This is a genomic window from Natronolimnobius baerhuensis (assembly GCF_002177135.1).
GTDB lineage: Archaea > Halobacteriota > Halobacteria > Halobacteriales > Natrialbaceae > Natronolimnobius > Natronolimnobius baerhuensis.
This window is the reverse complement of sequence record NZ_MWPH01000006.1, coordinates 1-57,671: the sequence shown is the minus strand read 5'-3', so window position 1 is coordinate 57,671 and position 57,671 is coordinate 1. Positions and strand designations below refer to the sequence as shown.

Genomic DNA, 57,671 nt, shown 5'->3' with positions numbered 1-57,671 from the left:
AATCGATGAGCAACCCGTTCGATGATCTCAAAGCTGGTGACGAGAACGACGCGGACGAGATCGAGGGTAAGACTGACTCAAGTGCACCGACTGGTACTGAGACACCGGCTTCAGAACCAGTGGCGGATTCGTCGACATCCACGGAACCGGAATCGACGGATGATGTCTCACCCCCTGTGGAATCATCTTCGGAGTCGCCGGCAATGCACCATGCTGAACCAGAATCGCGTGCTGAGGCTTCGGAGGAGACCGCCCCAGTCACAGATGCCGAAGCTGTCACGGGTGAAACCGAGACTGACACCACCAATGATGATGAACCGGATGCAGCCGAGACTGGTCCGGCATTCGAGTACAGTGAAGTCCGACAAAAGCCACTGTACGCACGTGATTCGACGTGGAACGAACTCGAGGACGAACTTGGAATTACGGTGACGCCCGAACTTCGTCGGATGGGAATCCGCGATGAGGAGACGCGAGAGATTCACGATGCAATTTTGAAAGTTGCAATCGAACATATCGACGAACTGCCGGATGCAATTGCAGACGTTCGTCGTCAATCAATGTAGTCTACAGCACTCGAAAAAAGACGGTTCCAAGAACCGCTCGGACAACTCCTCCAGACGACCTGTTCTCATCAACTTGCGACAGACATGCTCAATCAAGGATTGAGCGTATCACCAGCGTTCAAACGCTGAATCGGTGTTTTTCGGCCTTCGACGCAGATACGGCGATACGCTCTGGTCGAGAACTTGGTTCGGGCAATTCCGTGAACTTGTCATGAAATCTGCCGTCCGCAACATCGAACGCGCCATCGAGGACTCACATCCGTGAAATCATGCGTTCAAACAAGGTATAGTATTTGTATTCGGAATATGCGAAAGGACTCTCGAGATCGAGAATGCCCACGTTCCTGCGGTCAGAACGCGGTAACCATCACCCCTGCTCTATTGGCTGAGCCGTGACTGGGCGCTCCATCGCCAGGTGACTCCTCGATTAGAATCTCGCCATCAACAAGGCGGGACGGTGCATCAAGCGTCTCGGTGATTTCGTCGGCGATGATATCTCCAAAGACAGTGATGCCACCACTGAGACGAATCGTCTCAGCCGTTTCAAGAGTTACTGACCCGTCGACGGTCGCGCCACCACGGGCTTCGAACGTATCGATATCACCCGCAACGGTAACGCTCCCCACAGTCGATCCACCGGTCAGTTCGATATTGCTCGCCGGACCGTCGATAGCGATTTCGCCGACCGATCCGGAGCCGACGACCTCGACGGTACCGATATCGTCGGAAGTGAGGGTTCCCTCGAGCGCTGCGTTGCCCCGAACTGCGACAGTCTCTGCGGAGCCGACGGTAACGTTTCCGGCGACGGTTCCGCTACCGAGCAGTCGGATGTCCCCGTCGACATCACCCGCGACAAGGATCCGGTCGACGGAGGACGCACCACGAACCACGACATCACCCTCGACATCGCCCGCAATCAGAATCTCGCCGTCGATCTGGGTGTTGCCCGCAAGCACGACGTCGCCCTCGACGTCGCCGTGAATGACGACATCCTCGTCGACGGTGTCGCTCTGGAAGCGAAGTTCTGTAACGTCCTCGCCGCGGTCTTCGGGCACGTCAGCGTCATCCTGGGCGTACGTGAACGCGACACCAGCTGTCTCGTCGGCCGTGACATCGACGGTGACCGCGTCGGTCTCACCGAAGGCCAGCGTCTCGGCGGTGACCTCGTAGCTTCCGGGCTCAATTCCCTCGAGCAGGAATTGTCCATTGTCGTCGATCTGGACGGTTTTGTCAGTCTCGAAGCCGTCCGCGCTGAACGAGACCCACGTTCCGTCGGGGAGCGGTTCGCCGTCCGCATCGGTAACGGTTCCAGCGATCGAACCGCTCTCGGGATCGTTCAGAGCGACTTCGGCAGTATCGCCCGCTTCGGCATCGACCAGTACGGGGTCGCTCGAATCGTACGCCGCTGCCGTGACCGTCACCTCGTAAGTTCCGGCCGCGACGCGGTGAACTGCGAAGTTGCCGTCGGCATCGGTATCAACGATGGAGACGCCCGATTCGGGACCGTCGTACTCGACGACGGCCGTCTCGTCAGCGAGCGCATCACCGTCCGGCGTCGAGACCGTGCCCTCGAGTGTTGCACTCGTCGGCGCGTCGCCGTAGGTCAGTTCGGTGGCAGTCGTCTCGTTGGCCGAAACCGTCACCGTGGTCGTATCAGTCTCACCGCTGGCGCTGGTCGTCGCGGACAGATCGTACGTTCCGGGCTCGATGCCCTCGAGCAAAACCGTCCCGTCGACCTCGAGCAGGCCGGTTCGGTCGGCACCGAAGTCGTCACCGCCGCTTAGGGTTACCCACGTTCCTTCGGGGAGCGTGTCGCCATCCATGTCGGTGATCAGTGCGTCGATGGCACCGGTTTCCGGCGACTCGAGCGCAAACAGTGACTCGGTCGTGCCCGAAACGTCCACGGTGTCAGTCACAGTACCGGCCTCCTGACTCGTGATCGTGACGTCGTACGTACCCGCCTCGGGAACGTCGATCTCGGCGACGCCACCGGCGTCGGTCGTTACGAACGTCACGTCCTCGCTCGGACCCTCGAGTTCGACGACGATGTCCGTGTTTTCGAGGACGTCACCATCGGTGTCGACGATCTCTGCAACGAGCGTCTCGTCGGTGTTGTCGCCGTCCTCGCCATCGGCGGCGACAGTGAATGCGGTCTCTGTGGTGACCGTGTCATCACCCTCGAATGTGAGCGTCGCCTCGTGGTCACCCGCCGGCGGATTCTCGATGCCATCGATCGCGATACTCACCGTCCCGTCGATGTCGGTGTTGTAGATCCCGCTGAGGTCGAACGTCGCCTGCGAGCCGCCGTAGGTATCGCTGTTGACATCGATCTCAGTTGGCTCGCGTTCCCCGTCACGGGTTATCGCGACGGACACGTCATCGTCGTCGAGTCCGTCGAAACTCGTGCTGTCGGGGTAGTCGACGGTGATCGAATCAACTTCACCGTCGTAATCGACATCGTCGAACGCCCAAGTGTGCGTGGACGCCGCCCCTTCCAGTTCGGGATCGAGCGTCAGATCTGCCTCGGCAGGCTCAGTCGGTTCCGTGTTTTCCGACTCCGTCACGGTAAACACTGTGTTGGTGGTCACGGTGTCGTCACCCTCGAACGTAAGCGTCGCCTCGTGGTCACCAGCCGACGGATTCTCGAGGCCGTCGACCGCGACGGTCACCGGGCCGTCGATGTCAGTGTTGTAGATCCCACTGAGATCGAACGTTGCCTGCGAGCCGCTGTAGGTGTTGGCGTTGACGCTGATATCCGTGGGTTCACTCTCTCCGTCCCGGGTTATCGCGACGGACACGTCATCATTGTCGAGTCCATTGAAGCTCGTTCCAACTGGGTAGTCGACGGTGATCGTCTCCACTTCGCCCTCGTAGTCGACGTCGTCGAACGTCCAGGTGTGTGACGTCGCCGCGCCGGCTTCGTCGTCTTCGACGGTCAGACTCACGTCGTCGGCAGCGACGAGCCCCAGTACCGCGGGAGACACTGCTAATGCACCGACGACCAGTATTGACACGACTATGAGCGAGAGCGTGACGTGTCGGTCCACTTTCATGGGGCGATCACCTGAAGGTCCTGCGACCACGCCTGGATTGTCGCGTCGAGCGTCTCGCGTTCGATTCGACCGGCCGACCAGTCTTCGATGGCTCCGTCGACCGCCTCGCGACTAACGGTCCCGCTATCGTCGGCGATTAGCTCGAGGTACGCTCGTTGTTCGGGCTCGAGGTGGTCGAACTGGCCGTCACCGACCGGTGAAAATAGCGGGAACGAAGAGTTGAATCCACTCGTCACCGGAAGCGCCGGGTCGTCCGCAAGGTTGTCCTCAGCGTCGACGACGCGGTCGTCGTTAAGCCGGAGATCCGAACCCAGTCCGGCGGCGACCGCGTCGAGGTTCCCGCGATGGTCGGAGTTCGCACCGGTCGAACCGATCAGAATCACCGCACCCCCGGCGTCACGGTACTCGCGGAGTGTCTCGAGTTCGGCGTCAGTGTAGGCTCGTCCCGGTGCGGTGAGGAACACTACGGTCGGATCGTCCTCTTCGGGAAGCGTGTTCACGACATCGTTGAACTGGCGAAGACGGAGCCCGACACCTTCGAGGTAGCGCAGGTAATACTGTGTCCGCTCTAAGGAAAGCGAACCCGAGACATCGAACTGTGCGTGTCCGCCCTCGATGAGGAAGTCGCCGTCGTTGGTCGAGAGATAGCGTGCGAGGTTGGTCAACAGCGGGAAGTTGCCGTACTCGCTGGTATCGGCCGGGAATCCCTCCAGCTCTTCGTAGGCTTCGTTGAACAGCAGTCCGCCGACCATCGCAACGCGGTTGTCACGGTCGATTCCGATCAGTGGCGCATCATCGTACGCGTCGAACTCGTTCTCATCGTCACCCAGCGGCTCCTGTTCGGCCGTCGGCCCGGCAACGACGGGAACCCGTTCGTCGGCGAGCGGGCCAGACTCGGTGGTCACGCTCGACGCGTGCGGGACAAAGACATCCTCGACGGGGTCGTTGCGATGTTCCGGAACTGCGTCGAAATCGGACGCCGACCAGACGCCGCGGCCGTCGGCGAGCGCATCCTCTTCGGCGGCTGCGAACTCGTCGTGGCGGGCGAAGCCCGAGGAGTAGACGCGAGCATACCCCTCCTCGACCATCTCGAGATTGTAGTCGACTGAGTACGTGTCTGTTTCGGGGTCAGCGTCGAAGTCATCCGGATCATACTGCATGTAACCGAGCAATCGGCCGTAGTTGCCGCGGATCGGCTCGACATCGTCGAATGTAAGTTTGATCCGGCGTCCCTCCACGTCGGTGTCGCCCGCACCGGTCCCCTCTGGCGTCATGCGATCGAGCGCGAACTCGGTCGCCTTCGTTCCCCACTCGTCAAGGTGTTCGAGATCCTCGATGCCGAACCACTCGTGGATCTCGTTTTCGGCGTCACCTGTCTCGGCCGTATCGAATCCGAGGTGGCGGACCACGTCGCGATAGTCGTACTCGCTGTCGAACTCAACCTCGAAGGTGTCGCCGTCGAACACCCGCACAACGCGGCCGTAGTATTCCTCGTCGGAATTGAAATCGATTCCAATGGAGTTCTCACGCTCCGCAAAGTAATCGAAGGCGGTGTTGAAGTTCGTCGTCGTGATATCAAACTCCCCGTCGCCGTCGTTCACCTGATCCGAGTTGAACCGGAAGGAAAGATCGAGTGCGTCCGCGATAGCGTTGAGATTTTCCGTCTCGTCGAAGCCGAAGTTGGTGTTGCCTTGGCCGCCGAAGTCGGACTCGTCGAACAGGAACACGGCTCCACCGTCAGCCACGAAGTTCTCGAGTGCCTCGAGTTCCGCCTCCGTGAACGCTGCAGTCGGCGACGTGACAACCAGGCCGTCAGCGTCCTCGAGGCCGGCCCCATCCAGTCCATGGAAGACGTCGAATCCCTCGTTGAAGTTCGACGTTGTTGGAACGAACTCGACGCCGTCGTTGTGCGTCTCGTCTTCGACTTGATCAGCGTTGAACCGGAACGCGAGGTCGAGTTCCTCGGCGATGGCGTTGAGGTTCGCCGTCTCCTCGTTGGTAAACTCCGACTCGTCGAGGAGGAACACCGCGCCGCCGCCGGCGACGTGATCTGCGAGCGCCTCGAGCTCTGTGTCGGTGTACGGGTCGGCGGGCGACGGAATGATAACCGCGTCGGCAGCGTCGACAGCGGACTCATCGTCACCACCCTCGCTGAAGAAGTCGAACGCCTCGTTGAAGTTCGTCGTCCGGACCACGAACGGGGCCCAACCGCTGTTCTCTTCGTCGATTACCTGATCCGAGTTGAACCGGAAGCCGGCCTCGAGCAGTTCCGGCGTCCCGATACCGACGACGGTGCCGTCGCGGGAGACGAGCGGAATGTCTTCGCCGTCGCTGTAGATATACGACGCTTCATCCCCCGCGTCGTCGACGTTCTGTGCGGTCGATTCAGCCCAGACGACGACGTGTGAAGGATCCGTAAGTGGGCCGCCACCCGCCGCGACTTGGCTCGCCGTCGAAGGAAACAGCAGTTCCGTCCCGCCAAGAATGTTCGTCGTCGCCGTCAGGTCGTAGCCTGCGTCCGCGGCGTACTGGTCGAAGGAATGGTAGTAATCAAGCCCCAGTTCGTGGAATTGGTCGTGGCCCTCGTCCCAGAGAACCGTTCCTTCGCCGCCGATCTTGGCGTCGAAGAGGTTGAGCAGGAACGCCTCGTTGTCGACGTCGAACCCACCCTGATCGTCGCTGACGAAGTCGACTGTTCCGAGGCCGACGACAGGACCGTCCTCAGAGACCAACGGAATGGGATTGTCGTCGTAGACAACCGTTTCCGGCCCGTCGTCCGTCGACTCGAAGTTATAGGCTGTCGGCTCCGCCCAGACGACGACGGTCTCATCGTCTGCGAGTTCACTCTCACCATCAGCTGCGATCTGGCTCGCAGCGGAGTAAAACGAAAGCGCATCGATACCAGTTTCGTCGACCGGGGACGGTGCAGCGGACCGACGGCCGACGCCCGTAAACGTCGTTCCGAGTGCCGTCCCAGTTAGTGCCATGAAACCGCGACGTCCGAACACTGACTGTCTCTCTTTGGGATTAATTCCCATAATGTGACGCCACTATCAGAGATAGTTAAACGTATGTATTTCTAATATTTATCACAATGAACATCAGTAGTCAGGACAGTAGAGGTCAGTTATTACACTCATAGCGAGTTACGACAATGAAAGCTGTCGTTTCAACTACGTTGAAGACGGACGTCTGAGATCCTGATCGATGGCCTACCATCCTCAACCTTACAGAAGCAATTGATACAGCCATTGATCGGATATCTGTGCCAGACATTACTTGTTAGAGTTCTGATTATTTTTACTGTTGGCGTATCTGCTGACGGTTCCGATGACTCGTAGGATATGGTCTTGTTGTTAACCAACGCCGAGCTTCTGGTCCATGTTGTTGGTTAAAGGCATTCTGAAGGGAACAGAGGGTGTCAAAATACACTTGGCAGGAAAAAGCGAGAAGACATCATTCCACGAACCTGAGGCACCCCCACCCCACTACTTCCGCTGTTACACTAAGGATGCAATGAGTGCTACAGTTATTCATGGCTAACAGCGGAAGTAGTGAGGTCATGTCAATTTCCCGAATGCACTGATAACTGTGCTCCTACACTCTCAACCAGATATTCTAGTTCATGCTGTTTATATTCTCCACCGATTTTTCCACGGATCTCCGGATTAATAAGATGGCACCTAGTGCCTCGAGTCTGCTGCCGCGCATCAAGTCAGTCCGTTATTTTTCCAAGTGAAATCTGATCGATTTCGAGATGGGTAATCGAATTAGTCGGTGCAGAGGAACAGCACAACCAATGGATTGATGAGTATTTTGATGTGTAGTACACAGACACCCCTATCGATTTGTTTTTGCTCAAAATAGACTGGGAGCTGTAGGACTGGGGATTCAATTCAATATTTATCAGCAGACGCTCTTTCAACGAGGAAATGTGGTGTTAGAGGGATTAGATTATAGATTAATAATGGTTCGCCGACCGATCATATCGAGTAGATCAGAGGTGAAACATTGTTGCTGGTGTCAAGTTGAACAAATCGATAGGAGTGTGTTCTATTCTAGTTCTAGACTAGAAACCTAGAATAACAAATGCATCAACTGCATCTACTCGTCTTCCGCTATCTTGGTCAACTCTTCTTGCTTTTAGGACTCCACCCCTCTTCCGGCTCGAACAAATCGATAGGGGTGTGAGACTGTCCTGTAACAAGTCGTTGTAGGTTTCCGAACCTATAACTGAAAAACCCACAAACCCCCTTCCTAACACCTCTACTGAGAAAATACATATCGATAGGGGAACCTTTTAGTCAATTGACTGTGAGGGCCTTTGTATGTCAAAAGATCCAGATTCAGGGACCCCGCCTGGTGAGACGGGTTCTATTAAGGATCTTATTCTCGATCAGGAGGAATCTGCGAGTCTTATCCGGAACCGGCCTCTCTTGGAGCCTAACGAGATTGTTGATGAAGGCCGCATTGTTGGGCGAGATTCACAGCTTACAGAGATCACTCAGCATCTTCGCGTTGCTATCAACGGTGAACGACCACCTAATCTCTTCCTCTATGGTCCATCAGGTACAGGAAAATCGTTGATCATCAACGCAGTCTGTAAAAACATCCTTGAGCTATGCGAGACTCGAGACATTCGCTTTGGCGTTATCCACATGAACTGCCAAAATGTCGGTACGCTTGGTTCTGCAGTTTATGAACTCGCGCGGAAGGTTGCTACTGATGCTGGCGTTACGGTCGAAGTGCCTGAGCACGGTATCCCAACAAAAAAGAAATGGCGTGAGCTGTATCGGTTGATTGATGAACACTACGACACTGTAGTTGTTATTCTCGATGAACTCGATATGCTGGTTGGCCGTCGGGATATCGATGAACCTGCGTTTTCGCGATTGTTGTACCAACTCTCTCGGGCTGGAAGTACTGACGATACGAGGGCAAACGTTTCAGTGACAGCGATTACAAACGATGCCACAATGATGTCCAATGTCGGGAGCCGTGCAGTGAGTTCGTTTACTCCTGAGGATGTCCATTTCAATGATTATGACGCGAACCAGCTTCGGGAAATTCTCTACCATCGGACGGATGCGTTCTATGAGGATGCACTCAGTGAAGATGTGATCCCACTTGCAGCTGCATTCGCTGCCCAAACTCACGGTGATGCTCGAAAGGCAATCGACTTGATGCGGACAGCAGGGTCCATTGCTGAACGTGAGGCTGCAGATCAGGTAAGTGAAACTCACGTACGAAAAGCCCAAGATAAAGTCGAGAAGAACCGCGTACTGGAGGTCACGCGTGGAATCAGTACTCAGAAAAAACTCTGTTTACTGGCAACAGCGGCGGTAGCTCAACAAGCTGGCAACGGGACTGCAAAAAGCCCGAATGGCTACACTGTCTATCGATATCTCACAGACACGCTCAATGTAGATCAGTATCATCAAGAGACCTATGTCAACAAGATGAAGGAGTTGACGACGTACTCTCTCGTGGAATCCGAACGCAAAAGCCAAGGTCCACACTCAGGGAGCTATCTCGAGTTTTCGTTTGCTGAAAGTCCAGAAACAATCATGGATACGCTTCGTGAAGACTCTCGGTTTGATGATGTGCATGATGACGAACTCCAAGCGGTGGTTCAAGCTCAACTCCGTAAGCAATCTCAGTAATTGCGAAAAACAAATCGATAGGGGTGTGTGCGTAGTGGTCTGGACTGTGTAGAACAAATCGATAGAGGTGTCTCCAGTCTCTTTGAGGGGTAAAACAACAGAATCTGGCGTCATTAGGGAAACAAAGACACTGTCCGTGGTGGGTGCTAAATCATTGACGACACTAGCAACGTACTTGCGAAAAACAAATCGATAGAGGTGTCCGCAACATCCTCAAGGTGGTAGAAGAACAGAAGTTAATATAATTATATAGATTAAACTAGGTATCGTTCGCGAGGCGCTCCTAACACTCTTTGTACTCAGCAAGCGTTTCGCCGTAGCGAGTTGCGTGTCGAAGTAGGTCTTCAAAGAAATCTGACATAGGATGCGCATAGAGTCACTCATATCACCCCGGTTGTCGAGTGTAAGACCTCAAATACACCGACTATAGACTCCCTATTAACCAAATAGAATTAAAATAAAAACAGAATTCCAAACTCAGGCATCTGGGACCCCAAGCGTCGAGTGTATCGACTAACATGTACACTGAGTTCAAGGAACACCCCACCTGTCGAGTGTAAATTCCCGAAATTGTGCGTAGATAGCTGCCTTACAGCAGGGATTGTATAGGACTTTGAACGAGGGATTTCTCCAGTAGGTGCATTGAGTGTCGGTTACAGAGGTATTTATATAACCGTGGGAACCATCATCATCATCATCATCTCGAGATGGCCACGTCTTCCGCGAGATCCTCTGTACTAACTTTCTATCATCTGCTCTTCTTAGATTGTCAGCTCACCGGATTCAAGCAAACCTCTTTTTTGACCGTCACAGAGACGGTCTGTACTCTGAATATTCGCCGGTTTACACTCGACGGGTGGAGTGTATGCGTGATGGTTTGCCCTGTTTCGAACAAATCGATAGGGGTGTCTGCAGCAGCCTTGGAAAGACAAAGACATTGGACATGGTGGGGTGTAGTGAAATTGTTTCTCGAGACACTGGACATGGCGGGGGGTGTTTGGTATCCTGGTTGATCAACACTGGACGTACTGGGGTGCCAAGGATTGATGGCGCTAGCAACGTACTCGCGAAAAACAAATCGATAGAGGTGTCTGCAGCATCTTTGAGATTTTAACTCGAGTGACCTGAGATTTGCATTATTCCTCTTTAGCTAAGACTCACACCTCGGTTGCGTAGCGGTAGCGAGCGTCTCTTGTAACACTGGCTGTTGCTGGTGGATCTTCTGTGCATCTTCGGTCAGTCGGTAGAGGAGCGGTGGCGGCGAGTAGCCGAGATATTCGCTGAGTTCGTGGAGTATGAGTTGGGCGTGCAACCGTAGGACGGTTCCATTAGCAACCATCACATCTCTGAATCGGTCGATATCGGAGTTAACAGTGTCAGGGGTAGCGATCTCGACGAGGTCGTGCTCGATGAGGTGACAGAAGTACTCTGCAATTCTCCTGATTAAATCCAGTGTAACGGGGGTACCAAAAGTATATATTCAATCAGGTATGACAATTATCTTAATGAATAGAAGAAATATACTTGCCACAAGTGGTTTAATAGCTTTCACTTCAACAGCAGGCTGCTTAGGATTAGGTAATCAAATGACCGATGACTTTGAGCGGAAATTATCAATTCACGAACTCGAGCAGGACGATAATGATTCTCCCTATACACTTGATGTTGTCACATTAGAAAATGAGATAAATTCCCAACATAGTGCGACTTTCGAGATAAGTATAACAAACGACTCTCAATCCGTAGTGGGGGCACGAATACCATTTTATAAAATGCCAAGTTCCAATCATGGTTCAGCTGGCATAATTATTTATTCTCTTGCTGCTGCAGATAGTCTATCTGTTGACTCTGCTCCAGAATGTGCATCTAATGAAGATATTAACTGGACACTAGAAGGAGTTCAAACACCGGATCTTGAACCAGGCGAAACAATTTCTAATGAATATATTATCGCTGACGACCCATCTGCTGATGGGTGCTTTCCTACTGGAGAATACCAGATGGAGAGTTTAATGAGATATGGACAACAGGACGAAGACGTCACAAGTCTATCTATTTTGATGGAATTGCACACCGATACATAACCCACTCTAATAGGAATGTTCCATTGGCCTTTAGTGAGAGTGGTCGGCAATTCCTTGAGGAGCACAAACTCCTCCGTGCCAAAGAGACACTTCAGGAAACCTACGACCGGATTGAGAAGCGTGATGATATCTCTCGGTACGAAACTGCCCCGCGGCCTAAACACTGATCGCCGCATTCCACTCTGTTGTCGGACCGTGTTGTATTGATCTCTGGTATCACGCTTCTCGAGTCCTGAATCAATTCACTTTGCACACGGAGTGTGGGTAAAGACACTGGACGCACTGGGGTGTCAACCCATGGTCGCTTCCCCGCCAGTCTACTCGTCAGGATTGACTGGCCCTTTGTATTTGGACTTAATCTGGTCCCCATCTCTCCACTGCCAGTAGTAGTACCGATTGTCGTTGATTTCCTTGATCGTCGGTGTCGCTTTCGCCGGGACGTCGTCTGGTAGATCGGCAGCGGATTTTTCGATGTCATCGTCATCTGATTTCTCAGCAAGCCGTTCCTCACGTTCCTTGTATTCAGCAAGTGCTTCGCCGTAGCGAGCTATGTGACGAAGTTGATCGGTTGAGTAGTCAGCAATTGTGTCGACCAAATCGTTTGGGAGTTCTGCTGGCGGTTCCGGTGGTTCGTCGGACATGGTCTCCCTGTTAACCAACACAATTCTCGAGAGCATAATTTTGTTGGTTAAGTAAATAGAGTTGGTGTAGCAGACTTGTTTGGCGGGGTTGTGATCACAGACTGGCTCTTCTCGTGGTTTGCATTGTTCTCTCGAGGTCTATTTTATCTGAAGTCCCCAATGGAAGGCCCTCAGATTGACTCGAGAGGCAGTATCTGGATCTGCACACAGAAAACAGGAGTTCGTGTGCATATTCGAGAAACGTGTTTTGCCGACGTGTGGCCCCAAGGGGTGGTAGGGGAAAAGGCAGAGAGGGCTGAAAGATATTTTGTAATTGAGATGTTAACAGTGACTATCATGCCTCCAGAGTCACTTGGTCTACTAAAAACATATTCTGACAGTATTGATTCTGAAGAGGAAAAAGAAGTATTTCACGCAGCAATGGAAGCAACACGAGAATGGGAGAGTTCTCCTGGCTATTATATTGGAAATTGCATCCTGACATTGATGAATGCGATAAACCATATTTGTCACAGAAACTATACTGAACTCATTCACTTGATTGCCAGATGTGAGACAACTGAGGAAATATATTGGAAGCAAGTCAATGAATCCTCAAAAGAGTTCATGCGCCTATTGTCCAATTATATTGGATCTATGAAAAATGCAGAAAACTACACTGAGAGGATAGTTTCTGAGTTAGATGAGTACTGTTCATCGGATCCGCTGATAAGCGAGTTGTATGATGTAAAAGTGAAAAAATGTAACCTTGATTTGTATGAACCGTTTTTCACTAGTCTTCGAAATTACATTGTTCACCATGAGCCGATAGATTTCACTATACATATGTCTGAGGAGGAACGGTACTCTTTTGCATTAGATAAAGAGTATGTGCTATCGAGCAATGAATGGTCAACAAGAGCAAAAGGATACGTAGATAGTTGGGAGAATAACGTTATCATTAGTGAAGCAATCGTAGACTATGATAATGCGATAGATGAACTATATAATTGGTTAGTAGACCATGTTTCATATCGGTTCTTAGAGGAAGGGGAGGAAATGGAAAGGTTGGCTGAAAATGCTGAAAAATTGCAAACAGAATTTTTTGACAAAGCGGACGTAGAAATGATGAGTTTTGTCTGGGAGGAAGGGCCATAAAATCAGAAGGTGGTTCCACCTTCATGTATACAACCGTTCCTTGACGGTGTGGCTGCTTCCAACTGAACTACCTCGTTTCGTGAGCTAAGAGGCGGTAAAACGACTCTGGAGGATATTGGTAGTTGGGTGCGTCCGGATCACGACCAAAGTCGATGTGCGGTATCGCGAGTTCCATATACTCAGCAGCAGCTTCGGTGACCGTCCGCATCTTTTGCTCGGTGCTGATCTCCCGAGTGTATTTCGTGGTCTCCGCTGACGAGTTAGTCTATGCGACTGAAATATAGCGCTCAAATTCAGAACTACTGCTAGGTTCCGACGGCTAACGCCAATCCGAGCTCCTCGACGTAGAATTGGTGGCCGGTTCCATCACGCTCTAGCTTGTCAAACGCTCGGTCGACAATGTGTGGGTCATAGTCGTGGTGTTCAACGATGTCACACAGCAGTACTGTCTCACAGCCGAGATCGTCAACGTACTCGGTGCGGAGGGTTGAGACACAGTTTGTGACACGCTCGCTCTCAAGTGGTGGTTCGAAGAGGTGAGCGTTCTCCGCGACAACGGAATCTGATTTGTCGTACAGTACGGAGCCGTCTTGGAGATCGACGAGACAGAGACCGACGTTTTGACTCATTCGGGTTCGGGTCACGTTTTGCCCCTCTCCCTGCAGTTGTTCAATAACGCGCTCAGTCCAGCCAGTCGGGGATGCAATTCCGAGCAGATACGTGATGTCCCGCTGCTCTGCTTCGTAAATCACGTCGTTGAGGACGGACAGCACATCGTCGAGATCTGCCGGCGCCGCGTCGAACCCGGTGGTCGCGTACGCCATGAGATGTGCACAGACTCGCGCTTCGAGTATCATCTCTGTTTCGCGGGCGAAACCGAAGTACTGAGAGTTGGTGATCTCGTAGCGCGCGCTCCGGTTGACGGGGTACTGCTCGACGGCGGTTGGGTCGCCATCCTCGAGCAGATCTGCCAGTCGTGTCCGTTCGTTGCGCCGCTCGCTCCGGTCGTCCCAGTAATTATCAGGAACCTCAAACTCGGTGCCGGACGCGTCAGTTGTGATGCTCGTGGCATCCCGCATCGAGATATCGAAGCGACCGAGGTAGTCCAGTTCCTGCAGACACGCAACCGATGCGGTAACAACATCGTCGCCGTCCAGTCCGGTCTCCACGTTGGGTCCAAGCGCGGCTTCGACATCACTATCGATTGGCTCTGTAAGTGTTCCTTGGCGTTCGTCCAGACGACTACGAGTCGCTTCAAGCAACTCACGCTCGCGCTTGAGGTGATCAATCTCCGTCAGAAGATCATCACGCTCGGCTTCGAGATTCTCGAGTTCGGTCTCGATGAGGTCGGCTGTCGCGTCGGCGACCTCCTTGCGATTAGCGTCGGCGACATCACCGTGCGTCTGTTGGAGGCGTTCAATCTCTGCGTCGATGCGATCTTTGAGGTCACTCGCCTTGTCGATGCGGTCCTCGAGTTCTGTCACCGCCGTTTGCTGCGTGTCGGTGAGGTTAGCAACCTGCTTACGGAGGTGGTCGATGTCGCTTTGACCGTCGAGACCGGCTTCGGCAGCTCCCAATTCTGACTCCAGTTTTCGCGTGCGACGCCGCAGGTTGCCGTCGAGACGCAATGATGTGTCCCCTGGGCCATCCTGGCGTTGCTCGTGGATCGTTTCTCGTGTGTCAGAGGCGTTGGCGACGGCCTCGACGGCCGCCTCGATTTCGGCGACCATGTGCTCGAGACCGTGAGTCTCGACGTAGGTGAAAAAGCCTTGCCGAATTTTCTCGCGACGCTCTTCGTAGCGTGTAAGCAGTCGCTCGATCAGGTCCTGCTGGACATCGGGCTCTTCGAGCAACTCTTCGACAGTCGCTAGCTGCGTCGATGTGTACTCGACAACAAGTTCGTACACTTCGCCGTCCATCCGCCGGATGTGCTCTTCGATCTGGTTCGTCGAGAGCGCGTCGAAGCGCTTGAACCGTTCAAAGTCCACGACTGCCTCGAGGGCAGCGTTCGCGAAGTCGTCGGCCATCGACGGCGGGAATTGGTTCTCATCATCGTCGTAGAAACTGGCTGCAATGAGCAACCGTGCAAGGCGGAATTCTCCGCGGGCGCGGTTGCGCTCGGACTGCGTCAGAAACTCTCGGCAGTCGCCAGTAAATGCCGACTGGAACGTCGCCTCATCGGATTTGATCGTATTGTACCGCTCGATACGTCCTCGTTCACTTTGGCGTTTCAGCGCTGCCAGATCTTCCTCGAGAACAACGTCTCGGTCCCGAACAAGATCCTGAAATCGTCGTGCACAGTTCATGAGTGGAGTGTTGGTTAGGATTGACTGTCCGCGTATGCCTTGAGTTCTGTCTCGAAGAAGTTGGCGAGGAAGCCGGGTGCGGGAGCGTGGCCGGTGATCGTGACAGTTACGTCGGTTGATTCATCGTCTGCGTCCAGTCGGTACGTTACGTCCGCACGTCCTTTTTTTGTGTAGACCTCGTACTCATTATGTGGCGCCGACTGGAGGACTGCTTTTCTTTTCGAGAATATGTATTCGACGAACGTTTCGACTGCATCTGCTGGTGCATCAATCGATTGTTCAACGGTGAGCGTCTCCGGGGCGACGTCTGTCTCGACCGGTTCGAGACGATACGACTGGACTTGCTCTTCGGGTACCTTCGCGACGAGATCTTGGTACAGTTCGTCGTGGGATACCGATTGACCGACACGAACCAGCCCGCTTGGTTTTGCGATTTCGCCGTCGTCCCAGTTATTGAAGAGATACTCGATGCGCTTTCGCTCGGCGTCGTCCTCGTAGTCGACGACGAACAGATACTCCGTGTCGGTGGACGTCTCGTCGCTCGATGGGTCAGTGTTAGACATCGGTCGTAGTGACTGAACGGTCTTGGCGGGTCTTCTCACGCGGTTGTGCCCGCGAACGACGCGTCCCGAATCGGTTTGTTGACGGAACGGAGGGAGGGTCATCTGGTCGTCGATTCGTTGTTGCGCTCATCCTCTACACCTACTACCATCTTGTAGCACCATATTTTTTTCCATATTGGAGACTCATCCTGTCACTAGAGGGTTGTAACTCAATACCGTCCCAATAGCGCGTGTTACAACACATAAGGGGATTTTGTTGAGTCTCATACACACTCCATTATGGAGACTCAGCAGATATTACGAAATGTACAAAGGTTTAAGTCGGAGGGAGGGACATGTGTCAATACGGGTCGTCAAACGAGAATGTCCACCAGATTGTCTACTGCTCAAATCGAGGAACGTGCCCGATTCGAGGCTGTAAGACGTCGATACCGGCGTTTCATTCTGAGTGGTAGGTCTTCCCGTTGCAGCGAATATGGACTGATGGTGGCCAACTGGGTCAACGGCCGGGTAGATCGATTCGGTGTGCACCGGACCACGCAACCGGCGAGAGAGAAGGACGTGGCGACCACTAAACAGGTATGCGAATGATAATATTCGCGACGACATAAGACGATATTCATGGAACTTCGAAATTGGGTTCAAGACCGATTCGGCGGCACAGGACAGACGCTCCTCGACGAGGATGTCTACAGTCATACCGACATCCGAAAAGACATCACGAAACTCGAGCACAAGCTGAAAAAACTCGAGAATGAGATGGATCAACATAGTCGGACATACAAGAAACTCCTCAAAGAAGGTGCGGAGGTGAGTGATCTCAAGCGTAAAAAGTACGCACAGAAAGCCAAATTTGAGAAGAAAAAGTATGCGATCAAGAAAAAGAAGTATCGCGCAAACAGCGTCAAACTCGGTACTATCCTTTCTATTCAGGGAATGCGCGAGATCATGGAAGTACAAAACGAGGACGACATCGCGCTCGATAATGCGATGGATGACGCTGATGCTCAAGAGATCCAAAGCGAGATCATGGAGCGGATGGCTGCGTTCGGCATCGAGATGGAGGACATGGAAGAGATTCAGGAGGCACTGGATATCCCCATCATGGAAGACGACATCGCAATGGACGTCAGCGAAGAAGAGCAGTTGATGCAAGAGATGGCTGCCTCCGAAATCTCAGAAGAGCAAGTCGACATCGAGATGGAAGCCGAAGTCTCCGCTGACACCAGCGATGACGCTGCAATCGAGGATGACCTCGACCTCGAGGAAGTCGAAATCGACGAACAGGAGTTCGACATCTAAGCAAGTGAGACAGATGAGAGCGATGGGAATTACTGAATTCGTGGGGGCGTAGAAATGGTGGAATCGACAGGAGACGGTTCGGAGGGAAGCAATCAATGTTAGAAGACGGGGCACACAAAGAAATCCTTGAGGACGACTACGAGCGCCACCGCCAACTCGCAGAGAAATTCCGTGAACGGAAAGAACCCGCCAAGGCTGCCGAACACTACCGTAAAACTGCCGAGATTGTCGATCAGATCGCTGACCTTGAGTCGGCCGAGAAACTCGCTGAGAAACGGCGATCACTTGCAAAGAACCTCGATGAGGCTGCCGACACACTCGAGGCAATTGCATCGGGTGAGGTGAGTGTCGTTGATGGGGAGAGTGAGACTACCGCGGAGTTCTCTGATGACCGGTCCGGAACTCAATCGGGCGGACCTGAACCAGGTGGAACTGCAAACGCCAGCCCACCAGGTGGGACCGGCAACGGCGATGAGAACAAAGAGGTCGACGCGAAGGCATATCTGAAGGATCCACCTGAGTTGGATTTTGATGATGTCGGCGGGATGACTGACTTGAAACAAACCGTAATCGACACCATTGTCGACCCACTCGAGCGGCCCGACCTCTACGAGGAATACGGACTCGGCGTCGTCAACGGCGTGTTGTTGTACGGGCCGCCGGGGACGGGCAAGACCTACATTACACAGGCACTTGCTGGTAAACTCGGCTACAATTTCATTGAGGTGACGCCGTCAGACCTGTCAAGTTCCTTAGTCGGAGAAGCGGCAGACAACGTCGCCGAGTTGTTCACCGTTGCCCGCGAGAACCAGCCATGTTTGGTTTTCATCGACGAAATCGATGCGATTGCTGGTCAGCGAACTGGCGGCGCACAGACGACCCAAAGCCAACAGCAGATGGTCAATCAATTACTGACCGAACTCTCAGATGTCCAGGGCGAAGACGTCGTTGTTTTTGCGGCGACGAATCTGCTGGAGGCTGTCGATGACGCTATCAAGCGCTCTGGCCGGTTCGACGAGCGAATTGAGGTACCGCCACCGGACGAGACCGCACGCGAAGCCATCTTGCGCGTTCATCTCCGTGATCGGCCGGTCCTCACTGAGACGATTGACTGGGACGAAATCGTAGGCCTAACCGAGGGCTACGCCGCGAGCGACCTCGAGCTCGTCGCGACGACGGCCGCTAGAGACGCGCTCAAGGAGGCCCGCGATGAGTCGGAGATCCAGCCAGTAACCCAGCACCACCTTACAGCGGCAGTCGAGTCAGTTGACTCGAGTCTCGCTGATTGGGATGAATAAGCGCTAACTGATGCCCAAATATTGAAATGTCTTTCACAACAGATTACATACAATCGATGAAGTACACACGTATTTCGACGACTAAACAGGGGGGAACCGGCAGCCGAACGAGAAATACACAGAGTCGAGACTGTGTGACTCCGCTATCAAACGCAGATGCAACGGGAATCTCGGACGCAACAACTGACTCGAGTGCGGGAGAGGAGGTCGCACGATGACGATCTGTCCCGACTGTGGGACCGAACTCCCCGATGCGGCAAATTTCTGCCGCGACTGTGGCTGTTCGGTCAGCGAGAGTTGCCCGAGTTGCGGTGACAGCGTTTCGGCAAGTGGGTCGTTCTGTCCGAGCTGTGGTGAGTCCCTCGACGCACGGTCCGATAACAAATCGACAAACGATTCTGAGTCAGGTCCAATCCAGTTGCGGCCAACGGAACTGGCTCGACGAGTAGACGGTGCGGCGCTACAATCTGGCGGTTTCCTAAACCGACTGCGTCAGAAAGAGGAGATCAGCATCGAAGAGGGAACGCGGGCACTCCTGCTCGAGGACGGTTCGGTGACCGAAGAGATCGGGCCAGGGAACCACACGCTTGACTCACTCGGGCAGAAGATCGTCGATTTCCGCACTGGCCAAGATCGATCCGTCGTGTTAGTTCCAGATGGAAACACGGTCTTGACCCTACCGATTGAGGGCGTCCGGACGGCGTCGGAGTATCCCGTCGATGTGACCGTCGAACTCGTCTTCACTCTCGAGGATACCGAGCAGTTCTTCACCAGCATGGTCACGGATCGGGATGCGGTTACAACTGATACGCTTGAGCGGTTGCTCGGCGACGCCGTTCGGGGGGAGTTGGCGGCGACGCTTTCTTCATACGAGCATGAGGAATTGTACGGAAATCGCGAACTGACGGCAACGCTGCAATCGGATGTCGCTCAGCAGTGTCAGGCGATTTTCGAGCGCAACGGACTGGCGCTGGTCGACCTACGGTCGTTTGAGTATGAGGATGACCGAGACGAGATTCGCGAGGGGAAGAAAGACGTTGAGATCCGTGCCGAGACGGAAGACCTTGAGGACCGCCGCGCGGAACTCGACCGTCGCGAACGCGAGCGTGACACCAGCGATACGGTCCACGACGAGAAACAGCGGGTCCGGCGCGAAACCACGAAACAATCCGCTGACCACCAGATTGAGACCCAGGATCTCGAGTACGACCACGAGAAAGACGACATGCAGCGCCGGCACCGACATACAGCCGAGCGCGAGCAAGTCGAACACGAAGAACACGCCAAGACCACGCGCAAGGAGAACGAAGTCGACCGCCGCGACCTTGAACACGAGCAGGACATCACCGAAATCGAAGATCTGATCGACGTCAAGTCGAAGAAAGACCAACAGAAACTCGACCGCGAGCAACGCGAGCAAGACCTCGAGATGGAAAAGGAGCGCCACGAGGTCGAAGTCGAGAAGGAGCAACTGGAAGCCCGCGACGACGTCGACCTTGGTACGCTCGCGAGCATGGATGGCGTTGATGAGTCAGTTGCGGAGTTAGCTGAGATGGAAAAGGCCGGGAATCTCTCGCCCGCCCAACTCGAAGCACTGGGTGCCCAAGATAGCGACGAACTCGCGAAGGCCCGCCAGGAGGCAAACAGTGCCGAGAAAGAACGCCAGCGCGTCGATGACCAGAAGGAATTCCGTGAGGAGATGAAAGAGATGATGGGCGACTCGATGGATCGGATGCAGGAGACGACTGAGTCGGCCATGGATAACATGGGCGAGACTGGCCGCGCGGCTGCAGAGGACACGTCAGATAATGTTATTATTCCGGACGCAGGTGGCAGCAGCGGCGGCGATACCACCATTGTCCAGGGTGGTGACGGCGGTGGTAGCAATAGCGGCAGCGGCACCACCTCCGAGACGGATGTCGTCTGTCCCAGCTGTGAGACGGCGGTACCGGCCGAGAACGATTTCTGTACGAACTGCGGGGAGAACATCTGATGCAGGAAGCAATCGATACCCACCGAGAGACGGCCCTCGAATCACCGTATTCGCAGGACCGACAGGAGGCAATCGAATCGCTCGCGACGCTGTATCCGACGGCTGACGAGCGCGAGCGACGCCGCATCCTCGAGACGCTGCGAACGACAGTGACCGACTCGACGGGACGCGCTGAGCGGGAACTCGCACGCAAGACGCTGCAGTCGCTTTTCGATCGGGATCCAACCGTTGCTGCGTCGGTCGTTGTTCCGCTCTTCTGTACGCTTGCCGAGGACGGAACTAATACGAGCGAACGACTCGACGCCATCGATACGCTTCGGGGATTGTATCCTGAGATCAAGGCAACCGAGCAAGAGCGTATCGGCCAGACGCTCGCTGAAATCGCTGGAAATGCCACGTACGAAGACGAGCGACGACGTGCACGTCAGCGATTACAGGATGTTACTATCGAAAATAGTGCTGGTAGTGCAGGTACTGGTTCGGGCACTGATGAAACGGAGACCGACGACGTTGGAAACGCCGTTGGCTACCTCGGAGTCTCGCTAGCCGAGCATCTCGAGGCCGCTGCCGGAGAATCACCGGAAGCCTGCCACCAGCGAGCAACAGAACTGCGCGACTTTCTGGCGGCTAATCCAGTCTCTGATGCCGCCTACGATGAACTCTATGAGGAGGTCGATGGGGTCGTCGAGCAACTCGAAATTGTACCCGCGGACAACTCCCTTGCTGAGGATCGCCAGAAACGCGTGCGTGAACTTGCAACGCGCATCCGGCGACTGCACGAACGGAGTGGGTGAGAAGACCGTGAGACCACTCGATCACGTTAGAACGGGCGCGACCGGGTGCTTGTTTGAACAGCAACGCATTTTGGAGTCCGTGACTCTGGTGGGCCAATTGTGGCGGTTGCAACGACAATCACCACAGTGCCGATGTGGCAGAGTAGCGCGACTGGGATTCCATCATCGGCGAACGTCTGCTGGAGATTCCGTAGTTATTAATGGGTTGACTTGTAAACATGGGTGGTAATCGATGAGGGGGTACGTAACAATCGATTCGTCGGATACGGGGAAAATTTCTGTCGAATCATGGACAGAGGTGTATCGCGACCCTGAACGAGGCGAACAAGTCGTTGCCGAAGTAGACGGTAAAGTCGTGCCATTGGGTGTCGCTGACATTACTGTCTCTCGTAAAAAGGGAGATACCGCGCCAGTCGCGTTCAAGCCACGCGAGGAACGGATCGAGATTCACAACAACGGGAACTCTAACGGCATCACCGTCACTTCGAAAGGTATGGAGCGAGAGGTCGCCAACGGACGTATTGAGACGGTCTCGAGCGACGCTACGATCTCGATTGGCTACCAGACTACGTTACAGTTGACGACCGAGCGAGATGCGAAATTTGTCAACACCGGGGACGGGAAAATCGTGGTGGGTGAGGATAACAGTACTACCGTCGGTGACGACAACGTCTTTAACCGTACGGACATCGGTGGCGAAGAACCGGCCGAGGTCGGCGACGATAATGTCTTCAATCGCTCGAGCATCGGAAGCGAGTCGAACCCGTCGGATACGATCTCGGTCAACAATCAGACGTCTACTCCCGAACCGCAACCGGGGTCCGAAGAGACCACGAGCGATACACAGTTTTGCATCAAATGTGGGAGCGAGATCAGCGCCACTGCATTGTACTGTCCTAACTGCGGGTACGACCTCGGTTCGAACCAGCCATCGGAACCGGGTGGCGATACAGCACCGTCCGAAACCGCCACGAAACAGTTCTGTCAGGTTCACGATCTGGCCTATGAGGATGCCTGTCCGCACTGTGACCCAGCAAACTCTAATTAATACCTCTGTGATATGAACGAGACTTTTGTAACCCGAACTGACGTCGGCCGTCAACGCGAACACAACGAGGATACCCTGTTTGGAACGCAGCTGACAGATAATACGAAACTCCTCGCGGTCGCTGACGGGATGGGCGGCCACGCCGCTGGCGACGTCGCGAGTCAACTGGCAATCGACACGCTCGAAGAGACGCTTGGTGGCGATTCGATACCACCACGGACCGAGTGGAAGGATCTGTTGGAATCAGCAATTGTGGACGCCAATCGAGCGATCCACGACCAGTGTAACGAGCGTTCACGAATGGGAACAACAGTGGTCGTTGCACTCGTTCGGAGCGGTGAGGTACTCCTCGCGAACGTTGGCGACAGTCGGGCATACACCCTCACCGAGAGTTCAATCGAGCAGGTAACCACTGATCAGTCGTTAGTCCAAGAGTTGGTCGATCAAGGGAAACTCACGTCGGAAGAAGCTGCGGAGCATCCACAGCGAAACGTAATCTCACAAGCACTTGGAACAGATGAGACGGTTGAGCCAGATTTTTACGAAGTTTCTGGAGCAGACACGCTATTGCTCTGTTCGGATGGGTTGACCGAGGAAGTCGCCGACGAAACAATCCACGAACTCATCCACGAAGCGCCGACACTCGCAAAGGGCGCTGACCTGCTCGTTGAACGAGCGAACGAAAACGGCGGAAGTGACAATGTGAGTGTCCTCCTTAGTTCACTCTGAGAGAACGCACTGCTCGGTGACTGCTTCTATTTCAAGTAATCAAACAGCGAAGGTTTGCGGTAGCAGGGATGTTGCGTCTTCTGACCGATCATCACATCCAATCTGCTCTATCTTTGAGACATTAATTCACTAATAACTCGCTGTTGAAAATTCAGATAAAGATTAAAGATGGTTCTCTCAGTATTCGAGAACAGAGATATGTCTTCGGGGGTACACAAGGATTTACGTCCGGACGTTGCTGATACCGATCCTGTCCGGATCGACGCTGACTTCACAGATTTCGAAGAACTCGAGGCGATTGGATCAGGGGGGAACGCCGATGTCACCAAGGTTCAATTCAAGGGTGAGGGGCCTGACATCTGTGCGCTGAAACAGCCACGAATGCAGGGGACACTAGACGTCGAATCCCTTTCACAGTTCACTGCAGAGGCGGAGACGTGGGAGAAACTCGACGACCACGATCACATCGTCAGCGTGCTCGGTTATGAGAGTCAGCCGCTCCCATGGATTGCACTGGAATACATGGATGGCGGCAGTCTCGATGCGCGACTCGGCGATCTCGAGCCCGCAGAAGCGCTGTGGATCGGCGTCTGCATCGCTCGTGCGGTCCGTCACGCTCACAGGCGAGGTATTGCCCATCTCGATCTCAAACCGGAAAACGTCTTGTTCGCAGAGACGGAGCCGGGTTCGTGGGATGTTCCAAAAGTCGCTGATTGGGGACTTGCGAAGATGCTGCTTGAACACTCTCAGAGCATCGAAGGACTGTCGCCACACTATGCCGCCCCCGAACAGTTCGATGACGAAACCTACGGGCATACCGACGACTACACAGATATCTATGCAACTGGTGCGGTTGTGTACGCCGCGCTCGTCGGCGAACCACCGTTTACTGGATCTGCCGCGACCGTCATGCATGACGTCCTCGAGTCGGAACCGATACCACCCAGTGAACGAGTTGATGGTCTCCCCGAGGGAACCGACAGCGCGCTCATGCGCGCACTCACAAAGGACAAATCTGATCGGTACGAGTCAATTCTTGACTTCAAACGCGAACTCAACCGTTTGCTCGAGTTGGCACTCGGCAACGACCCGGCCGAATCGATGGCAGCTCCTCGAAGTACACCTTCACAGAACACCAGCGACTCGACATCAGCGTCCACTTCAACTCAGCGCGGTACAGTTTCATCAACCGATCAGGCCGGCACGAACAGTGGAACGACGATAACGAATCCTGGTGATCCATCGGTTTCGAATAATGACAAAGAAACAGACAGGCGTGATACAACCCGTCCCAATACGGGAGCTGACACCGGTGTTGAACAACCGAACTCGCGTTCTACGTCCGAATCGCCCTCGCAACAATCACCAACCGAACCCACGCCAGCACAACGCGTTTCGTCAGCAGTAATCGAGACCGATTTCGGTACGCTTCATACGCATCATATACTATACGGGTCGTTCCCGGCCTTCATCCTTGGCGGCGCAAGCGGCACTGACGGCGGTGCAGTGATCATACTTGGTTCTATCATCGGATTCTTCTACGCTTGGAACAAGGAGATGGTACTGTTTCAACAGAGTGAGCGGATCGAGTGGTCGCCGCGGCGCTACCTCTATTACATCGGCCTTATCGCCTATGCATTGACGTTCCTATTATATCTCTATCGGCGACGCAAAGCGGTTGGTTTGTTCGGAACGATTGAACCGTAGCACCACCGTCAATTCAGCAGGTGAACCGTCTCCAAGGACTACGTCGGGACGGTCTGGACGAGTCGGTTCGAGACCCACCGGCGAAAGACCCCTCAACGCTGGGGACTCGCGTCGTTGACCAGCGATTCAAAGAGCACTTCTAATTCCTGCTCGAGGAAGGCGACGTTCTCGTACCTGTCCGCTTTCTCCGGGGCCAGTGCTTTCAGAAGCACGTCGTCGAGTTCTGGTGGTACGTCTGCGAGTTCACTCGGAGGCGTTGGCGTTCTCTCCGGTTCGTTCTGCAACACCTTGTACCGGTCACCCTCGTACGGCAGCGTTCCGGTAAACAGTTCGTAGAAGACGACTCCGAGTTGATAGATATCCGTCTCGAGATCGGTGTCGCCAAAGATATCGGGATCAAACTGTTCCGGAGCAGCGTACTGCGGTGACAGTCCTTCGACGGCATCCGGACGGTCGAGCAAATGATTCGCTAGCCCCCAGTCGGCCACTTTGGGAATGTCCCAGTATCCATCGACCGATTTGAAGAGGATGTTTTCAGGTTTGATGTCGAGGTGGGTAATGCCAGGTCGATGAGCATGTTTGATCGCTCTGGTGACTGCTAGTGCGGTCCACAACGCGTGCTCAGTCTCGAGTTGTCCGACGCGGTCACCGAGATGACCGCCGTCGAGATACTCCATTGCGATCCAGGGCAGCGTGTGCATACCGTGATCGAGGACGCTGACGATATGAGGGTGATCGTCGACTTGCTTCCAGTTTTCCGCTTCGTCTCTGAATCGGTCGAACAGTGCCTTGTCGACTGTTCCTTCAGGAACCTGGGGCTCTTTGAGGGCGATATACTGGGTTTCATCGCTATCCAGCCTGGCTTTGTGGACGGTCGCGTTTCCACCCGACCCAAGCACCGTCTCTTTCTCGAGTTGCATGTAGTCTATCTCGTCGGGAAGCGATGCCTCAATCGAGTCAAATATGTCGTTTCCGGGTGCGCCGGCGGCCTGTGAGGTGGAGTTGATGCTCGAGTCCATATGCTCCCGGTGGGTTGTGCCAGCCGCATCCTGTTCGGGTTCTTGTAGGGATTTCGATCCGGTCCCAATACCCAGCGAGGTGCGCTGGGTCGTCTTCGCGTTCGCTTCGGTGAGGTCTTGGAGGTACAATAGACGATCATATTCGGTCTCGACACGCTCGCGGACAGTCTCGGTCTCGTTCGTCACGTTTCGGAACGTCTCGAGAGCAGCGTCATACTCGTCGGCGTCGAACTGGTCGATTCCCAGCCGGATACGTTCCTCAAGCAGTGTCGTCTGTGTTTCAACGTATTTCTGTTCGACTGCGTTGTACTGTTCATCAATGGGTTCATTGTTAACGTCGTTCCACTCTGCGACTGTATCGCCGAGGTCCCCAAGAGTTGTCATCGCGTCCTCATAATGGGTGGCTGCAGACGATTCGTCGCCAACTTCGAGCCGCTCGTTACCGTTATCGACGAGCGCAGATGCCCCGTCCGAGCGAACGGTAACATACGCTTTGCGTGTATCCTGCTCGATGATCGCTCGCTCTTCCTCGCTAAACGCATTCGTCTGATCGATCCGCGACAGTGCACTTGTGAGGATTTTGCTCGCCTCCTCGTACTCGTCCGGTTCTCTGTCGACCGCGTCGTTGATCTGTCGGACGATCAACTGTCGTTCCCACTCTCCCTTGTGATCTCGGGCGGTCCCTATCAGGTCTCCCAGTGAGTCTCGATTCCGTTCGCTGGGGGACCCGTCGTCGAGGTGCTGTAAGAGGTCGGTGGCGACGGTCTCTGCTCGCGAGATTGCGTCTCGATACTCGCCATTTTCAGCAGCTTGTCTCCCCGAAGCGAGCAGGTAGCGTGCTCTTGCCTCGGGCCAGGCAAACGCGCCGTCGCACTCACCGGTCCCAACACCCACATCGAATTTCGTCCTAATCGTCTGCTGGGCTGCGTGGTGAATCCGGTCAGCGAGATCCCGATCAGCACTCGAGAGCGCCTCGGCATTGGTCCCTAGTTTGTGCTCGAGTTGCTCGATCTGCGAGCGTTTCTGACGTAGCGTCTCAAACAGCGTATCGCAGCGATCCAGGTCACCGCTCCAAATCGCGTCGTCGAACGTCGACAGATGGGACTCGTATTCGGCGACGATGTCTTCGAGTTCGGCTTCGGTCTCTGTCGCCTCGAGGGTAGCTATCGCGGCGTCAATGTCATTGCTCGACATTGGTAGCGAGTACTTGAGGCCGTGTTCCCGCGCTGTGTTTGTACAGTCGCTTGCGACCGACTTTGCTCGACGCAGCGATCCTTTCGCCTTCTCGTAGTTGGCTGCATCGCGGTTCTGGCGGTACTCCTCGATGAGTTCCTCTTGTCGTTGGATCAGGTCTTCGAGTTCTTGTTTGGCCTCGTGTCGCTTCAGTTTAATCTTCAAATTCTCGATTCGAGCACTGGCAGGAACGGACTCCGGAATATCGTAGTTCTTGTGCAGTCGCTGGCACCGATCCAGCTTGGCCTGTGCAACGTCGATGACCAGCCGTTCGACTTCGTCGTAACGGTCGTCCTCGAGTGCAGCTTCGGCATCTTCGATGGCGGAGTTGAACTCCCTAGAAGTCTCTTCGAATTTACGTTTCCGCGCCTTGAGCCTGTTTTTCCGGGCACGTATCTCGGATGTGATTTGATATCCATGCCACGATGATTCGACGACTGCGACGAGAGCGGGAAGGACGACAAACGTGAGCGCTAGCGACATAAACAGGCCTTCTCCCGTTTCAGCGTCGAACAAAACTGGGACATTCGCCGCCATTTCACCGGGATCAGTGGAGCCGTCAGTCGAGGATGAATCCAGCAGTCCGAGTGCGTCGAGCGGTTCGATTATGACGAGGAGGACAAGCAACAGCGGAACATACACCGATGCCATGCCGGGCCACTCGCTTATTGGTTCGAAGAGGAACGGGGCAACCACGAACAGGCCGACCGCCTCGAGGACGCCAGCGACGAGTATGTAGGCGATGACGACGGTAGTGACGGTGACGGTGACGTCGGCCGAGGATTTCGACCGTCGAACGACACTTAGCGTTCGCGTCATCAGGAGCACTGAACCGAACACGAATAGCGGGACTAGGACGAGGAACTGTCTTGTCGACTCAATCTCGACACCGGCGGCGAGGCCGGCAAGCACGGCGACGGCAGCGAGAACAGGAAGACCAATCCACCAGCAATAGCCGGCCGTGCTCGTTGGCATTTGGTCCGGCATCGGCTCTGCGGTGAGATATTCGATGAGAGCGAATGCGAAATAGCCGACAAAAACGACGACTATCACAAACAGGAAAACGATCATATAGAGTGAGTGAACGAGTCCGTTCTCCGTGAAAATAAGCTTGATAATCCACTCGAGCATAAAACCTGGAATGCCAACAATGAGTAGCCAAATCATCGCCGCTAGGAGGACAAATGGAACTGTAATTGGCGAAAAGATACTATACACAAAGTGCGTGATATCGGCAGTGAACCAGTGTTGATCGCGTTCGTCGATCCCCATATACAGGATAATTGGAAGTACGGATCTATTTATACTTTCGATGAAATTATGATAATCGGCAAAGTCAGCATTACAGGGCTCTGGGGGGCTTATTTCCGTTCTTTAATATGAGCTTCCATTAATATAAGTATAAATGATAGATGCTCCATCGGTTTGCAGAGAATCATTTTCCGGCAATACCTGGTGGACAGGTCGTAACAGTCCCCGCACGGAACACACCTATGGGAAGTCAGTCTCGCAGTCGATTTGCTGTTCTCTCGATGTAGCCATCTAATAACTTATCACAAAGTAAAGTATTATATGTAGCAAATCTGAATAGGTGATATCACTATGACTGAAACGGACAGTGCATACCGCTATGTCAAATGGACGGTCGCGCTGTACTTCGCGTCGTGGATCAGTGCTGTGATTGTTCCTGGACTAGTGCCTCTACTGGGTGTCATGTTTCTTTTCGGATTACCTGTTGCGGGATACTATATCGCTACAGACAAGCAGCAACTCAGCCAACACTCAAACGAAGTCACTGAGCGACATTGGATCATCACACTGACGCTGACCTTTCTAACGATTGGTTTCTATCCACTATATTATCTGTACGCTCGAGATGGAGTCGATGACGATACAGATTCGTCAATGGAATCATCGGTTGAATCGTTCTCGAAAGACGTTCAGGACAAGCCACAGCCAACGCCCTCAACACCAGAAGAACTAGCAGCGGCTGCGAGCGGGACAATACAATCGAAACAACTGACACATACTGGTGGGTTCCTCACTCAACATCTGTACGATAAACCCCCGATCAAGATTTTTGAACCTGCGGAGCGTCCCGAATTTTTCTTCAGGAATCAGACAAAAGGATTTCGAATTACGAAGCCTGGCGGGCGCGAGGTAACGCCGCATCATGTCTCATTTAGCGACGATGAGGAAGGAAGTCGGCATCTTATCGTCACGAACGAACGTCTTATCTATCTCATTGGCAGGAAAAAGGGAGACGAAATCCAGTACTTTGACTACGAGGAAATACAAAATCCGTCCTCGAAAAAACCGATATTTTTCGATAAGCTATCATTCGAACTCGACGATGGAACCCAATATAGCTTTGCACCGCAGGAGAATCAAGATGAAGTTGGCGAAGCAAAAGAATATATACAAGAGCAAATTCTGGAGGCGAAAATCGGCGGATACAAGGTAGCAGACAACTGCTATCAGGAGGGAAAGGACGCCGAACGTACCGGCGACTATCATCTAGCATTGGAACACGCCGAAGTGGGTCTCTCCGAATTAGAAGATGTTGAGGAATCAGTACACCTCGTTTCTACGATAGACCAATCGGAGATATTCGACCTGAGGAAATCACTTTCGGAAGTGAAGTTTACATCGCTACGACAAATCGGAGTGAAGGCGTTAGCAGACGGCAAATACACGGCATCCAAGGAGTCACCCTCCGCTGCACTGCCATCTATACGGGAGGCACTCAAGAATCTCAACGCCGCAGTCGACTGGGCTAAACAGCCCAATCTGAGGACACACGTCAAAGAGGTAGAAGATCAATGGGATACCGCTCGAGAACTCGAGTTCGATCTGCTCTCGACGCTGGTTGAGAACTCACTCCAGCGAGCGACGGACGAAGCTGACCATGGAAACTACCGGAACGCCGTCGAGCATGTTCGGAGCGCGAACGCATCACTGGACCAGGCTGTCGAACATGCGAACGAACACGACTACGAAACAGAACCGTACCAGCGGTTCCGCAAGCAACTTGTCGAAAACGGATCAGATTGGGAACAGAAAATGCTGGTTACTCGTATCAACTCGGCTCTCAATGCGGAGCCAGCTGGATACGACGACGCATTGGAACAGTTAGGCTCCGTGTTGGGACAGTTCTCGGAAGTTCGATTAGTCGACGATCATCAGCTGGACTTCCTGAAACAAGAGGCACGCGAGGCGTACCTCTCGGTCAGTATTCAGGGTACAACGTACCTGCTCGAGGAAGGCGAGCGGCACCTTGAGTCCGAGGCATACGCTCGTGCGACAGATGCATTCGACGAGGCAGCTGAGGTCGCTGCCACGGCCGCTACGAGAGCTAAACCGTGGGACGACATCGAGACGGATGAGTTGACTGCAGTCGCTTCGATGGTTGAAACAAGGAAAGCCGAAGTAGAAGTCACTCGGATCAACGAACGGATCGGTGATGGCATCGCGGCGTTCGAGGACGGATCGTACGAATCCGCATATGAGACGTTCACAGCTGTCGGCGAGGAGACTGTTGAGATTCAGGGCGAAATCGCAGATCCAGACGACGCGGATCAACTCGCTCACCTCCAGAGCGTGGCAAGCGACAACGCTCGCAAAGCACAGCGTGCGTCACTGGGAATCGGAACTGAAAATCCCACGATGAGAGAGCCGAATCAGGTCGCAACGGTTGCGCTCGAGCAGCCGGACGCCCGCCACCAGTCCAGCGGTGCTCGGATACAGGCGACGGAAACGATTGTCTCGGCAGTCGGTTCGACGATAGCGACCGAGATCCCTGGCGCACCAGACCTTGAGTTCGCATACGACCGACTAGATCGGGATGAGTCTATTGGCAGAGGGGGTAATGCCGACGTTTATTGCGCGACTGTCACAGTCGACGGTACTACTCACACGGTTGCACTCAAAGAGCCGCGTATTCAGGGAACGATCGGTACCCAAGTCGTTGAGGAATTCACACAGGAGGCCGAGACATGGGCGAAACTCGACGACCACGATCACATCGTTGGCGTAATTGACTGGGGGTCACAACCGTTGCCGTGGATCGCCATGGAGCACATGGACGGCGGCCATGTTGGCGATCGGGCCGGAGAAATGCCGTTTGATCACGCGTTGTGGACGGCGATCGTCACGGCAGAGGCAGTGCGACACGCTCACCGACGGGGCGTCGCCCACCTCGATTTAAAACCCGAAAACATCCTCTTTCGATCGGTCACAGACGGTTGGGATGTCCCGAAAGTAGCCGATTGGGGACTCTCGAAACACCTGCTCGAGCACTCCAAGAGTATCGAAGGATTGTCTCCACACTATGCAGCTCCCGAGCAGTTCGACGATAACTACGGGTCGGCTGACGATATTACGGATGTGTGCCAACTCGGCTCAGTCTACTATGAATTGTTCACGGGCCGGCCGCCGTTCGAGGGACAACCGGCTCGTGTGATGAACAAGGTGCTCACAGAAGCGCCGCAGCCGCCGAGCGAACTCGCAGATGTCCCGCCGGAACTCGACGAGATTCTGTTAACAGCCATGGCAAAAGAGAAGGTCGACCGGTATGAGTCGGTTCTCTACCTGCGGGACGCGCTGCAGGAACTATACGATGACCAGTATCAGCAGGAGTAGTCCTGCTTTGGTGACTTCCTCCTCGCCATGAACGGCGGGATTCTTTCCTTGAAGAAAGATCGCTCTCAGTAACAGATTTGGAGGAACTGGAAACAAGATTGACCACGTACCCGGCTCGGCCGGGCCTCGGCGAGCAGCCTAGCGTTGTGGAGGATTCATGTCCTCGACCAGCGACTCGAAGAGCACTTCTAATTCCTGTTCGAGGAAGGCGACATTCTCGTACCTGTCTGCTTTCTCCGGAGCGAGCGCTTTCAGAAGCACGTCGTCGAGTTCTGGTGGCACGTCTGCGATTTCACTCGGAGGCGTTGGTTTTCGGTCCGGATCGTTCTGCAACACGTTGTAGCGGTCACCCTCGTACGGCAGGGTTCCCGTAAACAGTTCGTAGAAAACGACCCCGAGCTGGTAGATGTCCGTCTCGAGGTCGGTGTCGCCAAAGATATCGGGATCAAACTGTTCCGGAGCAGCGTACTGTGGCGACAGTCCTTCGACGCCGTCCGGACGATCGAGAAGGTGGTTCGCTAGCCCCCAATCGGCGACTTTGGGAATATCCCAGTACCCATCAACCGATTTGAAGAGGATGTTCTCAGGCTTGATGTCGAGGTGGGTGATGCCAGGCCGGTGAGCATGTTTGATCGCTCTGGTGATACCCAGTGCGGTCCATAACGCCTGCTCAGTTCCAAGTTTCCCGACACGGTCACCGAGATGGCCGCCGTCGAGATATTCCATCGCAATCCAGGGAAGCGTGTGCATACCATGATCAAGGATGCTGACGACGTGGGGATGATCGTCGACTTCTTCCCAGTTTTCTGCTTCGTCTCTGAATCGGTCGAACAGTGCCTTGTCGACTGTTCCCTCAGGAACCTGAGGCTCTTTGAGAGCGATATGCTTGGTTTCGTCGCCATCCAGCCTGGCTTTATGAACGGTCGCATTTCCACCTGACCCAAGCACCGCGTCCTTCTCGAGTTGCATGTAGTCTATCTCATCTGGAAGCGATGCCTCAACCGCGTCGAATATGTCGTTTCCGGGTGCACCAGCAGCCTGTGAGGTGGCACTGGCACTCGAATCGATATGATCTTGCTGGGTTGTGCCAGCCGCATCATCTTCGGGTTCTTGGAGGGATTTCGATCCGGTCCCAATACCCAGTGAGGTTCGTTGGGTCGTCTTCGCGTTCGCTTCGGTGAGGTCTTGGAGATACAGCAGACGATCGTATTCGTTCTCAACACGCTCGCGGACAGTCTCGGTCTCGTTTGTCACGTCTCGGAACGTTTCGAGAGCGGCGTCGTACTCACCGGCGTCGAACTGATCGATTCCCAGACGAATACGTTCCTCAAGAAGTGTCGTCTGTGCCTCGACGTATTTCTGTTCGACTGCGTCGTACTGTTCATTAATGGGTTCATTAGTGACGTCGTTCCAATCCGCGACTGCATCGCTGAGATCCTCGAGAACCGTCATCGCCCTCTCGTAAAAGGTGACAGCAGACGATTCGTCTCCAGCTTCGAGTCGTTCGTTACCGCTATCGACGAGCGCAGATGCCCCATCCGAGTGAACGGTGGCGTACGCTTTGCGGGTATCCTGCTCGATGATCGCTCGCTCCTCCTCGTCAAACGCGTTCGTCTGATCGATCCGCGATAGCGCACGCGTGAGGATTTTGCTCGCTTCTTCGTACTCGTCCGGTTCCCTGTCGACCGCGTCGTTGATCTGTTGTACGATCAACTGCCGTTCCCACTTCCCTTTCTGATCGCGGGCGGTTCCGAGTAGGTTGCTCAACGCATCTCGATTCCGATCGTCTGGAGATCCGGCATCGAGGTGCTGTAAGAGATAATCTGAGACAGTCTCTGCTCGTACGATTGCGTCTCGATAGTTGCCGTTTTCGGCAGCCTGTGTTCCCGAAGCGAGCAGGTAACGTGCCTTCGCCTCGGGCCAGGCAAACGCCCCGTGGCAGTCACCGGTCTCAATATCCTCGTTAAATTTCGATCTAATCGCCTGCTGAGTGACGTGGTGGATCCGACCATCGAGATCACGATCAGCATCTGAGAGGGCCTTGGCGTTGGTTCCAAGTTCTTGCTCGAGTTGCTCGATCCGCGAGCGTTTCTGACGCAGCGCCTCGAATAGCGTCTCGCAGCGTTCGAGGTTACCGTCCCAAACCGCATCGTCGAAGGCTGCGAGAGTCGTCACGTATTTTGTTACAATGTTCTCGAGCGTGGCCTTCGATTGTACTGCCTCGAGGTCGGCCATCGCGGCGTCAATCTCGTCTGTCGACATGGACAGCAAGTCTTCGAGGTCATATCCAAGATTGTATCCTGAAGCTGTGTTTGTACAGTCACGTGCGATCGACTTTGCTTGTCGCAGGGCTTCAACCGCCTTCTCGTGGTTGGCCGCGTCGCGGTGCTGGTAATATTCGTCGACGATCTCTTCCTGTTGCTGAATCAGGTCCTCAAGTTTTTGATCGGCTTCGTATCGTTCTAGCTCATACTTGAGATTCTCCAATCGATTGCTGTCGGGAGTGGACTTCGAAATTTCGTAGCTTTTGTGCAGTCGTTGGCACGCGTTCAGCTTGGGTTGGGCGACATCGGTAACGAGTTGTTCGGCTTCGTCGTAGCGGTCGTCCTTGAGTGCGGCTTCAGCGTTCTCGACAGCGGTACGGTACTCGTTGCGGGCCTTTTCGAACCTGTGTTTTCGTGATCCGAGTTTGTGTTTTTGAGTACGGATATCGGTCCCGACTCGATACCCATGCCACGATGATTCGATGAGTGCACTGGCAGCGGGAACGAGTACAAACGCAATGGCTAGAGCAGCGAATAACCCGTCACCGGACTCGGCATCAAAAAACAGCGGCAGATGTGTCGGCAACTCTTCGATTGAACCTGAGTCAATTGCCGATAGCGTTCCGCTCCCGCTCACGTCTACTGCCCCGAGTCGCTCGAGTGGGGAGAGGATAACGAAGAGGAGCAACAACACCGGAAGATACACAGCGCCTAGACCCGGCCATCCGCTGATTGGATCCAATACAGCTGGAACGACCGCAACCAGCGCCATCGAGTCGAGGACGCCAGCGACGATTACATAACCCGCGAGCACTGTCGTTGCGGTCAACGCTACATCCTCCGACGATTTCGACTGTCGAACAACGCTCAAGGTTCGCGTTGCAATAAGAAGTGTAACAAAAATAAATACAGGGAGAGTGACAAGAAATTGAGTTGTCGAGTCAATCACAAAACCCGAGAGTAAACCGTACAGAAGACCCGCTGCGCCAATCACTGGCAGTCCAAGCCACCAGAGACCACTTCTAACCCCTGTTGGTAGTTCAGGCGTTGGATTTGTTCCAATAAACATAGTGGCGATGGCTCCAAAGATCGCAACGAAACCGACGATGATCACGAATATCATAAGAACAGTATAAAACCCGTGAATCAGTCCGTCACCGAGTATAGTTAGTATCAGCCAGTCAATGATCGCCCCTGGAATAGCAAGGACGACATACCAAATTCCGCCGAGAAGAAGCAGTATTGGGGTGACGATCAGTGCCAGTATACTGTAAAGAAAGTATTTCCCATCGGTTGTAACCCAACTGTGGTTCCCTCCATCGAATTCCATGTACGTGCACACTGTCTCTGGTGGGATGTTTATACTTTCGATGACACTAATCTGTACTTATGAGTCAATCTTACATTTAGTAAGTAGACACTAAATTATAGAACGGAAGCAGAGAGTTTTACAGTCCTGTCTTGTCGAGTCAGTTCGCGAAATGAACAGACTGTTGAGTCACTTTGGAATGAAACTCGCAGACCTGCTCAGCGAGAGCTACGTCACGGATTTCAACGAAGCCTGGGAGAACGAGCGGACGACGTTGCGATCACGCACGTCCATGTTGATCCATCGACTCAGCATTTAGCGGAGATAGCGACGCTGAAGCCACTGTTTGATACCGACGTTGATATCAAACTGACATAATCTACCCAGTAGCAGTGTACCCGAGGAAGTTGCTGATCCGTCCAGAATCACTCAGATATCAGGTCCTCGAACACCTTTGACTGTGCAGCACGAAGATGCTGAGTGAAGGTCGCTCGAGAGATATCGAGCATCGCCGCGAGTTCGCCGGTGTTGTGCCGGCGTGGTCGTTCGAAGTATCCTGCATCGAGCGCCAGTTCCAGCACCTGACGCTGCCGGTCCGTCAGTCGTTCCAGTCCACCCCCGTCGGTGTCCTCTGGGTGTGAGTGGTCGGACCAGACCGCCGTCACCGATGCATCGGCGAACGCGTCCTCAAGACGATCGATTACGGGGCGAACCGCCTCTGTAGCCTGAACGGACGCGAAGATACGCATCTGACCGTCGGCAACGACGGTTCGTCGGAATCGACTGCCCACCTCAACGAGGACCGTTTCCGGCACCGGCGTCTCCACGATGAGTCCGCATCGCACAGGGTCGCCGGTCTCATACACCTCGAGCGAGCGTACGGATACAACGGCTTCGCCGGCGTCCTCGAGCGAGTTCGCGGACGCACCCGAGATCGAGGCCAAATAAAGCACTTCATCGTCATTTCTGGGAATGACGGTTTCGACCTCGATTGTTGCCGTTCGCGTCAGTTTGCGGGAGAGCGCTACGAGGGCTGAGAATTCGTCCGCGACGGTGATCTCGAGGGGGGTGATAGCCGAAGAGAACAGTGCCCGTCGCCACTCCGTTGCCTGGAAGGCGTAGCCAATCGTTTCGGCGTACTCGGAGAGCAACTCCCTCGCTTGGCCGTCGAACGAGACCTCGTCGTTGTAGACGGCGAGGACGCCGAAATGGACGCCGTTGTGCTCGATGGGGACAGCCATCGCGGAGCCGATACCGTGCTCGAGCGCCGCGTGTCGCCACTGCGCTCCGCTCTGGTCCCCGTCGATCTCTTCGCTGGAATCGGGGCCCAATTTTGCGTCTTCGATTCTTGATTCAGCATCGACTGACACTGGTGTTTCGCCGACGGGGTCTATCGGTGATTCGACGACTGTGTCGCCACACGCCAGCGACGTCACCGCTGGCTCGGCCCCGTCGTCAGGTTTCGTCCCCGGCTCGAGGACTGCTTCGAGGTAGCTGTCGTCGCCGGCCGTGGCGAACGGGACGACCGCGCCGTTGCGATTGAGGACGCCGATCCACGCGAATGCGTACCGGTGCTCGTCGACGAAATGTTGGCAAACGCCTTGGCCGAGTTCCTGTCTGGTTGTGCTGGCGGTCACCAGTCTACGGAGCGCCTCTTTGCTCCGCCGTTCGCGCTCGAGCGCTTGCTCTGTCCGATAGGCCTCCACGACGGACGCGACCCGCGTGGCGAGGAGGTCAGGTTGACTCGCCAGTTCGTCCTTTCTAACGTAGTCGGTAACGTGCTCTCGGATTGCCGCGCTCGCGACCGATTCGTCCCCCTGTCCGGTGACGAGTACGAACGGCAGCTTCGGGTGGTCACGTCTGATCGCTTCTAGCAATTCGAGCCCGGTGCCGTCGCCGAGTTGGTAGTCACAGATGAGACAATCTGGCGACCCCGTCTCGAGGGCGTAGAGGGCGTCCTGAAGCGTGTGGGTCGTCGAGACTGAGACGGCGTCGTAGTGCCGCTCGAGGACTCGTCGTTGGGTTCTGGCCCACGTTTCGTCGTCGTCGACGAGCAGGGCGTCGACCGTCCCGGGCGGGGCGTATCGGTCGTTCAATCTAGTGTCTGTGTTCAGTGCTGTCATTGGGGTGTCTTCTCACCGCCCGCTGTGGTGTCTCCCGTCGGTGGGGGACCGTCGCGACCGATCTGGCACCCCTTTTGTGGGGAGGCGAGTCGATTTGTCGGTCGCGCTGTCGATATCACTGCTCAGAGGTCGGCACCGGACATACTAAAACGCATACCACTATGCGCTGGTGCGCCGCAGGCTGATCAGTCGCCCTCGAGGATTTCGAACCGCGCCCCACCCTCGGCCGACTCGCCGATCTCGAGGGACCAGCCGTGTGCTTCGACGATGGTTCGAACGATGGCAAGCCCGTAGCCCGCACCGGAGCCCGTACTAACCCCGAACTCGAGAAGGTGCTCGCGTCGTTCGGGCGGGATTCCGCGGCCGTCGTCCTCGACGTAGAAGCCGCGTTTCCGGGCGATTTCTCGAGCGGTGGAGTCGGCCCCTACATCCCTGTCGTCGACGGCCGCCCCGACTGTTCCGACTCGAACCGTCGTGACTCGAGTGTCGTCCGCTTCCCCTGCCCCGCTGGTCTGCTCGCTGGGAGGGGCAATTTTGCCCGCCCAGCATTCCTCCCGATTCTGGTTCTGCTCGACGACGTCAGCGTCGACGGCGATCTTGGAGTCGTCCGGGCGATATTCCGGTGAACCGTGTTCGACGGTATCCTGCTGGGTCTGTGAAGCAGGGTTCGTAGAGCCGTGCGCTACGGTATTCTGGAACAGGTTTTCGAACGCCTGCTGCAGCCGCCGTGGATCTCCCCTTATTGTCCGTGTTGACTCGATCACGAGGGTCAACTCGCCAGTGTCTACGACGTCCCACGCCGCGTGCGCGACGGACTCGAGATCGCACTCGACCGGTGACGCAACGTCGGTGCTTTCCCGTGCGAGTTCGGGGAGCGCCTCGGCGAACTCCCGCAACCGGGCGTGGACGGCCTCGAGATCGTCGAGCGACTGCTCGAGTTCCGGATCTCCATCGTCGACATCGGCACGGATGAGGTGGACCAGGCTCTCGCCGGTTGCAAGCGGCGTCGCGAGATCGTGCGAGACGACGCTGGCGAGGCGCTCGAGCTGTTCGTTTTTGGCCTCGAGGTTTGCTTGCTGGCGTTTTTGAACCGTAATGTCCGTCAGGGAAACGATAGAACCGCGTGGATCCTGCAGGCCCGGATCGATGGCGCGAACGCGGGCGATGTACTGTCGGGGCCTGCCGTCGACGTCAATCACACAGCCCATGGCAGTCTCGAGATCGGGATGGAGGTCATCGTCGTCGAGCAGTGCTTCTGGGAGCAGGTCGGTAATATCGCTGCCTTCGATGGGTGTGACGGTGGCGTCGGCGTCGACCAGGATGCGAGCAGCGCGGTTGACATCGAGGATCCGATTCGAGTCGGTGAGAACGAACACGGGATCGTCGAGGGTGTGAAAGACGCGTTCGTGGGCGACCGGGACGAAGCCGGTGAGTTCGGCGCGCTGGACGATCACCGCCAGTGGGATGCCGGCGAGAACGAAGACGACCGGGGTGAGATCCGCTGTCGGAATCGGTTGTACGCCGAGGTGGAATACGCCGTTTGCGAACCACGGCGCGCTCAGACAGGCCAAAAGCACCAGCGACTGTCGACGGTAGAGCCGGTTTGTGGTGAAGATTTCGGCGACGATCAGGGCGGTGCCGATCAGGAGCAGCCCGTAGCCGTACACGATATTAATTCGGTGGCCGACCGCGGGCGGCGTGTCGAGCAGGGCGACGCCGTCGACTATCGTGACCACGGTGTCGACGTAGAACAGCGAGTGAGATGGTGCGGTCCAGACAAGTGTGAGGACGCCCGCAGGAACAACCGACAGCAGGGCGATCCGTCGCCTCGAGAGCCAGGCCTCGTGATCGGTGTACTGGAGTGCGAAGACGAGCCAGACGATGGGCGCAGAGACGACTGAGAGATACGACAGCTGGATGAAAAACAGGAGCCACTGCTCGCTCGAGGCGACCAGATAGCCGACGTACGCCGCCGCCCAGAAGCCGATGACGAGCAGAAACAGACCGAAGGTAAAGGAGGGCTGTCGGCGGTCGTATTTTGTCAGCAGCGCGACCGCCAGCAGACCGCCGATGAGTGCCGACCCGGCGTAGGCGATCAGCCCGGCGATATACATGAGTCTGTGATTGTTTTGTACGCCAGCCAGTACCACTCTATCGGTTCGAATTTGTTCGCAAACGAATTGATCAACCGGCCCCCGACGACTTTCTCGGAGTGCCATTTCTCGACACACCACTACTCGTTGGTATTCGTTCTGTCAACACAGGGTCGTATGCCACCGGCACAGCCTTCCGACAGACGATTTGGTCTCCAACGAGTTTCCACGGGCAACTATAGTAGTCGCTGCAAGCCAATGCACACCTGATCGCACGACGGCTGCGCGATCAGTGTGTGCCTCGTTGCAGTTGTTACTATCACAATCGACTCTCCGGTCGATTTCCCTCCGTACCACCATGCACTGGTATCTCGGCTAAGTGATTCGGGTGAAAGGTACGACCCGAGAATGCGAGTCGAACGGAATACACACACATGCTACACGGGATCACCCGGCCGTCGAGGCCGATGCGACGGGGGGAACTGGTGACTGAACGGGGCTCGAGCGCTAGGGGCGGCGACCGAACGACAGAACGGATGTACGGGCGGGAACTCCCACATCGAGCGGTCGCGACAGATGCGCTTCGACGGAGTACCCGATGAATCCGCGTCGTGTTGGCATTGGTTTGCTCGTGCTGGTCGTTCTTACAGTCGGGGTAGCGGCGGCGACGGGGGCCGCGGCTGCCGACGAGACTTCCGCGCCGGATTGTAGCACCGTGGCGTACGAGACGAACAGTTTGGGGTACTACGAGGTCGAGAACGTTACCCAACTACAGTGTATCGGCGACGAGAAGCACGGGCCGGGACTCGACGAGAACTATGTGCTTGTAAGCGACATCGACGCGGGCGCAACGGCCGACTGGAACGACGGCGATGGCTTCGAGCCGATCGGTGAGTGCGGAGGCATCTCTTGTCAAGACAATCCGTTCGAGGGTGAGTTCGATGGTGACGGCCACACGATTTCGAATCTAATCATCGACAGCGGTGAGGACGAGACTGGACTGTTCGGGGCCACCAATGGGGCGGAGATAACGAACGTTCACCTCGAAGTGATTGATGTCTCCGGCGGCCAGTGGGACACCGGCGGACTCGTCGGGTTGGCGGTCGATACGGAGGTGACGGACGTCTCCATTCAGGGATCCGTCGATGGCAACGCACGTACTGGAGGTCTCGCGGGGCGTGCCCGGGGGTCGTCGATAACCAACGTGACCGTAGAAATCAGCGTCGATGGGTCCTCAATAGTGGGGGGAGTGGTCGGACGACTTGCTTCGGGAGAAGTGACAGGAACGACGGTTTCTGGAAATATAGATGGCTCCTTCCATACACAGGGTGGCATCGCTGGCAATAACCGCGGGACGATAACGGAATCCGTCGCCAGCACCGATGTCGATGGGAGCTACGATCTGGGTGGACTCGTCGGCGCGAATGAGGGGACAGTGTCTCACTCCTACGCGACAGGCACGGTTTCCAGTGACAGCGATACCGATTTGAGGCCCACCGGTGCTGGCGGACTTGTCGGCCTCAACGACAACGGAGCGATCGAGGGCTCGTACGCAATTGGGGCCGTCGACGGCGTTACGACGCTTGGTGGACTCGTCGGGACCGACGACGGTGGTACCGTCTCCGACTCCTACTGGGATACACAGAGCACAGGTCAATCAATATCTGGCGGCAACGGTGAGGGACTCACCACTGTGGAGATGACTGGCGACAGGGCCGAAGACAGCATGGAATTTGACTTTGAGGAGTCGTGGGACGTATCCGAGGGTGATTCTGCCGACGGAGCCCTCGAGTACTATCCTACCCTCCAAGACAATCCACAGGACCCAGCACCGAACGCCACGCTATACGCGGACGGCGACGGCGAGGATGACCCCTACGTAATCGAAGACTGGTACCATCTCGACAACGTGCGCGAGAACCTCGATTCGAACTTCACGCTGACGAACGACCTTGACACGGAGACGGCTGGCTACGACGACGTGGCCGATGCAGCGGTTAACAATGGTCACGGATTCGAATCAATTGGTGAGGACGGCGAGGAGTTCACGGGCTGGTTCAACGGCAGCGAGTACACGATTTCGAATCTCACAATTGACCGCGACGAGGACGTTATAGGCCTGTTTGGGTACACAGACGATGCAACCATCGAGAAGGTTGGACTCGAAGATGTCGACATTCACGGTCAAAACTATGTCGGCGGGCTGGTTGGCTATAACAATGGCGTGATCAGCGAGTCGTACGTAACCGGTGATGTCAAAGGAAGTGGGGAAGTTGTTGGTGGGCTGATCAGCTACAACGATGGCATAGTCAGCAAGTCGTACGCCACTGGCACTGTCGACGGAAACTTTGTCGGCGGGCTGGTCGGCTACAACACCGAAGGCACAGTCAGCGAGTCGTACGCCACTGGCGCTGTCAACGGAACGACGGCCGGCGGGCTGGTTGGCTTCCACGACACCGAAAGCGATGTCGAAGACTCCTACTGGGACACTGAAACGACTGGCCAAGACGACTCGGCCGGGGGTGGGGAAGGCTTCACCACCGCCCAGATGACCGGCGAAAACGCTACCGCGCTCATGTCCGACTTCGAGTTCCCCGCTGAGAGCACCGATGGCACCTGGCATGCCACCAACACCTACCCGGCGCTCGCCTGGCAAGACATCGAGCCGTTCTACGGGGTGAACGTCACCGATACCAACGCACCAGTCGGCGAGGGCGACACCCTCGAGGTGACCTCCGAGGTCACCAACTGGGGTGCAGACGGCGACCGGACTGTCGAACTGCGTGATTTCGACGGCGACGAACAGGACACCAAAGCGATCACACTCGAGAGCGGTGACTCCGAAAAACGTACCCTACGATGGGACACCGTAGTCAGCGACGCCGGCACGGGAAGCGTGACCGTGACGAGCGGCGACGACACTGACAGCGAGGTGGTGACCGTCGAAACCATCCCCCAGCAGATCGACGCGACCGTGACCGTTGACGGGGCGGTTGCCGACAACGATGAAGAAGTCGAGATTGAGGTGACCGTTGCGGACGCGTTCGAAAGCCCCGTCGAAGCGGCAACTGTCGAGGTAGACGACGCCGATGGGCTCGAAGATCTTACTGGCGAGACCAGTGAGACCGATTCAGACGGTAAGGCAGTGTTCACCGCGACCTCAAGTGACGCCGGTGTGTACACTCTCGAGTTCAGCGAGTCCGATGCGGGAACTGCAGACGCCACCGTAACGTTCGAATCGGGCGACCCCGCTGACGTTGCAATTGCTGCCGATCCCGCCAACGAGACAATCGCCGCCGACGGCGAGAGCGCGATCACCTACACCGTCGTCATCACTGACGCGAACGACAACCCGGTCGCAAACGTCGACGTCGAAGCCGATGGCAGTGATGGTTCCGATCTTCATCTCAACGGCGACGAGACGACGACGACTGCATCCACCGACGCTGACGGCGAGGTTACCTTCGCGGTGAATTCGACGACGGCACAGGACGCCGTCGAAATCGTCTTTACCGAACAGCAGACCACAATCGACGCTACGGGATCTGTCACCTTTGAGCCCGGAGACGTAGCGTCGGTCGAACTCGATCCGGCCGCAGAACAGACAATCGACGCTGGTGAGACCGTCGATTTCGTGGCGACTGCCTTCGACGAATTCGGGAACGTCGTCGAAGATGACGACACCGCGTTCAACTGGACGAACGCAGACAACGGCACGTTCGAGGGAACTGCCGCTGGCGAATACGAGGTGACTGCTGAACTGAACGAGGTTGAATCCGCTCCGACAACGGTGACCGTCGAAGCTGTGCCCTCCACCGGAAGCGCGACGAGCAGCCCCAGCACAGCAGTAGACAGCGATGAGACGACATCGGTTCGCACTGTGGGTGATGAGCTTCGAGCAGACATCACTCCCTCCGTTAGCGACGGTATCTCCGAATCACACCTTGAATTCAGCAATACCCGAACGATCGAACTCCGGTTCTTCACTGACGACACTACAGCCGAGGACCGCCCAGTAGCGACGACCGAGCAACTCGACATTGAACTCTCCGACTCGATCGACACGGCGTTAACGATCCGTGAGGCCAGCACCCCGACCACCGACGACGTTCGCGACCTGGATCTGGGTCTCGAGGCGGGTGGCTACCTCCAGATCACCACCGACTTCGAATCCGACCAGCTCGAATCGGCGACAATCGAGTTTACTATTCCGACCGAAGCGCTCGAGACCGCCGACGGTGACATCGATGCGGTCTCACTGTATCACTTCGATTCAGACACTACTGAGTGGCGGCCACTCGAGACGACAGTACTCGACGAGGCGGATAACAACATACGCTTCAGTGCCGCTGTCGACGGCTTCTCGCAGTTTGGGGTCGGTGTCGGCACGCCTGACGTGGACGATCCCGACTCGACTGCCGACGACACGGATGCTGATGAGGCGTCCGACGTGGATGCAGATGGTGATGACTCGAGCGCCGGCGATAACGATCAGGATGGTACGACCGACGCTGTTGAGGATGGGACACCAGGGTTCAGTGTTGGCATCACGTTACTGGCAATCGTCGTCTCCCTCGCCGCTGGCCAGCGGTTCCGAGATCCGAATCGCCCCGAGGGTAAGTGGTTCGAGAATCGATGATTCTCGTCAGTATGCGTCTTGAAACCTTAGGGCCGCGCTCGGCCTGAAATTCCATGGTGGGATTCCCGCGACTTTAGGCGCGGGAGGAGGTCAAGCAGAGGGGACTGTCAACTGTCATTCTTTCCTCGGACTAATCCCACAAGGGTTCATCTGTAACAATATTGTTTCCGGTATCCATACGGCTTTGTCGCCTCGCGCTCGCGTATCTGCGAATGTCCAGTGACAAGACACTCCGCGAACTGGCCGACGAGAACGGCGTGACGATTGGGGCAGGCGTTCCCGCTCGATCATTCAGACAGTATCCTGACGATCCGACACTCGCACAGACGCTCAAGCGAGAGTTCAACGCGGTTACGACAGCGAACGCGCTGAAGATGGGGCCGTTGCGCCCCGAACCCAAGGTCTACGATTTCGATGACGCCGACGCGATCGTGAACTTCGGCGTCGAGAACGACATGACCGTCCGGGGACACACGTTGCTCTGGCACAAGCAAACCCCGGAGTGGTTCCTCGCCTGGGACTACACCGACGACCAGTTAGAGGCGTTCGTCCGGGATCATATTCACACGGTGGCCGGCCGGTATCACGACAAGGTGGACGTCTGGGACGTCGTGAACGAAGCGGTGGCCGATGACGGGTCGATGCGCGAGACGATGTGGTACGAGGCAATGGGTGAGGAGTATCTCGACAAGGCCTTCGAGTGGGCAAACGACGTCGCGCCGGACGCCGATCTCTACTACAATGACTACGAGATCGCGTCAGACAACGACAAGGCCGACGCCGTCTACGACCTCCTGGAACGTCTGCTCGAGCGTGGTGTGCCGATCGACGGCGTTGGGATCCAGATGCACTCCCTTCCGTCGTATCAACACACTCGAGAAGATCCCGAAGCGGTCGGCGCAAACATCCGTCGTTTCAAAGACCTCGGCTTGGACGTCCAGGTCACCGAGATGGACGTCGCGTACGGTCCCGACGAGGAGTTCGACGATCGCCTCGAACACCAGGCACAGTACTATCGGGATGTCCTCGAGGCGTGTCTCGACAACGGCTGTAACACGCTCGTCACGTGGGGCGTCCACGACGCGGGTACTTGGCTTCAGAATCGCTACGACGTGACGGCCGACCCACTGCTCTTCGACGAAAACTTCAATCCTAAGCCCGCGTACTACGCGATCCAAGACCTCCTAGAGAACCGGAGTTGACGCGCACGAACTCCCCACTACTGAGAGAGGTGTGCGCACTACTGAGAGAGGTGTGCGCTGTACTCTACAGGCGGAGCAGGCCAAGTGTCTGGGGATTTGAATCCGAGGCGGTTCACAGAAATGCAAGGAGGAAGCCCACGACTTCAGTCGTGGGTTACTGACAGACGAATACGCTACTACTCGGCGAATGTAACCAACCCTCGTACAACCCGCGTTCGTCCTGTCAGTTAGTTTTCTCAGAGAGTCACTAGGCCTCTCTCGAGGCGTCCTGGAACCCACTGTCCCCGGTCACCCGAAGACACCAGCTGTCACCGGCTCTTATTCTTCACCTCCCGTTTCACCCGGGATTGCTGCATCGGCGGGCAGCACCAACCGACGTTCCGTGTACTTTCCTGAGCCTCCTCGAGTTCGGGATCGTTAGCAGGAAGCGCTTCTCCACGTGGACGCAATTCTCTGTGAGCCTGTTCTCTCTGATCCAGTGAGCTATAGGAATTGGCCCCGTATTCGTATTTAAACTCGAGGACGGCCTGTGGATTCGTATACAACAGGAACAATAGCTGTACAGGAGGTGAAAAATAGCAAAAGTGAGTTTGGAAAGACGGGTAGAGCTGTCACAGTGGCGTTCTCTTTCGGAGGACCAACCCAACGACTAAATCCTGTCAACGCGAACGTTGACGTGACATGGCAACCGCCGATGAACAGATCCGAGTCAGCGATCGAGTGAAGCGCATCCTTGATCGACGCCGTCACGAGGGAGAGTCCTATAACGACGTTCTCGAGCGTGTCCTCGACGAAGACAATGAGGGTGACTTCTACGATGGTTTTGGCCGGTGGTCAGATGACCAGGCCGAGCGCGTTCGCGAGCAGCGAGAACAGGCAAAGGAGAAGCGGAAAGCGCGAATGCGACGACTGGCCGGCGATGCGGGTGAGGACGCGGACGCATGAAGGTTCTCGACGCGAATTTTCTTATCGACTACCTCAAAGGCGATGAGGCGGTCAAAGAGTTTTACGAAGCTAACGGCGACGAGTCCGAACAGTGGGTTGTTCCTGTTCCAGCGTACGCCGAGGTATTAGTTGGTGAGGGGAATCTCCCAGCTGGGGATGTCGAAGGTGCTCGCGCAGATCTCGCGTGGACCGAAAAGCACGCAGTTGACGAACACACGGCCGTTCTCGCTGGAGAGATCGCTGACGAGATCGGGCCAGAGGGACCGTTCCTTGACGGTGTCGACGCGATTGTGGCAGCGGTCGGCCGAGAATTGGATGCACCAGTCGTCTCAACAGATGGCGACCTCACCCACGACGAAACGAAGAAAGTCGTCGATACCGAGGATTACCGCAACTGAGGCATCGATATCTTGTATGTGTTTTTGCAATTGGATCTTCACCACGTCGTCGTGCAATTGCTCTCGTTCGACTGACCCCTCGAGCGTCACTGTCCTCTCTCCTGCTCGTCGAGAACCTCGAGAAGGGCGTCTCTGTGCGTTTGAATCGTTCAAGTGATCCATTCACACTTTCATGTGCTCGCTTTAATTGCTGAGCCGCTTTGTTATTTGATGGTTTAGTTGTCTCGAGTTTCATAACAGCCCAGACTCGTTTCTCCAACGGAGTCAAGTTTTCAACATCATCTATGGTAGCGTTTTCAATGTGTGAGGGGACTGTGAGATTACTTTCTGGGATAGAATATTCATTGTGGGTTCCGTTATCGTGGCCGGGTGGAGTATGTCCTGGGCCTCCGTTATCGTGACCAAGTGGAGTATTCTCTAAATTGACAGCTGGAGATCCGGAATTTGCGAGCGCCGGCATTGATACCACAGAACTCACCATTAACAACACCATTGAAATGATGATTAATTAACTAAGATCACTCTTAGATTTTCTAGATTTGATAGAAGTACAAATTCGACTTATACTTTTTATTATAAAACGAACTTAAAATAAAGACAAGCTGTGACAATATCCCATACTTTATGACCCTTCACATCAGATATTTAATGGAACTATCTCAACAATAAATACTATATAGGAATAATCTTTCAATTAGATTGAATAAAATGGCTACAAATCTCAAAATGGCATCTTCATTAAATATAAAGAAACTCGCAACCTCTGTCCTTATTGCTGGACTCGTATCGTTTATCGCCTGGTATACTATGGACAGACTAGGATATTCCAATTCAGCAACTGATGTTCCATTCGTAATTGGAGTAACTTTTTTTGTTGGATCAATATCACTCTATGCGATAATTCATATATATGTGATAACCCAGACTCGAACCAAACAGTCAGAAACAGGATTGAGGTGGCTATTGGCTAGTAAAAATATAGGTCTAACAATAATATCGTTCCTTCTTATAGTGTCATGTGTCGCAATCCTTAGCACGGCCCCATATTTTGTGTTTGATCATCAGTGGAGTATTGCACCAGCTCAAGCTGGGAGTTTTGTATTTTGGTCTCTTATCGGCATCATCGTCACAACAATTGTTGTTAATTCAATCTCATTGATAATTCTCTTTCTCCCACATATGTAATAGTAACTCTACTGATCACATCACCTCATATTGGTTTGTAGTCCAATTCCTCGAGTACCTGCTCACACACGCGATAACGCGGCGCGTGCGACGGCCCTTTGTTGACGACTAACTCATACCCCCCGAATTTCGGCATCCAGCCCCGAACAGTGGGTTTCGTACACGGATCGTCAACCCGGTCGCGGTAGCACACATACAACTCACCGCTCGTTGACGGCCCGTTTTCTCCTAGACACTCAAGCGCAATGCGTTGGTCGCGCGACAGCGACAAGAGACGCGACCGAACGATATGGCGGGTTGCATCGGGTTCGGCATCGTTGATCGCCGCTTCGGTGAGTTCCACCCGGTCGCCAAATTGGAGGTTCCGAACACTGTGATACAACAGCGAGATTGCCTGCCGCGCATCCCCATCCACGCGCCGGGCGATATACTCGAGGTTATCCTGTGAGACCACACCCGGTTCGATTCCGGCCTGTGTGCGCTGCTCGAGAATTGAGACGAGCTGTGAATCGCTGTAGGCGCTAAACGGAATCTCTTGAAGCGAACCAACACGCGAGTTCAGCCGCGGATTCTCTGGGTTGGATGCCTGCCACGGCTTGTTCGAAATGACATCAACATCAGCCCATTGACGGCATACAACTCGTGGACAACCTCGAGACTGTCAAGTTGATCGGCCTCATCAAGCACGCGAGAGGCGATCCGCTCAACCGGTTCCAATGCCGCTTTGATCGATGTTTCACCTGGGGCACGAATGACCTGAATGTCCACCGACTCTACGAAGATGGACGCTGGAACGCCCCTGGGTGGATCGCGGAGGCAACTGCAACTCGGATTCGCAGACGCCAGTTGGAGGCGCTACAGGAACAGACTCTCGAGGTGGATACCTCACTGGATGTCATCCGACGCAAACCGATCACTCTCGAGGCCGAAGGCGTTAACCTCGACGCCCTCAAGGCGACGTTTGCACGGACTGCGGCAGATCCATATGTATCCACGAGTTCCGATGCCGTCACAACTGGCGAACAAGAGTCGGTGGCTGAGACTGATTCACTCGAAGAACAGTCGCTCGAGGCCGAACTCCTCGCTCGACTCGACGCTATCGATGCAAAACTCGAGCAGTCCGACAAGACCGTCAGAGCTCGCGTGCTGAGTGGCGGAGAGGGAGAGGCAGTTCCTCCAATTGCTGGAGCAGACAGAACTCGAAGCTGGAGAGATTATCGAGCTATCGTTCAATCCGGATTCGCGAAGTGAATGACATCCTCGTTCGTCAGTTACTGCAGCGATGAATATGCTCGTGCAGACTGGCCTCGACTACGATGTCATCCGAGGCGAACGGCGAATGCAGTGAGCCGTAAGCACACCGAGGGAGCAGCGACGTGCGGGCTGTAAACGTAGAATAGCCAATCGCTTCAGACAAACTCCAATCAAATCACATAGGTGGGACCAAAGTGTTAACGTGCTCACAGAACGGCGATAACGTCATCACAGACAAAATGAGTGAGTGGGCAGCGAGACGGTCGGTGTCTTACTGAGCAGGCACGGCAATTCTATATTTGCAGATCAATCAGTTGACTGACCCGCTGCGCGAATTGCGTCTGGGTCGAAGTGATCAAATTGTGGGAAATCCTCTCCTCGAGCCTCTGAGAGTGCTTCTGCCCCGCTAACCTGTGAGTTTATTAAACTGTTCAGTTCTGCACCCCATTCTGGGGCAGGGGTCGAATTGATATGCGCTACCCACTGATCAATCGCGTCGAGCCGTCGCGCCAGACGATCAGGATCGATATGTCTGTTAGACCGATCCGTTTTCTGCTTGGCGTTTGAGCTCATGGAATTCACCTTCTACACCATACTTAGAGACCATTCCTTCTAAAAGTTCGCTATTCAATTCGCCTTTACAGATCTTGAACAGATAGTATGCATCCTCGAAATCCACGTTCCCTCCCATATCGAGTTTGTAGGCAATCTGCACCTCAGGGGCTACTATCGGAAGATGGATTTGGTCACCGTCATCTAATCCAATGATTGCTCTCCGCTGGTTTTGAAACGATACGTGACTAAGATCCGTCGGTTTCAATTCGACAGATGGAATTCGCTTGCCGTCACGAGCGACTCGAATCGGATCTCCATGCTGGAACATCTCGTTCATACTCGAAAGAGGCATTGCTGATCCCCAATAGCCACGATTCTCGAGTTCATCAGCCAAGGCTTCAATCGTCTCTGTTGAGATGTCACTTATCCCGATCAGAGTGTCAATGTCTTCTGTCCCTCGAGATCGACCCATTAAAACGACCATATAGCCACTGACAAGGACGTGCTCAATTCCCTGCTCAGATAATGCCGAGCTCACATCACCCGCTAAGACGTCGAGCGCGTTCAAATCTCGATTTATCCGAATGTCACCACTGTCTAAAAATTCCATCAGTTATGTCTCGGTATAGTGTTTCACTGCAGTCTTATTAATTCCTGCTCAGGCTAACTCTTCAGGATTTTCAGTAACCATTATGCATAAATATTCTTTTTAGTTTACATAATATCTTGTAAACAGTTGCTATGAATCCACACTCACTTGTTGGAGTGAATAATGGTTAACTGGTAGTGTAAAGTATCTTTCATAATGGAAACAAGACCGGACGGTGATCAAGGTGACAGTACGCGTATAACGGTCGATATTCCCCTTCGAGATGGTCGCTTATTCAGGGGCGACGCCACAGACGACACAACTGATCTGAAAGATTTAGTGGAAAAGATTGAGGAAGGGAAAATAAATGAAGTAGATGCAAACGAGCAGATTGAACAGAACATCACCTGGCTCAATGGACTCTACGGACTGGTCAATTCATTGAATAAGATACCAAATTCAGCGCAAGCATCATGTGTATCGGACATTGATTCTATTGAATCTTATCTTAACCGTGCAAAAAAAGCAGATATTTGAATTGGTGAATATATTATCTCCCAATATCGAGTGACACAGATATCAATTTATTTTCTCATATTATTTTCTCCTGAATATTATTTGTTGTGATCCTCAACTAATATGACCAATGTAAAATGGAAAATACTAACCCATAGGGCACAATTTATTCTCTAACTACTAGTATAAATATTATACTAAAAATAACCATATATAGTCCAGTAAAATCTCCGGCATTGATGTAATATTGATCTGAGACGAGTATTAGCGTGAATCCAAGAGAGAACAAAAGAAGAAAGAATAGTGGAAGACCAACAGTACCTGCTTTTGGATGGATTGACACAATATTCTGTATCGATGTGTCTGATCCAGTGGTAAGCACATATTCAATAAAACTAAATCCATCTGGCATTACTTCTTTCTCCCACTGAGATGGTTTTGAATGGAAGAAATAATATAATGGTAATATAAGAAGCGGGAATCCAAGACCAATCGCAAAAGCTAGCATCCCTACCTCACCTTCTAAAATTGGCACCACGGAGTTCTGGTTCACTACGCCACCTGGCAGTAGTGTACGGTAAACAACTCCTGGCATAGCAAGCGTAATACCTGCCGGTGCGAGGATATTTCCTACCGGTGAACCAACACCCATAATAAATAGAACGCAATAATATATGCCCATCACTAATGCAGCACTGATTGCTGCATAGGTAGCGATCACCACCCCGTCTCCAACTACTATTCGACTCATGCCAGAGTATACTAATATCCAAAGAGGGATGCCCAAAAGGTACAAAAATATATGGGTGAAAGAGGAATATGTGTCGAAGGGTTTTAATCCATCCATTAATGTCGTATTGCTTTGAGAGTCTTGGTTTGTAAATTTAGACATTTGAAGGAAGATCTAAGGTCGAATATAATTACTCTTTCTGTATACGTACACCATCATATTTCACATGTAAGCGTATTGAAACCTTAGGGCCGCGCTCGGCCTGAAATTCCATGGTGGGATTCCCGCGACTTTAGGCGCGGGAGGAGGTCAATCTCCGTAATGGTTGTTTGGTCACGGGGTGTCGTCACTAAGTAGTGAAACAGCTGTCAATAGCTAAGGAGGTGCTGAGAATACTGTTGAGTTACTCGTCTTCGAGCGCTGCGTAGATGTCTGCGTGGCGGCGTCCGTCAAGCTTCCCCATTTCGAAGGCGATCTCGTGACGTTCGGCGTCGCTCTCGGCCGCCTGATACCGCTCGTACAGTCGGCGGACTTCTTCGTCGACCGTCGCCGAGGAATCGGTGCTGGAAGCCATCTCTGTATTGAACGTACTCATTGTATCCCTTTATCTGTTGCGACGAGCACACGCTCGGAAGTAGATCACTGCGGTCTTAATGTCGACGGCGGCTTCATCGGTTGCAAAGCGGTGCAGTAAGGCCCGAATTTCGTCGCCGTAATCAAACGTGTGTTCGTTCAGCATGTAGAAGACAACCACTGTTCGGAGTGCAGTCCGCTTGTTCCCATCGACGAAGGGATGATCTGCAACGAGAAGACGCATCAGATGCACCGCTTTTTCATGCAGTGTCTGTGGAACCTCCCCAAAGTATCCTTCAGAGACGTATTGTACTGCAGATTCGATTGCGTCCTCCGACCGAATTCCGGGTTCTGTGGTGTCACCTTCTTCAACGATCTGCCTGTGGAGGTCAAGAATGACCTCAACCGAAGGATACGCGACGTCGTCAGTCACATTCGCATCTCTCTCAGGCTAGCCAATAGTTGTTTCTTTGCAGCGTCGATCGCCGTACGTGATGTTTCTCAACTCTCGAAAATGAGTTCGAGTCCCTGCTATTAGCGACGGAACGTTCCCAGGAACAAGTCCAGTCCGGATCTCGAGGTCGACACGCCGCAGATGTTTACAACCGCCGTCTGGTTGGCGTTGATCGAAATCAGGTCAGGTACACGTCTGCTTATCGACGTCGACTTCGTACGTACTCTCGCTCTCACTGACGACCTCGTACACGGGTCCGCGTTTGACAAAGTGGACGTCGATCCCTTCGGTGAGCGCACGTCGAGTTCGTGGCTCGTCAATTGAGTAGCCGCCAGCCTCGAGGGGAGTTGCTGGTTGGGGCTCTTCGCAAGGAGTGGTGAACTCATCGCGACGGTTGCGCTCGTGGCCGCAGTTCTTGCAGCGCCAGTACCGGGTCCGATACTCGTAGCTGTCTGTGAGGTCGATGTGGTAAGGTGATGGGGCCTTTCCAGGGAGCCACTCATCGATTGCGACGAGTTCGTGTCCGTGTAGACGTGCGATATCGCCTGGATAGCTTTGGGAACGGCCGGTCGAAAATTCGTCATCAGTCGGCCGTTCTCGATGCGTCTCGCTATAGATTGGTTGGTCAGTACTCATCTGTAATCTCGAGGCACACTTCAGTGCGCCTCGTGCCTGTTGGCGCACAAAAACTTGGCATGGTTGCTATTGATATCTTAAAGTCGAAAAACCTGAATGAGTGGTGTGTGAGTAGTCTTCGAATCAGTGACCTACGCTGAATTGAGGGGGCTCCTCCTCCAAACATGGCGAATTACTGACTCAAAGTTGCAACACCCTCATCCCACCAGTTCCGCTGGTCCTGATTGATGTCGTACTTTGTTGGATTTCGAGTTAGTTATTGAGTGTATCGACAACGATGATAGGATGGATCTAAGGGTATTGGTGGCTCATAGAATCTAGTAACTGAAACCATGTTAACCAACACTGGATGTCACCAGTATCGCTTGTAGGTTAAGACTATACAAACAGTCGTCAACTCTCGTTACCGATACAGCATGACTCGGAGTTACTCTACACTGTTCCTACGTTCTCCCTACTGCGACCGAGAAGGACAGCATTAGACCGCGTCAGTGTCGCCGCTTCAATCCGGTTCTGGGTTTTCTGTCCACTGCGACTTCATCGCGTTCGTCGTGGCCGTCCTCGTGATCGAGCGGTTGCAACGACCAGAAAACCCAGCACGGGATTGAAAGTAATCTCTACTTGTTTTCTACTCGGTCTCTACCGCTGTTGCAATGACCAGAAAACCCAATACAGGTTGAAACAGGGCCTCAAGAACAGACGTTAACCCACAACTATGAGGCTGGGCAGATCGCTGAAGCACTCTCTGAAAGACTTTCAGTCGAGGGCTCGTAAATTAAATCATCTGGCTTTGTTGAAATTCTCAGCAAGTGACAGATTCTATCCCGGTGCGGTCAGTACAAGCCAAGTAATTAATAGACGAAACGCTCCAAATTATATAATAGACTCCCCACATCATATGTCGCTACAGCAGTATCGAAAACTCACCGGGATTCTCTCCGTTATAGCCGGAGTAGTTATTCTTGGTATCGCTTTGTCACAACCCAATTTCCGCACAGTTCTATGGGGATTATTCGCTATTTCACTCGGGTTGTTTGGTTGGTTTAAAAACTGAAATACTGCTCGGTACGCAAGCGAATTCTACCGGCTGTTTCAGTCGAAAAACATCTGAAAATAGGATTTCAACAGAACCTCCGTGCCACATTCGCGCTCTGTATTCAGTACGGTGTTCGTATCAGTTGTGAAGGGTTTCAACAGAGTCGGAAAAGCATATCGAGACCCCTCGAGGCTTGATCCCAAGTCAGCGATTTTAACTGTCAGATCATCTCATTAGAAGTCGAAAGAGGGTATTTTAGCTCTCGACGGAAACGCCCAGATCGATTCTAACGGTCACTATAGCAGAGGTCCAGTAGTCAACCCCACAGATCTCATTCGAAGTCCCTGATAGCCGAGAACTCATGAATGAGTTTGAAACGGATACAGTGGAACTCGAAACAACGGCACTTGCTGACTTTGTGTAGTCAGGGGGGAGAGTAGATTTCCGCTGTATAACATCTTGTTTGAGCCTGAAAGCACCTCTGAGTACATTTTGGGCGAACAAAGGAAACGTACTTACTGTGTGTACAACCTAGTGAAGAGTGTCATCATCACCAGTAGCAGCTACTGTCGTTCAAACCAGCAGTTGTGATCGTTGATCGCTGGGTGTGAGCGACGAAACCAGAAGTACGAACGTCGATATCGGTCATTCCGTTGTAGACGATGTTGATAACGACGAGGTCGACAAGGATTCGGAAAACTACACTGAGGAGACCAGTGATCCAGCTACAAACAACTCGAGCGACACTGAGAGATGGTTCGATCCGGCGTTTCACTAACAAAGGCAGTCCTGTGTTCTGGTCAATTGAACGATTTCCTCGTGAAGCTGCACGGCTACTTGATAGATCGTTTGAGCGCGGTACTCGCCAGCTACTCCTGTCCGGTAATATGATTCTGACCGGTTCTCAATCCACAGCTCTTCGAGTCGATCAGCAACGTCTCGTCTGAAGAGACCTGCTTGCACACCAAGGTCGTACACTTCGGTATGCCGTTGGCCAGCGACATCATATCCCTTCTCTTCAACGTAGAATTGGATCGAGCGCTCGATAGAGACGAAACACGCCTCGATAATTACTGTGAAGTGCCCGTTACGATTGAGAAGAAAATCTGCAGCATCGAGAAGGCGACACGCTTTCCGTAACTGAAGAACAGCTGAGTCAGAAACGTGCTCGAGTCCGACCTCAGGATTTGTGGGTTTTCTCTGGAACGCATCTTCCGCATCACCGAGCGCCGACTCAAACTTTTTCGAGGTCATTCGTCACCACCTCCGAACAGATCGTGCTTCACTTCCCACAGTGCCTCGTTCTCCGAGAGAACGACACCCTCCTGTAAAATTGGTTGGAGGTCTTCCCCTCGTCTGCAGGCGCTCTCCGGGGATTCGACGAAAACTTCGAACTCGTATCGCTGTCCATCTATCCGTTTTGTTTCAAGTTCGTGGGTGATATCAGAGATCGTTCGCCGTATGGCCACCAACTTGTCATCATCGTCGACAAGCACGAGAAGATCGATATCACTCATACGGTCTGCTTCCCCTCGTGCCACACTTCCGAAGCAAACTATCCCGGCTGTTGAGGATAGTTCCTCTCTAACCTGAGACACAAATTTCCGAAGTGGTTTCCGGAACTCGGTCTGTGGTATCTCGAGGAATGGGTCGTCAGCCTCTCGTAGTCTGTGATCGTTAATCCGATATAGCGTCTTATTGCCGATGTCTCGCCTAACAATCAACTCCATCGACTCAAGCAGCGAAAGCCCCTTTGAAACGCTGGGGCCGCCGAATCCAGTGAGTTCTTGGAGGTCTCTGTTCCCAAATTCAGTTGATGGATTCTGGGCAAGAATTTCGAGGATGTCGTCCATTGCCTCATACCTGAATATTTGCTCGTCCGGTAGCGGTAACCGTACTTCTATCTCCATCGTTATGTCTGATATAACGCTTTACATCATATATAACATTTATCAGTGTCGGGTTTGAGCGCGTCAAAAACGGTATAGTCGTTTCACCGAACCGTATTACCGCGTGAGTTGTCTATTAGACATCGACGCTATCCTGCTGTTCCTCCTCAAGCCGTTGACAGCCAATAACTAATGAATCGGGAATACGGGACGCTTCCGCGTGGAGCGCTTCGATAACCACTGCTACTTCATCGAACCGTGGACCGCAAGAAGCGACCAATGGTTCACTCTCCCAAGTAATAAACTCCATATCCGCTAACATCGGCAGATGGACGTGGTATAATTCCTGACGAAGTTCTTTCGGGTTAGGTGGAACGTTTGGCATTATTGCGCTCTCGGGTAGCGGGACTGATTGATTGGGTCCAGCGTCCAAGAGAGAAACAATGAGTTGGCGACGCGGCTCCGACGAGAGAGCGTTGAAAACGGTGTCCCACTTCTCGATGACTTGTTCACCGTTTTTGCGATGTATCGACACCATGGTAACGCATAGCACGTTCGAGCCGCTGACGTTTGTATTTTGAGGTGTGATAAAACGAGTTACTCATTAACGAACTCTCGTCAGTCTGTGCATAGTCTTTATCGGTCGGTATGTCCTTCACCTGTACTTACCGCAGAGGGTACCGAACCTATCATATTTTGTAGATTTCAACAGAGCCAGAAATTTTGTCACCGATGGGCTCAAGAGGGTATCTACACAGTGCTTTGAGAAGGAACGATAGTGATGCAGATTCCCGACACCCTACTATGTTTGTTTAGTGCTAGCGTGACAGAACAACGCGATTCGTACGTTATCGAAATTCCCAAGTCTGAAATTGAAACTGGAAATCTTCGAGAGGACGACGTATATCGCGTTGGATTATTTGAAACGAAAACCACTCCTAGCGAGGACAGCACACAGAGACGAGAGGAAGACACTCTAGAGCCACCTGTTGCGGAAGGCGAAACCCGAACTGTAGATATTGAAGGTCTCGGAGAGCAAGGTGATGGCGTTGCTCGTGTCGAGCGAGGCTATGTGATCATTGTCCCCGATACGGAGAAGGGCGAACGAGTGACCATCGAACTCACGGATGTCACAGAAACCGTTGCCTTCGCCGAGGTTATCGAACGCGAGGACTACTACCTGTGAACTGATTCCAACTGAGCAACGTTAGCTGTGAATTCCCATTGCAGCGATTTGCTCTTGATAGCGATTTCGGATCGTGACCTCAGTTACTTGCGCAACATCCGCGACCTCACGCTGGGTCTTTTTGCTATTGCACAGGAGCGAAGCGGCATAGATGGCCGCTGCGGCATATTCAGTCGGTGATTTGCCTGACAGCAACCCTTTCTCGGCTGTCGTATCGATGATTTCGTTAGCTTTCGCTTGTACCTCTTCGGGAAGTTCGAGTTCAGAACAGAATCGAGGGACGTATTTCTTCGGATCGACAGGCTCCATCTCGAGGCT

At 54.0% G+C, this 57,671-nt stretch carries 39 protein-coding genes and 5 pseudogenes (1 of these 44 running past the window's edge); 24 read left to right on the top strand and 20 right to left on the bottom strand.

What is annotated here, in order from left to right; all coding sequences use genetic code 11:
* From B2G88_RS18745 to B2G88_RS18735, 3 genes and pseudogenes are all read left to right on the top strand, one after another.
* Positions 1-9: the end of a ParA family protein gene (locus B2G88_RS18745; protein ID WP_087715655.1), read on the top strand. The gene continues 879 nt to the left of window position 1, outside the view; only the last 9 of its 888 coding nucleotides appear in the window; its start codon lies beyond the left edge, outside the window; its stop codon occupies positions 7-9.
* Positions 6-566, top strand: a complete 561-nt coding sequence (locus tag B2G88_RS18740; RefSeq protein WP_087715654.1) for a prolipoprotein diacylglyceryl transferase — start codon at positions 6-8, stop codon at positions 564-566. Before B2G88_RS18745 ends, B2G88_RS18740 begins: the two co-directional genes overlap by 4 nt.
* Positions 567-672: 106 nt before the next feature.
* A pseudogene (locus tag B2G88_RS18735) lies at positions 673-831 on the top strand (IS5 family transposase); the annotation flags it as partial.
* Positions 832-916: 85 nt separating this feature from the next.
* On the opposite strand, the gene B2G88_RS18730 reads toward B2G88_RS18735, so the two are convergent.
* Both B2G88_RS18730 and B2G88_RS18725 read right to left on the bottom strand, forming a co-directional pair.
* Entirely contained in the window at positions 917-3,619 is a 2,703-nt protein-coding gene (locus B2G88_RS18730; protein ID WP_087715653.1) for a carboxypeptidase regulatory-like domain-containing protein, read from the bottom strand.
* Positions 3,616-6,606, bottom strand: coding sequence for a thermonuclease family protein (locus tag B2G88_RS18725; RefSeq protein ID WP_087715652.1), 2,991 nt, complete (start codon positions 6,604-6,606; stop codon positions 3,616-3,618). Before B2G88_RS18725 ends, B2G88_RS18730 begins: the two co-directional genes overlap by 4 nt.
* A 1,341-nt stretch (positions 6,607-7,947) precedes the next feature.
* On the opposite strand from B2G88_RS18725, the gene B2G88_RS18720 reads away from it, so the two are divergent.
* Positions 7,948-9,282 carry an orc1/cdc6 family replication initiation protein gene (locus B2G88_RS18720; RefSeq protein WP_087715651.1) on the top strand — a complete coding sequence of 445 codons (1,335 nt, stop codon included), beginning with the start codon at positions 7,948-7,950 and terminating at the stop codon, positions 9,280-9,282.
* A gap of 1,150 nt (positions 9,283-10,432) precedes the next feature.
* On the opposite strand, the pseudogene B2G88_RS18715 reads toward B2G88_RS18720, so the two are convergent.
* Positions 10,433-10,597: pseudogene (locus B2G88_RS18715) on the bottom strand (IS4 family transposase); the annotation flags it as partial.
* A 190-nt stretch (positions 10,598-10,787) separates the two neighbouring features.
* Here B2G88_RS18715 and B2G88_RS19320 point away from each other — a divergent pair.
* Positions 10,788-11,366, top strand: coding sequence for a hypothetical protein (locus B2G88_RS19320; protein WP_140408923.1), 579 nt, complete (start codon positions 10,788-10,790; stop codon positions 11,364-11,366).
* A gap of 317 nt (positions 11,367-11,683) precedes the next feature.
* On the opposite strand, the gene B2G88_RS18705 is transcribed toward B2G88_RS19320, so the two are convergent.
* On the bottom strand, positions 11,684-12,007 hold the full coding sequence (locus B2G88_RS18705) for a hypothetical protein (RefSeq protein ID WP_054862120.1): 324 nt from the start codon (positions 12,005-12,007) through the stop codon (positions 11,684-11,686).
* A gap of 270 nt (positions 12,008-12,277) precedes the next feature.
* Here B2G88_RS18705 and B2G88_RS18700 point away from each other — a divergent pair, with 270 nt between their 5' ends.
* Positions 12,278-13,144, top strand: a complete 867-nt coding sequence (locus B2G88_RS18700) for a hypothetical protein (RefSeq protein ID WP_087715650.1) — start codon at positions 12,278-12,280, stop codon at positions 13,142-13,144.
* Between the two features lie 305 nt (positions 13,145-13,449).
* Here B2G88_RS18700 and B2G88_RS18695 read toward each other — a convergent pair whose 3' ends face one another.
* Both B2G88_RS18695 and B2G88_RS18690 read right to left on the bottom strand, forming a co-directional pair.
* Positions 13,450-15,450, bottom strand: coding sequence for a hypothetical protein (locus B2G88_RS18695; protein WP_054862121.1), 2,001 nt, complete (start codon positions 15,448-15,450; stop codon positions 13,450-13,452).
* Between the two features lie 14 nt (positions 15,451-15,464).
* Positions 15,465-16,013 (bottom strand): hypothetical protein, encoded by a 549-nt coding sequence (locus B2G88_RS18690; RefSeq protein WP_087715649.1) that lies wholly within the window; start codon positions 16,011-16,013, stop codon positions 15,465-15,467.
* Positions 16,014-16,634: 621 nt separating this feature from the next.
* Between B2G88_RS18690 and B2G88_RS18685 the strand changes: the two genes are divergently transcribed.
* The 7 genes from B2G88_RS18685 (at position 16,635) to B2G88_RS18655 (ending at position 24,884) form a co-directional block, all read left to right on the top strand.
* Positions 16,635-17,315 (top strand): hypothetical protein, encoded by a 681-nt coding sequence (locus tag B2G88_RS18685; protein ID WP_087715648.1) that lies wholly within the window; start codon positions 16,635-16,637, stop codon positions 17,313-17,315.
* A gap of 95 nt (positions 17,316-17,410) precedes the next feature.
* The gene (locus tag B2G88_RS18680) at positions 17,411-18,613 is read left to right on the top strand and encodes an ATP-binding protein (protein ID WP_087715647.1); all 1,203 of its coding nucleotides are present in this window, start codon (positions 17,411-17,413) and stop codon (positions 18,611-18,613) included.
* Between the two features lie 214 nt (positions 18,614-18,827).
* Positions 18,828-20,606 carry a double zinc ribbon domain-containing protein gene (locus tag B2G88_RS18675; RefSeq protein WP_087715646.1) on the top strand — a complete coding sequence of 593 codons (1,779 nt, stop codon included), beginning with the start codon at positions 18,828-18,830 and terminating at the stop codon, positions 20,604-20,606.
* On the top strand, positions 20,606-21,400 hold the full coding sequence (locus B2G88_RS18670; protein ID WP_054862127.1) for a hypothetical protein: 795 nt from the start codon (positions 20,606-20,608) through the stop codon (positions 21,398-21,400). Before B2G88_RS18675 ends, B2G88_RS18670 begins: the two co-directional genes overlap by 1 nt.
* 232 nt (positions 21,401-21,632) lie before the next feature.
* On the top strand, positions 21,633-22,448 hold the full coding sequence (locus tag B2G88_RS18665) for a zinc ribbon domain-containing protein (RefSeq protein WP_087715645.1): 816 nt from the start codon (positions 21,633-21,635) through the stop codon (positions 22,446-22,448).
* Between the two features lie 12 nt (positions 22,449-22,460).
* On the top strand, positions 22,461-23,177 hold the full coding sequence (locus tag B2G88_RS18660; protein ID WP_054862129.1) for a Stp1/IreP family PP2C-type Ser/Thr phosphatase: 717 nt from the start codon (positions 22,461-22,463) through the stop codon (positions 23,175-23,177).
* A gap of 198 nt (positions 23,178-23,375) precedes the next feature.
* Entirely contained in the window at positions 23,376-24,884 is a 1,509-nt protein-coding gene (locus B2G88_RS18655; RefSeq protein ID WP_054862130.1) for a serine/threonine protein kinase, read from the top strand.
* A 92-nt stretch (positions 24,885-24,976) separates the two neighbouring features.
* On the opposite strand, the gene B2G88_RS18650 is transcribed toward B2G88_RS18655, so the two are convergent.
* Positions 24,977-28,111 carry a protein kinase domain-containing protein gene (locus B2G88_RS18650; protein WP_176393303.1) on the bottom strand — a complete coding sequence of 1,045 codons (3,135 nt, stop codon included), beginning with the start codon at positions 28,109-28,111 and terminating at the stop codon, positions 24,977-24,979.
* A gap of 627 nt (positions 28,112-28,738) precedes the next feature.
* On the opposite strand from B2G88_RS18650, the pseudogene B2G88_RS20210 reads away from it, so the two are divergent.
* Together B2G88_RS20210 and B2G88_RS18645 are read left to right on the top strand one after the other, a co-directional pair.
* A pseudogene (locus tag B2G88_RS20210) lies at positions 28,739-29,548 on the top strand (PH domain-containing protein); the annotation flags it as partial.
* A 255-nt stretch (positions 29,549-29,803) separates the two neighbouring features.
* Positions 29,804-31,777 (top strand): serine/threonine-protein kinase, encoded by a 1,974-nt coding sequence (locus B2G88_RS18645; RefSeq protein WP_245835461.1) that lies wholly within the window; start codon positions 29,804-29,806, stop codon positions 31,775-31,777.
* 138 nt (positions 31,778-31,915) lie between these two features.
* On the opposite strand, the gene B2G88_RS18640 is transcribed toward B2G88_RS18645, so the two are convergent.
* Positions 31,916-34,870 (bottom strand): protein kinase domain-containing protein, encoded by a 2,955-nt coding sequence (locus B2G88_RS18640; protein ID WP_176393301.1) that lies wholly within the window; start codon positions 34,868-34,870, stop codon positions 31,916-31,918.
* 652 nt (positions 34,871-35,522) lie between these two features.
* Between B2G88_RS18640 and B2G88_RS19785 the strand changes: the two genes are divergently transcribed.
* Positions 35,523-35,669: a hypothetical protein gene (locus B2G88_RS19785; RefSeq protein ID WP_176393300.1), complete on the top strand. Its 147-nt coding sequence runs from the start codon at positions 35,523-35,525 to the stop codon at positions 35,667-35,669.
* A 106-nt stretch (positions 35,670-35,775) separates the two neighbouring features.
* On the opposite strand, the gene B2G88_RS18635 is transcribed toward B2G88_RS19785, so the two are convergent.
* Complete coding sequence (locus tag B2G88_RS18635) at positions 35,776-37,473, bottom strand: bacterio-opsin activator domain-containing protein (RefSeq protein WP_087715640.1); 1,698 nt, start codon at positions 37,471-37,473, stop codon at positions 35,776-35,778.
* A 185-nt stretch (positions 37,474-37,658) separates the two neighbouring features.
* Entirely contained in the window at positions 37,659-39,587 is a 1,929-nt protein-coding gene (locus B2G88_RS18630) for a sensor histidine kinase (protein ID WP_087715639.1), read from the bottom strand.
* 577 nt (positions 39,588-40,164) lie between these two features.
* Between B2G88_RS18630 and B2G88_RS18625 the strand changes: the two genes are divergently transcribed.
* From B2G88_RS18625 to B2G88_RS18610, 4 genes are all read left to right on the top strand, one after another.
* Positions 40,165-44,205 (top strand): GLUG motif-containing protein, encoded by a 4,041-nt coding sequence (locus tag B2G88_RS18625; RefSeq protein WP_087715638.1) that lies wholly within the window; start codon positions 40,165-40,167, stop codon positions 44,203-44,205.
* A gap of 212 nt (positions 44,206-44,417) precedes the next feature.
* Positions 44,418-45,407: an endo-1,4-beta-xylanase gene (locus B2G88_RS18620; protein ID WP_054862142.1), complete on the top strand. Its 990-nt coding sequence runs from the start codon at positions 44,418-44,420 to the stop codon at positions 45,405-45,407.
* 681 nt (positions 45,408-46,088) lie between these two features.
* Complete coding sequence (locus B2G88_RS18615; protein ID WP_087715637.1) at positions 46,089-46,352, top strand: antitoxin VapB family protein; 264 nt, start codon at positions 46,089-46,091, stop codon at positions 46,350-46,352.
* Positions 46,349-46,750, top strand: a complete 402-nt coding sequence (locus B2G88_RS18610; RefSeq protein WP_087715636.1) for a PIN domain-containing protein — start codon at positions 46,349-46,351, stop codon at positions 46,748-46,750. Before B2G88_RS18615 ends, B2G88_RS18610 begins: the two co-directional genes overlap by 4 nt.
* A 1,210-nt stretch (positions 46,751-47,960) precedes the next feature.
* Here the strand turns inward: B2G88_RS18610 and B2G88_RS20205 are convergent.
* Positions 47,961-48,428, bottom strand: a complete 468-nt coding sequence (locus B2G88_RS20205) for a Cdc6/Cdc18 family protein (RefSeq protein ID WP_394335717.1) — start codon at positions 48,426-48,428, stop codon at positions 47,961-47,963.
* Positions 48,429-48,577: 149 nt separating this feature from the next.
* On the opposite strand from B2G88_RS20205, the gene B2G88_RS18600 reads away from it, so the two are divergent.
* A complete protein-coding gene (locus B2G88_RS18600) occupies positions 48,578-49,186 on the top strand; it encodes a hypothetical protein (RefSeq protein WP_054862145.1) in 609 nt (202 codons plus the stop codon).
* 538 nt (positions 49,187-49,724) lie between these two features.
* Here B2G88_RS18600 and B2G88_RS18595 read toward each other — a convergent pair.
* Positions 49,725-50,354 (bottom strand): hypothetical protein, encoded by a 630-nt coding sequence (locus tag B2G88_RS18595; protein ID WP_054862147.1) that lies wholly within the window; start codon positions 50,352-50,354, stop codon positions 49,725-49,727.
* 195 nt (positions 50,355-50,549) lie between these two features.
* Between B2G88_RS18595 and B2G88_RS19310 the strand changes: the two genes are divergently transcribed.
* Positions 50,550-50,870, top strand: coding sequence for a hypothetical protein (locus B2G88_RS19310; protein ID WP_140408922.1), 321 nt, complete (start codon positions 50,550-50,552; stop codon positions 50,868-50,870).
* Between the two features lie 145 nt (positions 50,871-51,015).
* Here the strand turns inward: B2G88_RS19310 and B2G88_RS19305 are convergent, their stop codons facing one another.
* The 4 genes and pseudogenes from B2G88_RS19305 to B2G88_RS18580 form a co-directional block, all read right to left on the bottom strand.
* A complete protein-coding gene (locus B2G88_RS19305) occupies positions 51,016-51,741 on the bottom strand; it encodes a hypothetical protein (RefSeq protein WP_140408921.1) in 726 nt (241 codons plus the stop codon).
* 241 nt (positions 51,742-51,982) lie between these two features.
* The gene (locus B2G88_RS19780) at positions 51,983-52,153 is read right to left on the bottom strand and encodes a hypothetical protein (RefSeq protein WP_176393299.1); all 171 of its coding nucleotides are present in this window, start codon (positions 52,151-52,153) and stop codon (positions 51,983-51,985) included.
* Positions 52,154-52,183: 30 nt separating this feature from the next.
* A complete protein-coding gene (locus tag B2G88_RS18585; RefSeq protein WP_087715634.1) occupies positions 52,184-52,585 on the bottom strand; it encodes a type II toxin-antitoxin system death-on-curing family toxin in 402 nt (133 codons plus the stop codon).
* Between the two features lie 120 nt (positions 52,586-52,705).
* Positions 52,706-53,242 (bottom strand): annotated as a pseudogene (locus B2G88_RS18580) (hypothetical protein); the annotation flags it as partial.
* Between the two features lie 1,643 nt (positions 53,243-54,885).
* On the opposite strand from B2G88_RS18580, the gene B2G88_RS19775 reads away from it, so the two are divergent.
* Positions 54,886-55,056, top strand: coding sequence for a hypothetical protein (locus B2G88_RS19775; protein WP_176393298.1), 171 nt, complete (start codon positions 54,886-54,888; stop codon positions 55,054-55,056).
* Here the strand turns inward: B2G88_RS19775 and B2G88_RS18575 are convergent.
* From B2G88_RS18575 to B2G88_RS20200, 3 genes are all read right to left on the bottom strand, one after another.
* Positions 55,053-55,532: a hypothetical protein gene (locus B2G88_RS18575; RefSeq protein ID WP_087715633.1), complete on the bottom strand. Its 480-nt coding sequence runs from the start codon at positions 55,530-55,532 to the stop codon at positions 55,053-55,055. The two genes, B2G88_RS19775 and B2G88_RS18575, sit on opposite strands and share 4 nt — an antisense overlap.
* A complete protein-coding gene (locus B2G88_RS18570) occupies positions 55,529-56,131 on the bottom strand; it encodes an ArsR/SmtB family transcription factor (protein WP_245835460.1) in 603 nt (200 codons plus the stop codon). The genes B2G88_RS18575 and B2G88_RS18570 overlap by 4 nt, the downstream gene beginning before the upstream one ends.
* A gap of 172 nt (positions 56,132-56,303) precedes the next feature.
* Entirely contained in the window at positions 56,304-56,705 is a 402-nt protein-coding gene (locus B2G88_RS20200) for a hypothetical protein (protein ID WP_054862151.1), read from the bottom strand.
* 243 nt (positions 56,706-56,948) lie between these two features.
* Between B2G88_RS20200 and B2G88_RS18560 the strand changes: the two genes are divergently transcribed.
* A complete protein-coding gene (locus B2G88_RS18560; protein ID WP_054862152.1) occupies positions 56,949-57,353 on the top strand; it encodes a TRAM domain-containing protein in 405 nt (134 codons plus the stop codon).
* Positions 57,354-57,374: 21 nt separating this feature from the next.
* On the opposite strand, the pseudogene B2G88_RS18555 reads toward B2G88_RS18560, so the two are convergent.
* A pseudogene (locus B2G88_RS18555) lies at positions 57,375-57,671 on the bottom strand (transcription initiation factor IIB family protein); the annotation flags it as partial.

Excerpts from the sequence above, each read along its gene's own strand:
- B2G88_RS18725 (WP_087715652.1), bottom strand. The coding sequence starts at position 6,606 with ATGGCACTAACTGGGACGGCACTCGGAACGACGTTTACGGGCGTCGGC.
- B2G88_RS19305 (WP_140408921.1), bottom strand. The coding sequence starts at position 51,741 with ATGTCTAAATTTACAAACCAAGACTCTCAAAGCAATACGACATTAATG.
- B2G88_RS18740 (WP_087715654.1), top strand. The coding sequence starts at position 6 with ATGAGCAACCCGTTCGATGATCTCAAAGCTGGTGACGAGAACGACGCG.
- B2G88_RS18650 (WP_176393303.1), bottom strand. The coding sequence starts at position 28,111 with ATGCCAACGAGCACGGCCGGCTATTGCTGGTGGATTGGTCTTCCTGTT.
- B2G88_RS18675 (WP_087715646.1), top strand. The coding sequence starts at position 18,828 with ATGACGATCTGTCCCGACTGTGGGACCGAACTCCCCGATGCGGCAAAT.
- B2G88_RS18625 (WP_087715638.1), top strand. The coding sequence starts at position 40,165 with ATGAATCCGCGTCGTGTTGGCATTGGTTTGCTCGTGCTGGTCGTTCTT.
- B2G88_RS18615 (WP_087715637.1), top strand. The coding sequence starts at position 46,089 with ATGGCAACCGCCGATGAACAGATCCGAGTCAGCGATCGAGTGAAGCGC.
- B2G88_RS18635 (WP_087715640.1), bottom strand. The coding sequence starts at position 37,473 with ATGACAGCACTGAACACAGACACTAGATTGAACGACCGATACGCCCCG.
- B2G88_RS19310 (WP_140408922.1), top strand. The coding sequence starts at position 50,550 with ATGGAAACAAGACCGGACGGTGATCAAGGTGACAGTACGCGTATAACG.
- B2G88_RS18620 (WP_054862142.1), top strand. The coding sequence starts at position 44,418 with ATGTCCAGTGACAAGACACTCCGCGAACTGGCCGACGAGAACGGCGTG.
- B2G88_RS18705 (WP_054862120.1), bottom strand. The coding sequence starts at position 12,007 with ATGTCCGACGAACCACCGGAACCGCCAGCAGAACTCCCAAACGATTTG.
- B2G88_RS19320 (WP_140408923.1), top strand. The coding sequence starts at position 10,788 with ATGAATAGAAGAAATATACTTGCCACAAGTGGTTTAATAGCTTTCACT.
- B2G88_RS18595 (WP_054862147.1), bottom strand. The coding sequence starts at position 50,354 with ATGGAATTTTTAGACAGTGGTGACATTCGGATAAATCGAGATTTGAAC.
- B2G88_RS18695 (WP_054862121.1), bottom strand. The coding sequence starts at position 15,450 with ATGAACTGTGCACGACGATTTCAGGATCTTGTTCGGGACCGAGACGTT.
- B2G88_RS18665 (WP_087715645.1), top strand. The coding sequence starts at position 21,633 with ATGAGGGGGTACGTAACAATCGATTCGTCGGATACGGGGAAAATTTCT.
- B2G88_RS18730 (WP_087715653.1), bottom strand. The coding sequence starts at position 3,619 with ATGAAAGTGGACCGACACGTCACGCTCTCGCTCATAGTCGTGTCAATA.
- B2G88_RS18655 (WP_054862130.1), top strand. The coding sequence starts at position 23,376 with ATGTCTTCGGGGGTACACAAGGATTTACGTCCGGACGTTGCTGATACC.
- B2G88_RS18660 (WP_054862129.1), top strand. The coding sequence starts at position 22,461 with ATGAACGAGACTTTTGTAACCCGAACTGACGTCGGCCGTCAACGCGAA.
- B2G88_RS18610 (WP_087715636.1), top strand. The coding sequence starts at position 46,349 with ATGAAGGTTCTCGACGCGAATTTTCTTATCGACTACCTCAAAGGCGAT.
- B2G88_RS18680 (WP_087715647.1), top strand. The coding sequence starts at position 17,411 with ATGTTAGAAGACGGGGCACACAAAGAAATCCTTGAGGACGACTACGAG.
- B2G88_RS19785 (WP_176393300.1), top strand. The coding sequence starts at position 35,523 with ATGAACAGACTGTTGAGTCACTTTGGAATGAAACTCGCAGACCTGCTC.
- B2G88_RS19780 (WP_176393299.1), bottom strand. The coding sequence starts at position 52,153 with ATGGCTTCCAGCACCGATTCCTCGGCGACGGTCGACGAAGAAGTCCGC.
- B2G88_RS18670 (WP_054862127.1), top strand. The coding sequence starts at position 20,606 with ATGCAGGAAGCAATCGATACCCACCGAGAGACGGCCCTCGAATCACCG.
- B2G88_RS18630 (WP_087715639.1), bottom strand. The coding sequence starts at position 39,587 with ATGTATATCGCCGGGCTGATCGCCTACGCCGGGTCGGCACTCATCGGC.
- B2G88_RS18690 (WP_087715649.1), bottom strand. The coding sequence starts at position 16,013 with ATGTCTAACACTGACCCATCGAGCGACGAGACGTCCACCGACACGGAG.
- B2G88_RS18560 (WP_054862152.1), top strand. The coding sequence starts at position 56,949 with ATGCAGATTCCCGACACCCTACTATGTTTGTTTAGTGCTAGCGTGACA.
- B2G88_RS18685 (WP_087715648.1), top strand. The coding sequence starts at position 16,635 with ATGGAACTTCGAAATTGGGTTCAAGACCGATTCGGCGGCACAGGACAG.
- B2G88_RS18575 (WP_087715633.1), bottom strand. The coding sequence starts at position 55,532 with ATGACCTCGAAAAAGTTTGAGTCGGCGCTCGGTGATGCGGAAGATGCG.
- B2G88_RS20200 (WP_054862151.1), bottom strand. The coding sequence starts at position 56,705 with ATGGTGTCGATACATCGCAAAAACGGTGAACAAGTCATCGAGAAGTGG.
- B2G88_RS18570 (WP_245835460.1), bottom strand. The coding sequence starts at position 56,131 with ATGGACGACATCCTCGAAATTCTTGCCCAGAATCCATCAACTGAATTT.
- B2G88_RS18720 (WP_087715651.1), top strand. The coding sequence starts at position 7,948 with ATGTCAAAAGATCCAGATTCAGGGACCCCGCCTGGTGAGACGGGTTCT.